General features: G+C 53.1%; 44 protein-coding genes and 2 pseudogenes. 5 read left to right on the top strand and 41 right to left on the bottom strand.

The window, feature by feature from the left end:
* The 17 genes from AK59_RS0119225 to AK59_RS0119145 all read right to left on the bottom strand — a co-directional run.
* The coding region (locus AK59_RS0119225) for a phage tail protein (protein ID WP_029883554.1) at positions 1-750 on the bottom strand (750 nt) is incomplete at its 3' end.
* Positions 751-761: 11 nt separating this feature from the next.
* Positions 762-1,292: a phage tail protein I gene (locus tag AK59_RS0119220; protein WP_029883553.1), complete on the bottom strand. Its 531-nt coding sequence runs from the start codon at positions 1,290-1,292 to the stop codon at positions 762-764.
* Entirely contained in the window at positions 1,285-2,193 is a 909-nt protein-coding gene (locus AK59_RS0119215; protein ID WP_029883552.1) for a baseplate assembly protein, read from the bottom strand. Before AK59_RS0119215 ends, AK59_RS0119220 begins: the two co-directional genes overlap by 8 nt.
* A 5-nt stretch (positions 2,194-2,198) precedes the next feature.
* Positions 2,199-2,549: a GPW/gp25 family protein gene (locus AK59_RS0119210; RefSeq protein ID WP_029883551.1), complete on the bottom strand. Its 351-nt coding sequence runs from the start codon at positions 2,547-2,549 to the stop codon at positions 2,199-2,201.
* Positions 2,546-3,187 (bottom strand): phage baseplate assembly protein V, encoded by a 642-nt coding sequence (locus AK59_RS0119205; protein ID WP_029883550.1) that lies wholly within the window; start codon positions 3,185-3,187, stop codon positions 2,546-2,548. The genes AK59_RS0119210 and AK59_RS0119205 overlap by 4 nt, the downstream gene beginning before the upstream one ends.
* A 68-nt stretch (positions 3,188-3,255) precedes the next feature.
* The gene (locus tag AK59_RS0119200; RefSeq protein WP_029883549.1) at positions 3,256-3,705 is read right to left on the bottom strand and encodes a phage virion morphogenesis protein; all 450 of its coding nucleotides are present in this window, start codon (positions 3,703-3,705) and stop codon (positions 3,256-3,258) included.
* Positions 3,698-4,165, bottom strand: coding sequence for a phage tail protein (locus AK59_RS0119195; protein ID WP_023338712.1), 468 nt, complete (start codon positions 4,163-4,165; stop codon positions 3,698-3,700). Before AK59_RS0119195 ends, AK59_RS0119200 begins: the two co-directional genes overlap by 8 nt.
* Positions 4,128-4,373 carry an Rz1-like lysis system protein LysC gene (lysC, locus tag AK59_RS1000000125315; protein ID WP_081852464.1) on the bottom strand — a complete coding sequence of 82 codons (246 nt, stop codon included), beginning with the start codon at positions 4,371-4,373 and terminating at the stop codon, positions 4,128-4,130. Before lysC ends, AK59_RS0119195 begins: the two co-directional genes overlap by 38 nt.
* Positions 4,261-4,677, bottom strand: coding sequence for an Rz-like lysis system protein LysB (gene lysB, locus AK59_RS0119185; protein ID WP_029883547.1), 417 nt, complete (start codon positions 4,675-4,677; stop codon positions 4,261-4,263). The genes lysC and lysB overlap by 113 nt, the downstream gene beginning before the upstream one ends.
* Positions 4,677-5,108 (bottom strand): DNZ54_00345 family protein, encoded by a 432-nt coding sequence (locus AK59_RS0119180; RefSeq protein ID WP_029883546.1) that lies wholly within the window; start codon positions 5,106-5,108, stop codon positions 4,677-4,679. Before AK59_RS0119180 ends, lysB begins: the two co-directional genes overlap by 1 nt.
* Positions 5,105-5,617: a lysozyme gene (locus tag AK59_RS0119175; protein ID WP_029883545.1), complete on the bottom strand. Its 513-nt coding sequence runs from the start codon at positions 5,615-5,617 to the stop codon at positions 5,105-5,107. The genes AK59_RS0119180 and AK59_RS0119175 overlap by 4 nt, the downstream gene beginning before the upstream one ends.
* On the bottom strand, positions 5,601-5,822 hold the full coding sequence (locus AK59_RS0119170; RefSeq protein WP_014170137.1) for a hypothetical protein: 222 nt from the start codon (positions 5,820-5,822) through the stop codon (positions 5,601-5,603). Before AK59_RS0119170 ends, AK59_RS0119175 begins: the two co-directional genes overlap by 17 nt.
* Complete coding sequence (locus AK59_RS0119165) at positions 5,813-6,016, bottom strand: tail protein X (protein ID WP_006175797.1); 204 nt, start codon at positions 6,014-6,016, stop codon at positions 5,813-5,815. The genes AK59_RS0119170 and AK59_RS0119165 overlap by 10 nt, the downstream gene beginning before the upstream one ends.
* Entirely contained in the window at positions 6,016-6,522 is a 507-nt protein-coding gene (locus tag AK59_RS0119160; RefSeq protein WP_029883544.1) for a head completion/stabilization protein, read from the bottom strand. The genes AK59_RS0119165 and AK59_RS0119160 overlap by 1 nt, the downstream gene beginning before the upstream one ends.
* Positions 6,523-6,621: 99 nt before the next feature.
* Positions 6,622-7,371, bottom strand: coding sequence for a phage terminase small subunit (locus tag AK59_RS0119155; RefSeq protein WP_029883543.1), 750 nt, complete (start codon positions 7,369-7,371; stop codon positions 6,622-6,624).
* Positions 7,372-7,374: 3 nt separating this feature from the next.
* On the bottom strand, positions 7,375-8,469 hold the full coding sequence (locus AK59_RS0119150; RefSeq protein ID WP_029883542.1) for a phage major capsid protein, P2 family: 1,095 nt from the start codon (positions 8,467-8,469) through the stop codon (positions 7,375-7,377).
* A 55-nt stretch (positions 8,470-8,524) separates the two neighbouring features.
* Positions 8,525-9,379 (bottom strand): GPO family capsid scaffolding protein, encoded by an 855-nt coding sequence (locus AK59_RS0119145; RefSeq protein ID WP_029883541.1) that lies wholly within the window; start codon positions 9,377-9,379, stop codon positions 8,525-8,527.
* A gap of 165 nt (positions 9,380-9,544) precedes the next feature.
* On the opposite strand from AK59_RS0119145, the gene AK59_RS0119140 reads away from it, so the two are divergent.
* Both AK59_RS0119140 and AK59_RS0119135 read left to right on the top strand, forming a co-directional pair.
* Complete coding sequence (locus tag AK59_RS0119140) at positions 9,545-11,317, top strand: terminase ATPase subunit family protein (RefSeq protein ID WP_029883540.1); 1,773 nt, start codon at positions 9,545-9,547, stop codon at positions 11,315-11,317.
* A complete protein-coding gene (locus AK59_RS0119135) occupies positions 11,317-12,342 on the top strand; it encodes a phage portal protein (protein WP_029883539.1) in 1,026 nt (341 codons plus the stop codon). Before AK59_RS0119140 ends, AK59_RS0119135 begins: the two co-directional genes overlap by 1 nt.
* Positions 12,343-12,652: 310 nt before the next feature.
* On the opposite strand, the gene AK59_RS0119130 is transcribed toward AK59_RS0119135, so the two are convergent.
* The 10 genes from AK59_RS0119130 to AK59_RS0119090 form a co-directional block, all read right to left on the bottom strand.
* Positions 12,653-14,317, bottom strand: a complete 1,665-nt coding sequence (locus AK59_RS0119130) for an HIRAN domain-containing protein (RefSeq protein ID WP_231501504.1) — start codon at positions 14,315-14,317, stop codon at positions 12,653-12,655.
* A gap of 5 nt (positions 14,318-14,322) precedes the next feature.
* Positions 14,323-14,862 (bottom strand): 3'-5' exonuclease, encoded by a 540-nt coding sequence (locus tag AK59_RS0119125; RefSeq protein ID WP_231501503.1) that lies wholly within the window; start codon positions 14,860-14,862, stop codon positions 14,323-14,325.
* A 279-nt stretch (positions 14,863-15,141) separates the two neighbouring features.
* A complete protein-coding gene (locus AK59_RS0119120; RefSeq protein ID WP_029883536.1) occupies positions 15,142-15,582 on the bottom strand; it encodes a DinI-like family protein in 441 nt (146 codons plus the stop codon).
* Positions 15,583-15,696: 114 nt separating this feature from the next.
* The gene (locus AK59_RS0119115) at positions 15,697-17,916 is read right to left on the bottom strand and encodes a replication endonuclease (protein ID WP_032618679.1); all 2,220 of its coding nucleotides are present in this window, start codon (positions 17,914-17,916) and stop codon (positions 15,697-15,699) included.
* Between the two features lies 1 nt (position 17,917).
* On the bottom strand, positions 17,918-18,139 hold the full coding sequence (locus AK59_RS0119110; protein ID WP_029883534.1) for a TraR/DksA family transcriptional regulator: 222 nt from the start codon (positions 18,137-18,139) through the stop codon (positions 17,918-17,920).
* On the bottom strand, positions 18,139-18,366 hold the full coding sequence (locus AK59_RS0119105) for a DUF2732 domain-containing protein (protein WP_029883533.1): 228 nt from the start codon (positions 18,364-18,366) through the stop codon (positions 18,139-18,141). The genes AK59_RS0119110 and AK59_RS0119105 overlap by 1 nt, the downstream gene beginning before the upstream one ends.
* A 67-nt stretch (positions 18,367-18,433) precedes the next feature.
* Positions 18,434-18,772, bottom strand: coding sequence for a DUF5347 domain-containing protein (locus AK59_RS0119100; RefSeq protein WP_029883532.1), 339 nt, complete (start codon positions 18,770-18,772; stop codon positions 18,434-18,436).
* Positions 18,736-18,936 (bottom strand): phage filamentation protein Fil family protein, encoded by a 201-nt coding sequence (locus tag AK59_RS1000000124615; RefSeq protein ID WP_072007040.1) that lies wholly within the window; start codon positions 18,934-18,936, stop codon positions 18,736-18,738. The genes AK59_RS0119100 and AK59_RS1000000124615 overlap by 37 nt, the downstream gene beginning before the upstream one ends.
* 7 nt (positions 18,937-18,943) lie before the next feature.
* On the bottom strand, positions 18,944-19,453 hold the full coding sequence (locus AK59_RS0119095; protein WP_029883531.1) for a phage regulatory CII family protein: 510 nt from the start codon (positions 19,451-19,453) through the stop codon (positions 18,944-18,946).
* Between the two features lie 30 nt (positions 19,454-19,483).
* Positions 19,484-19,747: a hypothetical protein gene (locus AK59_RS0119090; protein WP_029883530.1), complete on the bottom strand. Its 264-nt coding sequence runs from the start codon at positions 19,745-19,747 to the stop codon at positions 19,484-19,486.
* Between the two features lie 135 nt (positions 19,748-19,882).
* Between AK59_RS0119090 and AK59_RS0119085 the strand changes: the two genes are divergently transcribed.
* Together AK59_RS0119085 and AK59_RS0119080 are read left to right on the top strand one after the other, a co-directional pair.
* On the top strand, positions 19,883-20,455 hold the full coding sequence (locus AK59_RS0119085; RefSeq protein WP_029883529.1) for a phage repressor protein CI: 573 nt from the start codon (positions 19,883-19,885) through the stop codon (positions 20,453-20,455).
* Positions 20,455-21,453, top strand: a complete 999-nt coding sequence (locus AK59_RS0119080; protein WP_029883528.1) for a phage integrase — start codon at positions 20,455-20,457, stop codon at positions 21,451-21,453. Before AK59_RS0119085 ends, AK59_RS0119080 begins: the two co-directional genes overlap by 1 nt.
* A 124-nt stretch (positions 21,454-21,577) precedes the next feature.
* Here the strand turns inward: AK59_RS0119080 and AK59_RS1000000125030 are convergent, their stop codons facing one another.
* Both AK59_RS1000000125030 and AK59_RS0119070 read right to left on the bottom strand, forming a co-directional pair.
* Positions 21,578-22,198, bottom strand: coding sequence for a hypothetical protein (locus tag AK59_RS1000000125030; RefSeq protein ID WP_156037808.1), 621 nt, complete (start codon positions 22,196-22,198; stop codon positions 21,578-21,580).
* Between the two features lie 893 nt (positions 22,199-23,091).
* Positions 23,092-23,346: a hypothetical protein gene (locus AK59_RS0119070; RefSeq protein ID WP_029883526.1), complete on the bottom strand. Its 255-nt coding sequence runs from the start codon at positions 23,344-23,346 to the stop codon at positions 23,092-23,094.
* A gap of 71 nt (positions 23,347-23,417) precedes the next feature.
* Between AK59_RS0119070 and AK59_RS0119065 the strand changes: the two genes are divergently transcribed.
* Positions 23,418-24,128 (top strand): hypothetical protein, encoded by a 711-nt coding sequence (locus AK59_RS0119065; RefSeq protein WP_029883525.1) that lies wholly within the window; start codon positions 23,418-23,420, stop codon positions 24,126-24,128.
* A 275-nt stretch (positions 24,129-24,403) separates the two neighbouring features.
* Here AK59_RS0119065 and AK59_RS0119060 read toward each other — a convergent pair whose 3' ends face one another.
* The 12 genes and pseudogenes from AK59_RS0119060 to AK59_RS0118990 all read right to left on the bottom strand — a co-directional run bounded on the left by AK59_RS0119060 (position 24,404) and on the right by AK59_RS0118990 (position 45,184).
* Positions 24,404-25,087, bottom strand: coding sequence for an outer membrane protein (locus tag AK59_RS0119060; RefSeq protein WP_013098813.1), 684 nt, complete (start codon positions 25,085-25,087; stop codon positions 24,404-24,406).
* Between the two features lie 137 nt (positions 25,088-25,224).
* Positions 25,225-27,339 carry a fimbria/pilus outer membrane usher protein gene (locus AK59_RS0119055; protein WP_029883524.1) on the bottom strand — a complete coding sequence of 705 codons (2,115 nt, stop codon included), beginning with the start codon at positions 27,337-27,339 and terminating at the stop codon, positions 25,225-25,227.
* A 63-nt stretch (positions 27,340-27,402) separates the two neighbouring features.
* Positions 27,403-27,831: a DUF1090 domain-containing protein gene (locus AK59_RS0119050; protein WP_013098815.1), complete on the bottom strand. Its 429-nt coding sequence runs from the start codon at positions 27,829-27,831 to the stop codon at positions 27,403-27,405.
* 62 nt (positions 27,832-27,893) lie between these two features.
* On the bottom strand, positions 27,894-31,082 hold the full coding sequence (locus AK59_RS0119045; RefSeq protein ID WP_029883523.1) for an ATP-binding protein: 3,189 nt from the start codon (positions 31,080-31,082) through the stop codon (positions 27,894-27,896).
* The gene (locus tag AK59_RS0119040) at positions 31,079-31,708 is read right to left on the bottom strand and encodes a response regulator transcription factor (RefSeq protein WP_029883522.1); all 630 of its coding nucleotides are present in this window, start codon (positions 31,706-31,708) and stop codon (positions 31,079-31,081) included. The genes AK59_RS0119045 and AK59_RS0119040 overlap by 4 nt, the downstream gene beginning before the upstream one ends.
* 223 nt (positions 31,709-31,931) lie before the next feature.
* A complete protein-coding gene (locus AK59_RS01000000123860) occupies positions 31,932-32,291 on the bottom strand; it encodes a hypothetical protein (protein ID WP_231501502.1) in 360 nt (119 codons plus the stop codon).
* Between the two features lie 357 nt (positions 32,292-32,648).
* Positions 32,649-33,326, bottom strand: a complete 678-nt coding sequence (locus tag AK59_RS0119030) for a hypothetical protein (RefSeq protein WP_029883521.1) — start codon at positions 33,324-33,326, stop codon at positions 32,649-32,651.
* Positions 33,327-33,542: 216 nt separating this feature from the next.
* A complete protein-coding gene (locus AK59_RS0119025; RefSeq protein WP_029883520.1) occupies positions 33,543-33,929 on the bottom strand; it encodes a contact-dependent growth inhibition system immunity protein in 387 nt (128 codons plus the stop codon).
* A pseudogene (locus AK59_RS1000000125500) lies at positions 33,926-34,612 on the bottom strand (VENN motif pre-toxin domain-containing protein); the annotation flags it as partial. The pseudogene AK59_RS1000000125500 and the gene AK59_RS0119025, both read right to left, overlap by 4 nt.
* A 272-nt stretch (positions 34,613-34,884) precedes the next feature.
* Positions 34,885-36,486: pseudogene (locus AK59_RS0119000) on the bottom strand (VENN motif pre-toxin domain-containing protein); the annotation flags it as partial.
* A gap of 59 nt (positions 36,487-36,545) precedes the next feature.
* Entirely contained in the window at positions 36,546-36,782 is a 237-nt protein-coding gene (locus AK59_RS0118995) for a hypothetical protein (protein ID WP_029883516.1), read from the bottom strand.
* 5 nt (positions 36,783-36,787) lie between these two features.
* Positions 36,788-45,184 (bottom strand): hemagglutinin repeat-containing protein, encoded by an 8,397-nt coding sequence (locus tag AK59_RS0118990; protein WP_269319535.1) that lies wholly within the window; start codon positions 45,182-45,184, stop codon positions 36,788-36,790.
* Positions 45,185-45,199: the final 15 nt, after the last annotated feature.

Below are 45,199 nucleotides of genomic sequence, written 5' to 3'. Positions count from 1 at the left end.
CCCTTTCGCAAGGTCATACGCTGCCTTAACGGCTTTCGGCGTCGCTGCTAAGGCCTCAGACGCGCTGTCGGTCGCGCTGCTGAGCTGGACGATACCCTTTTGCGCCGTGGTGGCGTCCTGAGCCGTATATTTCCCTTTCGCAAGGTCATACGCTGCCTTAATGGCTTTCGGCGTCGCTGCGACGGACTCAGACACGCTGTCGATTGCACTGCTTAACTGCGTGAAACCCTTTGCGGTAAGTGTCGCGTCAGGATGGCGACGCGACTGCTCATGCTCCGCGAGTTTGTCGTCGACGTAGTCCTGCGTTGCCATCACCGTTGAAGTATCGATGGACAGCTCGACTGACTCGATATCGCTCACCATGATGACCATGCGCACGGTCTGCGCGCGCCCTGAGCCCTCCGCGAGTGTGGGCTTGTAGCTTTCGGCCATGTTGCCGACCGCAATCAGCGTACCGGCATCATCATAGAGCCCGAGCTCGCGCATCCAGAAACCGCCTGTCTCAGGCGGGATAAGCAACTCCGCCACGACGTAATTTTTATTTTTCCTGTCCTGGCTGATTTTGTTCAGTGCGTGACGCCAGACCTCCTTGATGAGCTTTGTCTGGTTTGGGTCAGGAGTTGGCAGTGCGCCACCGCCGTCACCGACGGCCATCGCCGTAAAATTTACCTTTTTCCCGCCGGGGATGGTCGCTGCAGCCAGCTTGATGGCACCGGCTTTGGTGATGACCGTTTTGTATTTCACTGTCATTTTGTTCTCACTTACCCTGGGTAAACCGTGATGATGTCGCCGTCATAAGTCAGGGCTCCGGTGTACATATGGCCGGGTATGTCCTGAATAATATTGAGGCCGATAAGATGGCGGCTGGCTGGCTTTGCATCAGCAATAAGCCGTTCCATTTCGTAATACATTTCCTCGGTGATTCCGGTCTCCAGCACACCGATATCGAGTCGAAACGTGCCGGGCGGGTCACTGGTTTCCCACCACTCAGTCACGTTTATCAGGTAGCCGAGCGGCTCGACCACGCGGCGCACCGCGCCTATCGTTCCCTTGTGCGCGTGGATGTACCACGCATTACGGATCACATCCCTCTTAGTCTCCTCCGGCCATTTCTCATCCCATCTGTCAACGGAAAACGCCCACGCCAGCCACGGCAGCAGGTTTGCCGGGCAGTCGTCAGGGCTCCAGAGTCGGCGCAGGGGAACGGGAGTATTTTCAATCTCAGCGCAGGCGCGCGCCGCCGCCACCTCAAGCGGTGAGGAGCCCACCGGCAACAGTCGGGTATTACTCATCGTTGCCCCCGATAGTCACGCTGTACTCACTGCACCATGACGCCTGAGTCTCATCGAGCACGATATCGGCCACTGGCGCGGCCAGCTCGACGCGCTGCACGCCCTCGACGTGGAGGGCAGCATAAATGGCTGATTTGCGGATATCACGCCCGAGCCGGTGCTGCGCGCTGATATATGCCTGCAGCTTTGCTTTTGCCGCACTGAGCACCGGCTCACTTTCAGGACCGGGGTACAGGTAAAGCGATGCGATGATTTTATAATCGACGATTTTCGCTGACTGCACGGTCACGCGGTCAGCGACCGGCCTGACGTCCTCATCGTTCAGCGCGTTACGCACGATGGCGAGCAACTCGTCAGAGGCGACGCCGTTATTTTCGCGCGACAGCACGGACACGGTCACGCACGCAGGCTCAGGACTGATGACGGAAATATCCGCGACCCGCCCGTCGGCGCTGCGGCCATGAAACTGATATGAGCCAGTAGAGCCTGCGGTACTCAGCCCCTCAAAAGCCTGTTGAATGCGCAAACGGTAGTCGGTGTCCGACTCCATAACGGCTGGCGTCGGCGGAAACGTCGTGTCGTCTGCAGGCGTGATGACGAGGCGCTCAACGTTGTAATTTCCGCCTATCTGGTCGAGGTCGCTGTCAGCAGCGTAGGCCAGCATGACCGCACGCGCAGCCTCATTGACGCGCTGTCGCCAGATAACTTCCCGGTAGGCGTTTTCCTCCAGCAGCTTCACAATCGGCTCTGATTCGAGCGTCAGCGTGCGCGCGACGGCCTCCTGCTGATCCTCAGGATAAAGCGAGACGAGCGTCGCCTTACGCTCTGCGAGAATGCTCTCATAGTCCAGCACTTCCACGACATCGGGCGCGGCGAGCTGGTTAAGGTCAACAATTGCCATAGCGTTTAACTCAGTGGAATGGTGAGGGAAAAGGGCTGGCCGTTCACCGAGCGCGTGCCGATGATGTCGACATACAGCCCGCCGTCGGTCTCTGACCGTTCAAAGGTGATGGTCGTCAGGCTGACGCGGGGCTCACACTTCTGGATCGCGGAATAGCACGCGGCCATAATCTGCAGTCGCAGCGCCGGTGTCTGCGGCTGGTCAATCAGCGCCGACAGAAGCGAGCCGTATTCACGGCGCATGACGCGCGAGCCAATCGGTGTGACCAGAATGTCGCGCACGCTTTGCCTGATATGCTCGACCTCTGCGATGCTGAGGCCGGTCTGACTGTTCATTCCCAGATAACGCACCGTCATTTAATGCCCTCCGTCCAGCTTCCACCCCGTTCGACGCCGCCGTGGTCGTGGTCATCCACCTGCACGCCGTTTGAGGTCAGTTTCCCGCCGGTGTGCTCAATGTTTCCGGTCATCTTCCCGCCTTTCTGCACTTCGAGTGTGCCGGTCGTCAGCTTGTTGGTGCATACCACCTCGGGTGTATCGAGCGTGATGCGGGTCGAGGCTTTCACCAGCACCACCGGCACGGTGGCCGTGATGGAATCTGACGCGGTAACGTCGGCGGTTTTGATACCTGACACGGTGAGCGCGCCGTTTTCGGGTTCGTACTCGATTACCGCCCCATCAGGAAATGACACATGTAACGCATCAGATGACGCTGACGGCGCGGGATTGTCGTCAGAGAAAATGCCCGGCAGCACAAAGGCCGTGTCGAGCTCACCGCCGATGGCCAGCAATAACACCTGCTCGCCAACGGACGGAGCCCACCATACGCGTGAGCGACCGGCGCGACAGGTGAGCCAGTTAAGCCAGGTGGTTTCGATGGCGCCGGTCTGGACACGACACAGCCCCTCGTCGAGGTCGACGTCGGTCACAATGCCGGTGCGGATAAGATTGCGGATCGCGCGTGCGATTTCCTGCAGTGAATTTAAAGTATTCATGGGGAAAGGATGCCGCCGGGTAAGGCCAGCGGCAATCAAGCGGTGTTTTGTGGGAGTTGTAACAACAGTCAGCGAGAAAGAAGTTTGATAACCAGCGTTTCGACGAGCTGTTTATCCGCCTGGTTAAATCCGAGTAGCTGGCGTTCTGCGTACTGCACATCCTTAGCGTTCGCGTTTGGCCGGTCTTTGAGTCCGTACTGATGGACACGCGCGATGCGCTGCACTTTCCCGGTAAATTCCACCACTGCACTATTTTCACCGCCACTGGCTTTCATGTACCGGTTAGTGCGCAGATTCTGAAACATCGCCCGTTTAATCCGTCCGGTTTTAGCCCTGAGAGGCTGACGCTTTCGCGCCTGATATGGTGAGCCGTCCGGGGCTTTTTGCTGTTTGATGCGTTGCTGTTGCGACTTGCGCAGCTCCCTGGCAATATCACCAGCCATCTTCCGGCGCGCTGCCGGTGACAGGGCAGCAATCAGACCATTGAGCCTGTCGTCAAAGGGCTTGAATTCACTCATCCCATTTGCTCACCAGTTCGCCGTTGATGTAGAGCTCTTTTGGCCGGGTAACGGGCTCCGGCAGCGGCGGCTCAGGGGCATAGCTCACATGCAGCGCGCCGTTTTCCTCTTTAATGAGGGTGCGCTCGGTGAGCTGCAGGCTGATGCTAATATCGACACTGTCCCCGTCGTTTAAATCCATCTGGAAACGGTAGCCCTTTTTGCGTCCGTCATCGAGCGTACAAATATCCGGCTGATTCTCACGAAGCCATGCGGCCACCGGCACGAATATCAAATCCGGGTCGCCCACAAAGTCGCACACGATCACATTCAGTGTATAAATTTTCTCATGCGACAGCGAGGCCGCGAGCCGCGCATCGATATTCCCCTCATCGGCGAAGATGCGCATCATTTCGGGGTTCGTCTCCAGTTGCGGAACGGCTTTAATCAGCGCTTCGCGCAGGCTGCGTGCTTTCTTCATCGAGTTTATCCTGGCAGTCTTTGACGGTTTCAACCTGCAGCGCGCAGGCGGCGAGCGCGTGCTCAAGCCTGCGAATATCAGCGCTCAGGTCGCCATTAGTGACCGGTTCGCTTTCCGGCATCGGGCAATAGCTCACCTTCGGGCATGCGCTGTAAACAATGACCGGCGGAGGCGCAACCGGCGCGGGTGTGCAGCCTGCGCACAACATCAGGCAGCTTATCGCTATACCAGCGGCGTAACGTTTCATTCTCATTTATCAGCCTCGTAATGGTTTCTTCACGCCGCACGGCCATCGCACCGGCAGCAATCAGCTCACCACGTAAACTGACCTGCGCGGCTTCATTTCGCCTGGCAATTCCCTGCGAAACGGAAAGCTGATTTTTCAGCATCCCGATCACATTCTTTTGTTCGGTGGCGACCTTATTCGCGCGTTCAAAAGAACGTCGTAGATTGCCGTTCTCATGCCTCAACCAGAGCACAGCCGCCAGCGCAAGACCTGCAGCAATCAACATCACAATGAATCTGGACACAGACCCGCCTCCTCAATGCGCTGACGGTAAGTTTTGCGCACTCCCGCAAACGTCAGGACACAAATCAGGTAAATCAGCGCGGTAAAGACCCAGCCAGCACCAAGCAGGCAACCCGTGGTAATGGTGAAAATAATCAGAGACCATGCGCGACGCCCTTTTGATGGTTGGCGACAAAATACAGCACGGAATATTTTCATTAGCTCAGGATTGACGGGGCTACCTTTCTCCACACTTCGTAGCCAGTGGTCAAAAACAACCACACCGGCAAGGCTCGCTGTAATACAGACAACACAGCCAAACAGCGCCCACGCTGCAACAAAATTAATTGCTGCACTTTGCGGCAAAGCCAGCCCCCACAGCAGGAATACTGCCAGCAGGGCATCTAACATCAGTGAACGTGATAATTTTTTCATTGAGAAACTCCTTTCAGACAATAAGCACGCTCACGCGCGCGGCGATTTTCCAACCCCTTGTTAACGTCGCCGTTCACGTAAACCCAGCGGGTGAGCTGGTCGCACGCCTGCGGCCATTGCTGGCGCTTAATAAACGAGACCAGCGTCGACCGGCAGGCCGCGCCGGTTCCCACGTTGAATGAGAAACTGACCAGCGCGTCGTAAACGTGCTGCGGCATTTTCACCGGCGCACATACGGCCAGACGTTTCTCGACGTTCAGCACATCCGCAACGAAGTTCGCCGCCGCCTGTCGCTCGGTGATTTCCCCTTTCGGCACGACGCCTGCAGTGTGGCCGATACCTGACGTCCACACTCCCGCGCTGCACTGGTAAGGCGTCAGGCGACAGCCTTCGAGGTCGGCAATCAACGCCAGCCCCTCGGGCGAGGTGTTAAGCAGACGAAAGTCAGGCATCAGTGCTGCCAGCGCCAGCACGGCGGCCACACTGCAACGTTTAACGATTGATTTCACGAATAGCCCCCTTGTCGAGTCCGAGTGACGTCAGATAGAGGTACGTTTTGCGCTTAAACCAGTAATTCGTAAGCGCGGTAAAAATGGCGCATCCGCCGCCCACGTAAAGCGCCATCTTTTCGGGCGATATTGCGCCGAGATATGCCAGCGCAACGGCCAGCCAGTAGGCGATAAACGTGGTGATTTTCTCCATACTCAGTCCCATAGATTCACCGTTTCGGTTCTGGCCGCGCTGTCGGTCTCGGGCAGCTCAATTGCCGTGCCGTGCGGCAGGATGACGCCGAGCTCAGACAGGCCGGGATTCGCTTCTAAGACAGTTTCGACCACACCCTCAGTGCGCCCGTAATACCGGGCGCAAATCGCGTCAAGGGTGTCGCCCTGTAGCGCATACGCTTTCATCAGATTTGCCCCACAATGCAGCGCGCTTTGTCCTGGATGCGCGCCACAGACCAGCGCATATCCCGCCACATCTCATCGATAGTGCTGTCGATGCTGTCGGCCTTTTTATCGCCTTTGGCGGTCGCATCCACGCCGCGAAAACGCTCGTAAAGCGTGGCGGTCGTCATGGCACACACGGCGTTGAAGTAGTGGAAAACGCGCACACTCTCGCCGTCGAGCCTGTCGGTCGGGACATCCGCGAGCGTGGCGTGACCAGCCTCTAGCTGACGTTCGCGCCAGTCGCTCAGCTCCGCATTTGTCTCCGCGATGGCGGTTTTAATTGCCCGGCGCAGGCGCACCGGGGAAACGGTCTGCTCTAAGCGCATTTCCTCGCGCACGCGTTTTGGATCAACATCAGGAAAAAACGGGGTGTTTTTGATTACCGGCTCGCTCACGCCCGGTGGCGGTATCACCACGCCCGGCACATCCTGCGGCTCTTTATTTGGCTCAATAATCAGCGTCGTCATGACAACCTCGGGTAATGGGTGGGCGGTGGACGCCGGTCGCAGTCAGGGCAATTGATACCCGCATTGACCGGCGTGCCGCCCGGCTCGGGGAGCGCTCGGTTAACCAGCGGCTTTTGCCGCCTTTGGTGGACGCCCGCGCCGTGCCGCCGGTTTGGCGGCAGGTTTGCGCGTGCGCGGTTTAGTCGTTTTCGGTGCCGGTTCGGGTTTTGGCCTGAGCTGTCGCTCTAACTGCTCGATATCCTTTTTCACCCCGATAGTGCTTTCTAACTGGATGGCACGCTGCAGGTGCGCCAGTGCCTCCGGCAGTTGCTTCGCATCACGCAGCACGTAGCCGGTGATTTTGTGCAGCTTCGCACGCACGATATCGGGCATATCCGCGCGTTCAGTCAGCGCGATAGTGTCGAGCAGGTTCGCCAGATTGACCGGCTGTTTTGCCGTGAGCAGGCGCTGCGCGGCCAGTGCCACCTCTTCGGCCAGCAGGCACGGCGTCGGACGGCGACCGACCGGCATGGTGAGGCCGTAGGTCATGGCGTAACGGGCGATTTCCAGCGCCCCGGCGATATCGTCAGCATCGAGACGCCAGAGCATCACCGTCATGACGATGTCATCCTGTGCGCCTTTGCCGTTTGCGAGGACGCCAGCGACCCACGGCAGGTAGAACGGCAAGAGCTCGCGCTTTTTCGCGGCTTTGCGCTCTTTGGAGCTGATTTGTTTTAGCGTGCGGTTGTCTGCGGCCAGCTTAACGAGCATCTGCTCATAGGCAGTTGCATTGCGCAGCGGGACAGCAGCCCGCCGCGCTGTTTCAGAGGCCGAGACCCGCATCATGTGACGCGCTGCGGGACTCGTCATGGTTTACTCTCCGCCTTCCTGTGCCGCAGGTGCGGAAGCGCTTTCCGGTTCTGCAGGTGGGGTGAAGTCACCGAGCGTGATGTTTTCAATCAGGCAACCGGCGGCGTAAGCCTCGACCACATAGTCAACATTCATTGACTCGTAGTTTTCGACGCGGTCTTTTTTCGGTTCTTCGATAATGGCGCGACGGTGCGCGTCATCCATGAAGTAGATAGACAGGTTGTCGAGGCGCGTCACCATCAGGGCATTCGCCGGGAAGTAAGGTACGCGCACGGCTGGCAGGTTGCCGATTCGCTTCTGGCTGATGATGATGTCAGCGGCCAGCGACTCGGTGTTTTCCTGCTCTTTGTTGACGATCGGGAAATATTTATCCGCCATCAGCTTGCGACCCGTAATGACAACCAGCTCCGGGTCATCCTGATAAATCTCATCAATCAGGTTGCCAGTGGCATCCATGACCAGCGCATCGAGGTTGGCATAGTCGCCGTTTTTACCCACGCGGATCACCTCTGAAATGACTGTGCCGTCCTTAGCGGTGATTTTCGACATCACACGCGCTGGCGCTTCATTGCGGTACTTCTGCAGCCAGCCGGTCGCCACGTCCTGCAGCATCGGATTCTTTTTGCGGTCGGATGTCGCCGCGCGCTCGATACCGTTGAATCCGGCCATGATGAAATCAAGCGACTGACGCTTGATAATCGCGTCACGAATACGGGTCTGGAAGTCCTGGAATCGCGCCCACAGGTCGAGCTGTTTGTAGCGGATATGGAAGTCAAAGTTAATCTGAGCACATTCGTATTTATTGGACTCCAGCGCGGTAAAGTCTGCGGTTTTACGCTCTTCATCACTGGCGGTGTCGGCGGTGCTCGCAATCGTACCGTTAACGCCCACCCCGACTTTTTCGCCTTTCAGCTCGTCGACCGGCACGATGTTGATTTTGGTCAGAAACGCGGATGACATCTGCAGGGTCGTCATCAGGGTTTGCGTGACCGACGGCTCGACAGTGAACTTCTTCGCCACATCATCGGTGGAAATACCGTTCAGCTCCGCGACGCGGGACAGGTAGGCATTAAATTTGAAACGGGTATCTTTACGCATGGTTTTTCCTGTTCGGGTAAAAGGGTTCAGGCCGGGCAGCGCGCCCGGCGTGTTATCAGCAGTTGGTCAGCAGCTCGTCGCCCGTACCGCCTTTTGAAAGCTCGCGGCGCGGCTGGCGCTGGCTTTCGGTGTTATCGAGAGAGCTTTTCAGTGAGGTAAACGCCTGCGCGTTTTCATCGACTTTACTGGTCACGTCCTGCTTGAGCTGCGCAAAAGCGGTCTCCAGCTCGGTGACACGCTGGTCGGTAGCGTTGAGGTTGGCTTGCACCTGCTCGGTGACGGTCGTCACCGCCTCATGTACATCGGCGAAACGGGCGTCATCGCTGGCCTGCTTACGGCCAAAAATGGCTTTTACCTTGTCGGTCAGACTGTTAAGCAGCGTGTCGGGAACGTCTTCAAATTCCAGCTCGACCAGCGTGGCGGCGGAAAAGACGTTTTCAGGGTTGGCCTTAAAGCGCTGCAGCGGGTTGTGCTTAGCATTGCGGCAGAATTCGAGGTATTCAGTGCCGAGGCTTGCCGGGTCATCAGTGACCGCGAGGCCAACAAGGTAGCATTTGCCGGTATTTGCAAAATTCGGCTGAATTTCCATGGAGGTGTAGACCTTCTGCGAGGCTTTATTCATCGCTACAAGGTCATCGGTCGGAGTGATTTTCGCGAACAACGCCCATTTGCCGTTAAGCGCAGAATCGTCGTCAATTTTCTCCGCTTTCAGCTCAACCACATCGCCTAATCGCTTGAAGTCTCCGTCTGGAAAGAGACCGCGAATATGCTCAAGGTTAATGCGGCAACCGTAGACGCGCGGGTCAAACGATTCGGCCATTTCATGAATATCGTTACCGCTGATGATTCGGCCGTCGCAGGTGTCACCCTCGACGCCGATGCGAAACCATTTAGAAACTTTCTTTGCCATTGTTCAGGTGTCCTGATGTTGGGTTTTCGGGTCTGGGTTAGTTTCCCGACTCAGCCCCTCATCAGCCACCTGTTGCGGAAGTGCAACCCCTGACACAACAGGGGGTTAGCGATTAAGCGCAGTCATTTCCTTAGCCTTGCCTCGTAACTTCAAAACGAGGTAAGCATGACCATTTCAACTGACCTTTCATTACTCAATGACCCGCGACGACAGGCGCGGCTGTTGTACTGGCAGGGGTTCGCCGTGCCGCAAATCTGCGACATGCTGCAACTCAAGCGCCCCACGGTGCAGAGCTGGAAACAGCGTGATGGATGGGAGGAAACCGCGCCGATTAACCGCGTTGAGTCGACGTTAGAGGCGCGCCTCATCCAGCTTTACGCCAAGCCCGACCTGACGCCGCACGACTTTAAAGTCGCTGATTTTCTGTCGCGCCAGATGGAGCGGCTCGCGCGCGTTAACCGCTACGGCCAGACCGGAAACGAGGTGGATTTAAACCCCAATATAGCCAGCCGCAACAAAGGGGATCGCAAAAAGCCGAAACGTAATTATTTCAGCGAGGAGGCCATCGAAAAGCTGGAAGAGATTTTCTTCGACCAGTCGTTTGATTATCAGCTCAGGTGGCACAAAGCCGGTTTAGAGCACCGAATCCGCCACATCCTGAAATCGCGCCAGATTGGCGCAACGTTCTACTTTGCTCGCGAGTCACTACTGCGCGCCCTTAAGACCGGACAAAACCAGATATTTTTATCAGCCAGTAAAACGCAGGCTTACGTTTTCCGTAAATACATTATCGCCTTTGCGCGTCTGGTCGACGTTGACCTGTCAGGTGACCCGATTGTCATCGGCAACAACGGTGCTGAGCTGATTTTTCTCGGGACCAATTCCAACACTGCGCAGAGCCACAACGGCGACCTGTACGTAGATGAAATTTTCTGGATACCCAATTTCCAGAAGCTGCGCAAAGTCGCCTCGGGCATGGCCTCGCAGTCACACCTGCGCACCACCTATTTTTCGACGCCGTCCACGCTGGCGCACGGTGCTTACCCGTTCTGGTCAGGCGAGCTGTTTAACCGTGGCCGCAGTAACCGCGATGAGCGTGTCGACATCGATATCAGTCATCAGGCGCTTGCCGGTGGCATGTTATGCGGTGACGGACAGTGGCGGCAGATTGTCACCATTGAGGACGCGCTCGCCGGGGGCTGTACGCTGTTTAACCTCGACCAGCTCAAACAGGAAAACAGCGCGGATGACTTCCGTAACCTGTTTATGTGCGAGTTCGTCGACGATAAAGCGTCGGTATTCCCGTTCGAGGAGCTGCAGCGCTGCATGGTCGATGCGATGGAGGAATGGGACGACTTCGAACCGTTTGCCGACCGTCCGTTTAACTGGCGTCCGGTCTGGATTGGCTATGACCCGTCACACACCGGCGACAGCGCAGGCTGTGCGGTGCTGGCTCCGCCGCTGGTTGCCGGTGGGAAGTTCCGCATCCTTGAGCGTCACCAGTGGAAAGGCATGGATTTTGCCGCACAGGCCGAGGCCATCCGTGCGCTGACCGAGAAATACACCGTCGACTATATCGGCATCGATGCGACCGGCATCGGCCAGGGTGTTTACCAGCTCGTGCGCTCATTCTTCCCGGCGGCGCGCGCCATCCGCTACACGCCGGAAATGAAAACCGCCATGGTGCTGAAAGCGAAAGACACCATTCGCCGTGGGTGTCTGGAATACGACGCCGGTGCGACCGACATCACTCAGTCATTTATGGCTATCCGAAAAACCATGACCAGCAGTGGCCGCAGCTCCACCTATGAAGCCAGCCGCAGCGAGGAAGCCAGCCACGCGGATATCGCGTGGGCGACCATGCACGCGCTGGTAAACGAGCCGCTTTCCGCCGGTAGCGGTATGCAAGCAACTACAATTCTGGATATTAACTACTAATGAAAAAACGCCAACAGAAACAGCCAAAGCAGACCAACATGACCGCCAGCGCACCGCAGAAAATGGAGGCGTTCACCTTTGGCGAGCCGTCACCGGTTCTGGATCGCCGCGATATCCTCGACTATGTCGAGTGCATCAACAACGGCAAATGGTACGAGCCGCCGGTCAACTTCTCCGGGCTGGCGAAAAGCCTGCGCGCCGCAGTGCACCACAGCTCCCCGATTTACGTAAAGCGCAACATCCTGACGAGTACCTACATCCCGCACCCACTGCTATCACGTCAGGATTTCAGCCGTCTTGTGCTCGATTATCTGGTGTTTGCCAACGGCTATCTGGAAAAGCGCATGAGCGTCACCGGCCAGCTTTTTAAACTGGAAACCTCCCCGGCCAAATACACCCGCCGTGGAGTAGAGGAGGGGGTTTACTGGTACGTGTCGGACTACACACACCCGCACCAGTTCGCACCCGGTTCGGTGTGCCATCTGCTTGAGCCCGATATCAATCAGGAGCTTTACGGGATGCCGGAATACCTGAGCGCGCTCAATTCCGCCTGGCTGAATGAGTCCGCCACGCTGTATCGCCGCAAGTATTACCAGAACGGCGCACACGCGGGGTACATCATGTATGTGACAGACGCAGCTCAAAACAGCACAGACATTGAAGCAATTCGAAAAGCCATGGCTAACTCGAAGGGTATGGGAAATTTTAAAAACATTTTCCTCCATGCTCCTAACGGTAAACCGGACGGCATCAAGATTATCCCGCTGAGTGAAGTCGCCACGAAGGATGATTTTTTTAACATCAAGAAGGTGAGCGCCGCTGACCTGCTCGATGCGCACCGCGTGCCGTTCCAGCTAATGGGCGGCAAGCCTGAAAATATCGGCTCGATGGGCGATATCGAGAAGGTGGCACGGGTATTTGTTCGTAACGAACTTACGCCACTGCAGGAGCGTTTCAAAGAAATCAATGAATGGCTCGGAATGGAGGTGATCCGCTTTAAAGATTACAACATCGAGACCGAGTAACCCCGCCCAAAATGCCGCCTTCGGGCGGCATGCTCTCAGACCTCACCAGACGCCGCACACGCGACGTAACCCCGCAACAGCCTCTCGATTCAACCTCACCACTCAGCGCGCCACCACGAGGCGCACAGACGCGCAAAATAAATCCTGTCACCACGTCTGGCGCGCAGTGCTATCCCCGCCTCGCCTGCGCGCTTAACGGGTCGCTTTTAATGCAGGTGCATGAGATAAAAAAAAGCCCGCCATTACTGGCGGGCACTAATGATTTTTTATGTCCGATATGCTTTCAAAAAAATGCACCCATATCATGCAGCTATTCACACTCAGCAAGTAAGTAGACTAAAGGCCTTGCTGATGTACCATTTTTCTTAGCAACAAAGGCATGCAGTTTGTTGGTTCGGGCTTTATCTTTCACAGCCTTGCAATGCACTTTGTTAATATAGCCGAGCCTGCCAGCAGCGTGCATCACTGCAACAGCATGCGCATCATGGGGGTTGTCAGTTTCGTGCACAAATTCTACAGGGTCTCCGACACTCACAGCCGAAAGATCCAGCCCTTCCTGATAACGGGTTCCTGCAACTTCAAGTAAAAGCTCACAACTTTTTTCAAAAACAGCAGGATCATTTATCAAACAAAATCCATCAGCTGGAGATTTCGCCCCCGTATACCCAAGCAAAGCAAAATCAGAACCAGAAAAGTCTGCTGGTAGAAGATGTTGGACCAAATACTCGGCAAAATCTTTACGTTTACGTGGCGGTAGCCTACGCAAGAACGGTTCTAGGACATTATTAGAATGAATCTGCTGTTTGAGTTGGAACGCAGGATGCCCTTTGAAACCTTTTTCAACAGCAGTTTCGAAATCGGTGGTGTTTAGGTTATACGTAAAGGTGTATTGATCACCCTCAACCCGATCAATATACCCAACGACATAACGAGAACCACCCCCAGCAGGTTGCCAGGTTAGCCATAACCTTGTAGGTTCGACAATGTGATTGATTGTACGCATATTAGTAATTAGTTTTAACCTCGTATGTCGGCGTTTTAACAGTCGAATTACCCATTCTGCTCGCGGTAATGCAAGCGAGCCATCTTCAGCTGCAATGCCAGTAAGCGCGCGTATTGTGCCGCAAAGCTCGTCTATATTAAAGCTTAGTCTTTTCTGCAATTGTGCTAGTACTAAAGGGTCTGTAGCCAACTCTTGTATTGATTGCAGATGTCCAAGCCGAGCATGAGTTTCAGCACGGGTGCGCCTTAAGTGATGATTACCTTTCTGTATATATTTATCCAATGATTTCAGATTCCAAGCAGCTACACGTTCAGGAAATCTTTCATGTCCAAGGCTTGTCCCGTTGTCAAAACAAGGTGATAGCTTCCCATCCGTTACGATTTTCCCTTCATCATTTCTTATCACCTTTCCGTCAGCATCACGTTTTGTGTAAAAAACGAACCCCCAGTTTTCCTGATGCCGGTCACTGTTGCCTATAAAAGAGTCTAGTAACAACATATCAGTCAGCCACTCGGACCAATCTGAATGAATGATTCCATGAATGCTGAGCGTTCGACAAATCAATCTCAAATCTTCAAGGTTGTGATGTCGCCCCGAAGCATCATCGAAATCTTTGTTTAACAAATGAAAAATGTCAGAGGCATGTACGAAATGCTCACGATCTTTATCGTAAAACCATTCCAAGAGAGCCCCGTACTCCTTTAGTCCATCAGTACCAACACGAACAGCTGGCATCGCTTTAGGCACTTCTATGCCCATTGTTTCCCCAACAATATAAGCTATCGTTTCCATCCAAAACTGATCGGGGTAAGCCTCACGCGAAGATTTAAACAGGTAAGGCCAAGATGGCCTGATTCCCTCCAATGGCTCCTGTGGTGACCAAAGCATCTTCTTATCTCTAGCCCCTATGGGGAAAATACCGTGCTCGTCATCTCTACGCCAATCACTTACATCAATAAGTTGTATAGCCATTATCTTTAATCCCTTAAGGCATGATAAGCAGCAGAAACATACTCTATCTGGTAAAGAGCATCGTCGAGAGCATTGTGCCTAACACCGCTCATTAGAACAGACGAAAGTGCATCAAAATTTTTGAGGCGCTTCGCCAGGTCAACAATTGTCCTCACGTCTCTATCCATTCGGAATTGCCATGGGAGTGCCATTCCAAAACTTCTGTAAGCATTTGAAAGGATCGCATTGTCGAAGGAAGCACCATTCCCCCAAACACAAATCGGCTCTTGACCATCATCTCTAAGCATGAATAGGCTTAATTCCTTCAATACATCCTCGAGAATGCTTGCATCAGTGGCTGAGAAAATTTTTCTCGCCTCATATGGCTGAGCCATCCACCAAGATAAGGTTGAAGGCTCAACAACACCATGCTCCAATGCCGAGTCTAGTTTGACAACTTTATAAAATGTGTCGCCGATTTCGCCTGTTGTCAGATCAAAGTAAACTGCGGCGATAGAGATAATGGGTGAGGAAACTGAAACTCCCAATGTTTCCATATCTATCATAAGGTCATTCACCGCACACCCCCATTAACCCTTTGTAAATAAATACTTTACTGCTATTTAAGCAATAAATACATCAATCTTATTCACCTGCTTCATAAGAAGTACAGGAATTACAAATTGCTGACCTAAATGTAACAAATCTCATAGAAAATCAAAGAAATAGTTGGAAAAAAGCTTACGAGTGCACAAACATAGATTTAGCCATCTACTTCATGGACAATTAACATACTTTAGCCTGTTGACGCGAAAAGTAATTTTCAAATCGGAATGATTTGCTAGTCAATGCCAGCTCACATCTTCCCACACTTCCTTAATGATACCGTCCAAGCGTTCCCGGTCTGAGTCGCTCGGAAAGCCCTTTATCTCAACCCCAGTCCTCGAACCTTGTTTGACCGTGACTTCTGAGGAAGGAAACGTGATTTTAACTCTACGATTGAGCTCACTTTCGAAGGCCTCAACAAGCTGCGGCCCCAAGTTTTGTGTGTTATCCAACGTAATGTGTATTCTCACTTCATTTTCTCTTTTTAACCGTTGTTTACACGGTCTGGCTGAGACAACCACGGAATAAGACTCACGTTTCAGCAAGTTCTTATGCGCCAGTTCAGCTATTAAATTCAATGCAATTTCACGATCTCTTTCCTGACAAACACCCTCTGTTGTCAGACGTGCTATCAGTTCCACTCTCTCAAGCATGACTTGCTTGCTCAGCTCTCTATCCACGCCCCCTCCCATTCGAGATACTGTATAAATAAACAGTATCATATTGCGATAAATAATGGGAAGAAAAAATATTAGATAGCTGGCAACGTATGTGCATGAATTGACGTGGTTAAGTTAGTTGTTTAACTTAGCAACTAAAGCCAATCGCGCCATTCTGTCCAGTATCTTTCTAGCCTTAAATTCGTAAGCTGGCGCAGCTCTGAAGACATCACCACTGGATGAGCCACTAAACCATTTATCGTTATAACGGCTCTTTCCACCAGACATAAGATGCAGAGCTTCGCCCCGGCTTATTCTTATGCCGGTATTCATTTGTACTTTATCTATAGTTCTTGCGATCGCGGCATTCTGGTCGTTAGTTCCGTGGACAAAATGCCGCCTGCCCGTCACTTTTTTCACCCTGATTCTGTCCGCTAACTTTCGCCTTTCGCTTCGGAGCAAGGGTTTTGATAAATCCAATTTTTGGGGATCACTTTCGCTTCCCGTACAGTTATTGACAGAACTCCGAGAGGGCGCAGGAGCGCCCTTAACGTCAACGGCCAAATCAACGGCACGCTTCGGCACAATTTTCCACTGCGTTAACCGGGTTAAAATCGGTGTGCCAGCGCCGAGAGCAGAGTCGTAGACGCCACGAATACACACGGTTTCCTCACCATACTGGTTAAACTCGGGGCGCAGCTCATACAGCGTGCGCACCTGTAAATCATCGCGACGGACAAACGGACCACCCTGCGCATTAACGTAACCAGCCCAATCACCGGCGTCGGCGGCATCATGGACGGCAGCAAACTCAACACTCAGACCGTGCGCAGTCTCTCTATCAGCGAGACGACGCAACTCACGGTAGACCGTCACCGGCGCACCGCCGATAAACTGAAACTGACGTATGTGCCATCGCGCCGCCCATGCTGAAACGGCAGGCGCTGTCTCTTTCAGCAGCTCACCGCTTTCGTCATCGGTTTCACCATCGAGAGCATAGCCATCAATGTTTTTTGAAATGTATTTAGCAACATAGCCGGTAGCGCTGCCCTTTTCCGGGTCGATGGCTTCGGCATGAAAGCGCGCCTTTTTGGCTTTGTCGCTTCTCAATTCGTTGTGGTCTTCATCCCACGCATAATCACGAATGATGAGCCGCACGCGCTCAACGTCTTCCGGCAACATAAACATAAGCATGTGCCAGTGCGGCGTGCCGTCGTGATGAGGCTCGGCAACACGTATGCCGAAAATGCGGATTTCTTCCCGGTGCAGTTTGGCGCGAATGCGCGCCCAAAGTCCGGTGAGATAACTTTGTGTGTCCGACGGGCTGGCTCCGTTCCATTTGCTGTTACGGTAGCCAGCTTTAGTGGTGGCGTGATATTTAGACGGTGCGGTCAGGGTGTAAAACTCCCCGACATAACCGAGCTCATTGCAGATATTTTCAAACCCACGGATACGGGTCATCAGCTCGCAGCGGCGTATCGCAGGGTTAGCGACAGAACCGTCGTATTTTTCAATCAAGCTGATGCGGTTGCCGTCTTCGTCTTCAAGATCCAGCCCCTTGAGAAATTCACGCGTGCGGCGCTTTTGCTCGCGCCAGTCTGTCACGCAGTTTTTACTCGCGTAGGCGTGGCGTTTCTTGCTGACGTTGCCGACTGCAATTTGCAGATGTTCGCGCCATGACGCCGCAATACGTCGCAGACGGCCACGCCACCAAACCTCATTAAACATGCGCATTACTGCCGGTGCTATCTCATCCTGACCGACATACTTTTTTGTTACTCGCTCCCAATGCGGCGGGGTAACGTTAAATTGCAGTGAAATAAAACCGGCGCGCATATACCAGGTGTAGAGCGTTTTAAGCTCGCTAACCCCGGCGTCATCAATGTCAGCTAGTTCAGCACGAATGAAATTAGCGATATCAGCGGCCAGCAGGTCAATATCGGCACGCGACATATCAGGGAGTCGGTTGTATCTGGCGACCATATTGACCATGCGTGACGCCAGATATTGCATGATTTCAGTATCGAAATGACAACCGAAAACAGCGGCTGATACCTTACTGTCGATACCCATGCACTCGTATTTTTTTTCGACCAGTTCAAGACGTGGCAATGCCTTTTTGCAAAAGCTGATTAAAAAGGCATTGGCTCGTTGACTGCCCTGATTTTGCTCCAGCACCGCAGCGGTGCGATAAACATCAAAACGCACGCATTCTGGCTGCAGTGAAAGCACCTTTCGCGCATGCAGCAAAGCCGCGAACATACGGTCGCGGCGATGCTGTTGGTCATAGGTAAGGTATGGGCTGGCTATTGCCGACCGTGGATTATTCCACGGATAAGCGAATTGAACCGCCAATTCATACCCCCCGATAATGTTTATATTTCAGTTCTGAGATTTCCTGACAGGTCACACAAAAGACCACGCCCGGAATTGCAGCACGACGAGCCTCCGGGATTGGTGCTTCACATGCTTCACAAAGGAAACAAGATGGCGCGGTGATACGGCTGCGCGCGTTGCTGATGTGGCGCTCGCGGTCTTCCTGCTCGCGCTGTTGTGCTAAATCCATTGCATCGGCCATCAGTGCAACTCCTGTGATTCATTCTCATAGCGGGTAGCCTCACGGCGCAGCAGCTCCGCGGCTTCGGTGCCGCTCATCCCCTCTTTGGTGATATGGATAGCCAGTGCCTCAAGGCGGATGGAAACAGCAAGAGCGCGGTCTTTGCGCTCTTCTTTTTTGGCATCGGTCAGCAATACGGCCAGCGCATCACTATCAGTGTTAAAACATCGGGTTTCGGTTATACGCATAATTGACTCTCCTGATTTCGGGCAATAAGAAGCCCGGCGGGTTTACGCCATAAAATTTCTGTTTGGATTAATTCGGCATGGTTAGCCGTTTTGGAAATAAGCTCACCACTGCACGAAAATGATTCATCGCTGTAATCAATGCTTTTTTCTCGTCAGTAGTCAGCTCACTTAATTCGAGCTCATGACGAGCCGCCGGTATTTTTGCCAGAAAGAAAATAGCGGCCAGCGCCCGAGTATTTTCTTCAAATTGTGGATCGCGTTTATCGCGCATATCATCGACAAAACGTTCAACCTCTTTCCAGCTATCTCCCCAATATCTCGCGCGCAATTCCGCCACATGATTGAGACCGGCCAGACGTTGACCCGCTTTTAGCGGAACAGTCGCGGATACAGCTTCGATAGCCATGACTCCCCCTGCTTTTGAGTAGAGAGGCCAGCCAGTAAATCAGCCTGTGAACGGCTCGGGTGCCAGCGCTTGCCGTCCTTGCCAATAATCCAGCCGTGGCCGCAGTGCATTCCGGGGCTTTGTTTGACAAGCAGAGATGCGAATGACGGTTCATTATTCAGCATGAGCACCTCAAATCAGACCGAACGATGCGCCAATACCGCTCATGGTATCGATCACACTCGTCATCGCCGGGTTAGTCTGTAGACGTGCATGCAGCGCCAGTGCCGACAAAGACAACATGCGAATACCAGAGTTAACGCTTTCAATCATGGTGTGTTTACGCGCAGAGGTCAGACGCTCCTCAGATACTGCACCGTTCGCAAGCTCGCCGAGCTCACGCATTGCGCGCATGACATAAGACTGCAATTTATCTTTTGCCAGCTCGTTAACCGGCACACATGGCAGACAATGAAGCTGCGCCAGAAAACCATCAACGAGGGTTGAGTCTTCGGTCAGGTCTGTCAGCAGCCACAACTCCGGCGGGGTGAGCTGGTGAGGCTGTTCCGGGTTGAGTTTGTTACGTAACGTCTGCACATTCATTCCCGCACGTTCGGCCAGCTTCGCCATGTTGTGACGCTGTGCAAAAGCCCGGCAAGCTTCGTCATAATGGGGATGTTTAGAAACCTGAAAATCAAACATGTCTCATCCTTATAATTCACTTAAAGTGAATTAAGCACCAATGACGAGCTGAAAACGGGAATGACCCAAAGCTTTACGCATTTGCTCTTCTTTCCAGCGTGCGTAATAGATACGAATCGGGCCACCCGCTTTTTTGCAGCCTTTACGGATCACGCGTTGTTCGATTGGTACGCGAGGGTTATCGCCGGTTGTCCAACGATATGCGGTACGCTCAGAGACACCCTCTAACTCTGCAAACTGCTGCAGGCTGACAATAGGTGCGGGGATTTTGATGATTGCGATTTCAGAAGCCATATAGCATGATCCCTAAATTGATAGTTTCTTGACAGTGTGCGCATAGTTTTTGCCGACGTTTGCCACTCACTGCCACCATTCATAGCGATACTAATATTAATTTTGGTATCGCGCAACACAGGAGTGCCAATTTTAATGATTAATGCCAATTTTAATAACGAGGCGTTACTAAATAGAATTTGTGAGGTCTACGGATTTACTCAAAAAATTCAACTTGCCAATCACTTCAAGATTGCCGCTAGCTCCTTACAGAATCGCTATACGCGAGGCAACATGTCGTATGATTTTGCGGTGCATTGCGCCCTCGAAACCGGCGTTAGCCTTAAATGGCTAATGACTGGTGAGGGAGATAAAAACCTATCAGATGATGAGCCTCAGCAATCCGTAGAACTTCCTCTATTCGAATTGAGTGAAGGTGAGACTACCAATATTGGTAGCCTTTCGTTAGACCTTAAGCTTTTTACTAAGCCACTAAAAAAAGGGATTTCAGTCAAAAGCGATAACTGCACATACGTAATTGAGAAAGAGTCCTCTTTATCTGATGGCCTTTGGTTAGTTGATATTGAAGGCGCAGCCAGCCTACGTGAACTCACTATTCTTCCCGGTAAAAAATTACATGTAGCCGGTGGAAAAGTGCCGTTTGAATGCGGAAATGATGAGATAAAAACGATTGGTCGTGTGGTGGGTGTTTACAGCGAGGTTAATTGATGACTGTCCGTAAAAATCCTGCCGGCGGGTGGATTTGTGAGCTGTATCCGAACGGGGCGAAAGGCAAACGCATCAGAAAGAAATTCGCCACCAAAGGCGAGGCGCTGGCGTTCGAACAGTACACAGTTCAAAACCCGTGGCAGGAAGAAAAGGAAGACAGACGCACTTTAAAAGACCTAATTGACTCATGGTATAGCGCTCACGGTATTACCCTGAAAGACGGTCTCAAGCGCCAGTTAGCAATGCATCATGCTTTTGAGTGTATGGGTGAACCGCTTGCACGCGATTTCGATGCACAGATGTTTTCCCGCTACCGGGAAAAGAGGCTAAAGGGTGAATATGCCCGTTCAAAAAGAGTTAAAGAAGTATCGCCCCGCACGCTTAATCTTGAGTTAGCCTACTTTCGCGCAGTATTCAATGAGCTAAATCGCCTCGGTGAATGGAAAGGGGAAAATCCGCTAAAAAATATGCGCCCTTTCCGCACAGAAGAAATTGAAATGGCCTGGCTAACTCAGGATCAGATTTCGTTACTTCTCGGAGAGTGCAAACGTCACGACCACCCTGATTTAGAAACCGTGGTAAGAATCTGTCTCGCCACTGGTGCTCGTTGGTCTGAAGCCGAGAGTCTGAAAAAAAGCCAGCTCGCTAAATACAAAATCACATACACCAACACGAAAGGCAGAAAAAACCGTACTGTTCCAATCAGCAAAGAGATCTACGAATCTCTGCCTGATGATAAAAAAGGTCGTTTGTTTAGTGATTGTTATGGCGCGTTCCGGTCTGCATTGGAAAGAACAGGGATCGAATTACCGGCAGGACAACTTACCCACGTATTGCGCCACACCTTCGCCAGTCACTTTATGATGAATGGTGGTAATATTCTAGTCTTACAGCGAGTGCTCGGTCATACCGACATCAAAATGACAATGCGATATGCACACTTTGCCCCCGACCATTTAGAGGATGCTGTAAAATTTAATCCTTTAGTAAATAACTAATTAAGATGATGTCAATAAAATTGAAATAGACAATAACTAATCACAATAAAAATCATTATAAATTCGGTAAAACGAAAGGAATGCGTATTAAAATACGCATTCCTTTTAGTATTTTTATCAATTATTAACTAACAATATCATCTTTTTTTAAATGGATATATTCTTGCGGAATAAGATTTTCTACTTCTGTTTTCGAAACAGATATCACAGGTCCTACTGGCGGTTCAGAATTCGGCAATGACGCAAGTTTGGTGACTGCCTCAGCACATGCTTGCTGGGCTTCTAAATTAATGCTTGCAACCTTCTGCATAGCTTCATGCTCTGTATTCGGTATTGGATTAAGATCTTTATCCACTAACCCACTAGCTTCAGGTAAAGTATGCATGTTTGCCAAAACAGATAGGAGTGGAACAATACTTTTCGAAGCAAAGTCAACTCTTGGATCTGCAACAATTTTAAAGCCGCCAGGACCTCCTGACTCAATGACAGTAGCATGTGCACCAGCGAGATCTGTATTTTTATGAGTAATAAGAGCCAAAAATACACAGGTAATTAACAATACTCCTGCTGGTACGAATGGTATCCAAAATAAAGGATGATTATCATACAAAAGCAAGCATGCTATAATGCTAAGGATAGTCATTGTAATTGCCAGAATGATAATCAAAGATTGACTTCTCTTAGCCGTTACAGTGACAGCTGCACTAGCACTTACGGATAAGGAGCCATCATTTTTATCCGTCATGATTATCTCACTATGGTGATAGTGCCATCATTATTTCTTATGGCTTGGAAGTTGTGCGGTAAGAATGATAACGAATATCTACTGTTGAATAATTTAATTATATTTACTGTATGGTTTTGATAATAAATATTAGAATTTTCGTCTATTAGACAGTTAATTAATTCAAAGTGTTGCGAATTGATAAAAATTCGACAGTTATCAAAGCGGCAAAAGGAGAACCGCCACCCATCTAGGATTATATCTTTCTGGTTAAACCATAACTGGTTTGCTGGCTGAAGAACTAATGGTGGGGGTGAAGGTGGAGGTGTAGTTCCATACTTTGGCAAACCTAGCCCGCCAAGACTATTAAACCCACTTCTCCCACTTAAAAACGGGTTATCATTAGGACCATTCGAACCGTGATTATCCATTTCATTTCCTATTCTATCTATTATTTCAAAGACTTACACATTATAATGTCTCATTCACGTTGGAACACTTTGCCTTAACTGCTCAGATTTTGGAATCAAATTTGAATGACATCTATTTGAAACGCAATGTGGCCAGCCCTTGGTAAGATGAGAGTGGCGATAAAGTGGCGGTAGAAATGGCTGATAACGGGTAACCATTGGCAAACAGTGACAACCTATGTCAATGATAAATAATGCAAACTATTGATTTTCGGTTGTTACTCTACGAACTCATAATCGCTTGATGACTGGTTAAAATCTTGCAAAGGCCACCAAACTTTAGCTTTTTGAATCAGATCGTTAAGCCACTCTAAAGAATGGCTTTTTTCCACGTTAATACAATGCTTCCTTATCGTTACCCAGTTTTGAACTGAACCTGATAGCCTCAGACCAGTACACGCTTAATTCCGCTTCACTGCCCACCTTACGGGCCAGCTTTGACGATTAGCTTTTGTATCGAGTTAAACGCCGATAAATTTTTTTCGTTACAAAAATGGCGAGCACGCCCAGCAGAATTGAAGCTAAACCGAGGAAAATCAATAAAGAAAGGATATGACTGAACAGGCCACCAAAGCTTGTAAAATCACTCAATCGAGCAAACTGCTCCGGCGTCAGCACACGAACAACGATCTCCGGAATAGTAAGAAAGAAAATAATCACCACCATAACATAAATTGACACTCTACCGCTTTTTTTCATTATCTTCCTTGCCCCCTATGACAATGATGATCAATTATTGACAGGGTAATGTTACAACAAGGGAAATTACAATGGCAGACGGCTATGCAAAAATGAAGTTGCAATCAGAAAGGAACCTGGCCCTGGCGCTAACCAAAGCATTGCGAGAAATACAAGCCACGAATATGAGCACTATCGAGAATCTGAAGCTTGGCACACAGCGTATGATCAACTATGGTTCGTGCTTGATACCAGACGATTACTACCGCAATGCTTGTCGTGAGCTAATAAATGAAGACCGCCGTCTCGCATTGGCACTTGCTGAAATCTATAATCGAAACGATGTTGCTCTAGATATGGTTGAGATTTACTTTCGGAAAACTCTCAAAAGACTCGGAGAGCAAAAGAGTAACAATCTTGCCGCGTTTCTAAAAAAAGAATTAGGCGATAAGGCTTATGAGTACGCAGAAAAATCTAGCAAATTAGCGCTTTCCTTAACTATTGCAAAGCTGATAATAAGTAGCGGTGATTTTCACGAATCGCATATCAGGATGGTCAATTCATTATCATCAATGTATGTTAACGGTGCCATAATCTATTCGAAAGCACAGGTAGCAGCATTAGCTGCTAACAAGCTCAAATTTCAGGACCCAGCGTATTATCAGGCCTTGTACCAACAAAACCTTGAGATGCTTTACTTTCTTATTGAACCACAAATGACAAAAATAATTTATCAAATCGAATCAGGTGGAAATAATGAGGAGATAATCGGCGACGCTTTATATGAGCTGTTAAAAAGATGAAACGAGCAATACTATGGTTTCTGCAATCATATATTTATTACATCCCTATAGCACTTATCATTGCCGGTGCTTATATATTCGCGCGTTTCGTCCCTGACTATTTTGGTATTCTTACACTGGCATGGATCATCATCGTTACCTATTTCTATGTTAAACATAATCGTTGGTTCTGATCTGGCTCGGGCAATCAACATGCCACACCTGCGCAATAAAAAAGCCAACCCCGCACTCCCACGGTGTTGGCCCTGTTTTAAAGCAGTGACGGTCACAACAGGTTAAAACACGTAACGCATACCCAGCGTAAATTCGTTAGAGACAATATGCGCTTTCATCTGCTCATCTTTTAAGCCGCGCGCGTTAGTGAAATTGTTATATCCGCTTTCGATCTTGCCCATATCGATATAGCGATAGCCCAGATCGACATACAGACGTTCAACCGGCGTGTAGCTTACGCCCGCTCCTAACGCGTAGGTCAGGTTGCTTTGGGTGGTCGAGGCGTATTCACGTCCGGCGTTACCCTGCCAGCCGCCCGCTTTGATCTTGCTCACGCCAAGCCCTGCGGTTCCGTAAACAGAGACACCGTAGCCGAGTTCATAATCGCGGTAGACATTCAGCATCAGTCGTTCAGTTTCGGTCTGCAGGTGGTTAAAGCTGTTCGCGAATGTGCTGGAGCCGCTGGTGTACTCCGTTTTTTGTTTAAATGTGTATTCACCTTCGGTACGCCAGCCGTTGCCGAACTGATAGCCTGCGGCAATCGCCGCGCCTCCAAAATGCTCTTTCTCTTTACCGCCCACAAACTGTCCGACACCCGGACGCGCGCTGGTATCCATCTCTTTCGCACGCTGTTCAATCTGCAGGTATTTTGCCGAACCGTAATACCCTTCTTCCGTATTTGCCGCCAGAACGGTAGCCGGGATCATCGCGACAGGCAGGGCGATTAAAATTGCTTTCATCTTCATCTACACTCCATTGAAAAACAGTCAGTGAGACGAATCATAAGCAGTCCCGAAAGGGCAAACTATTAGGATGAATACGCGTTTTACCTGGTAATTTTACGTAGGGATTTGTCTTGTTTTTAGTATCGTTCCTTTTTATTTCAATCGGTTACCGGTTGGGGAACACGCAGCAGAACAATCGCGCCATCGGTCGGCACCGATTCCAGTTCCGTCACATCCAGCGCGGTGTTTTCCGGCAAGCTGAAGTTATCGACCGTAATGCGGTTCACTCGCCATGGCGTTAAGTAACTCACCAGCAGCTCGCCTCTGGCATTGGTTGTGGAGCCAAACTGGTTATAGAAGCCAATGCCCGGCGAGTCCGGCACGTCCACCAGCGCAGCGGTGCTGCCGAGTTGTTGGCCAAGCGTCACGCCGCCTGCGTGTACCAGAATGCTGCCGCTGGTGTCGGCGTGATAATCACGGCGCGCTCCGCCGCGTACCATACTGAGGTTCAGCTCGCCCGCGTTGTACTGATAGCCCAGGCTCGCAGACAACTCATCATTGCGGTGTAGGGTATGCGTCGCCTGCAGATCGTAACGCAGGCTGTAATCACTCAACGCCGAACCGTACACATTCACTCCATGACTATCTTCCCCCCGGCTGGCGAGCTCGGTGATATAGCCGACATTACTCGTCGTCCCCCAAAGGGATAAAGGCACACTGATGTTGAAACCCACGGTGGTTTCATCCGGGTTTTTACCGTAGCGTTCATAACCGCCGTACAGGCTGACATCCACGTTCTGTAAGGTCGCATCCAGGCTCAGCGTCATCCCCATGCTGCCTGCGTCAGGTTCACGTGACTTCAACCCGTGCCACGACAGGCTCAGGCTGGCGTCCTCGCCAAGATTCTGGTTAAGCTCCAGCTGCCCGCGCAGCGCCCGCCGGGTGACGTCATCGTCCCAGCCGTATCTCCGCAGTTCCGCTCGCGTGATTTTTTCTTCCAGCGATCGGTAATGTTCATTACGTGGATACCACTGGAGCTGAGCGGTGAGGCTGGTTTCGGTCGTAAAGAACGCTTTGGCATAGCGCAGACGCCACACCTTGCCCCGTAGCGTCTCCGCCTCTTGCGTATAGCGAGCCGCGCTGACATCTGCGGAAAACGCCCCCCACCGCCCGAGGTTAGCGCCAAAACCCGCGACCTGGCTGAAATAGTGCTCCCCTTGCTGCAGCCCGGCAAACACGGTGACCTGCGGGGCAACTCCCCACGAGAACGTACTCTGCCAGAAGCGATCCTTGTCCCTGTCGATACCGTGAAAAGGCTTATACCGACCGGCGGCCAGTTCGTAGCTAAAGAGCCCGTGATGCACCAGATTGGGCATGCTGGAATAAGGCAGCAGGCGGGTACGCTCCGTACCGTCGCTCTCCTGCACCGTCAGTTCCAGGTTGCCGTCCGGGTCCGGTGGATAAAAATCGCGAATGGTAAACGGCCCGGGCGGGACGTGAATACGGTAAACACGTACCCCGTTCTGGTGAATGGTGACTTCCGCCTCTGTGCGGGCATAGCCGTTGATCCACGGGGAATAGGGTCGCCAGCTATCAGGGTACATCGCCTCGTCACTGGCGAGCGATGCACCGCGAAACGCCAGGCTGTCGAACATATTTGAAGAGGTATTGCCGTCGCCCAGCGTCACACGCGAACGCAGCGGCGTGATGCTGCGCCAGAGCGACATCGCATTGGTGTACGAACCGTGTTGTCCCTCTTTTTCTCGCCAGAAGGTGTTTTGATAACGCAGACGCCAGGGGCCCACATTAAGGCCGTTGTCCAGGCTCAGCGTGGCGTCAGTACCGGAACGCTCCCAGTCATACTGCGCCTGGCTGTTATCCGCATCCAGACGATAGTTAATAAACAGCGCGTTGATGCCATCATCCCAGCGGCTGGTGCTGACGCCGTTCTGCTGCGGGCTAATGGCGTCTGTCGGGAACAGAAGCGTCAGCAGTTGCGCTTGTGGGCGGTACCAGTATTTGAGGTTAAACTGCTCTGCAGACTGCGGTGTCAGGCAACCTTTGGCATCCCAGACCAGGCGTGAAAGCACCGCGTCACGCACGCCCCACTCCTCCATCAGCGGCTGGCTAAGGCAAGGCCCCGAGGCAGACACCTCAAACGAAATCGCCCCTTTATAGAGGTTATTGAGGATCACCCACGTCTTTTGGCTTACCGCACGACTTTCTGCCATGGCGAACAGCAGCATAAAACAGAGAAGACGGAGTCGCATCATGATGGCAGGCAGCGCAAAAAGGTGAGGAGGCTCACGCCCCCTCACCTGTTTTACAAAAAAGCGTTATTTCTGCAGGGAGGCAAGCGCGGCGCGTGCGCGGCTCAGCTCTTGCTGAATGCTGCTCAGATCGCTCTGTTTTTCAGCCAGTTTGCGCTGGTATTTCGCCACTTTCTTGCTGTCGCCTTTGGCTTTCGCTTCACGCAGATCGGCCTGAACCTCGGCAATATCTTCGCGCTTCTCGGCCAGTTTCTTCTCCAGCTTCTTCACCTCTTTTTGCGCGTCAGCCTGTACGCTTGCCGGGGTGCAGTGCGCTTTCACTTCAGCCAGCGCTTTTTTCAGGCCGTTGACCTTGTAGGTATTACCGTACTGCTGGGCGATACGGATCTCTTTTTCCAGTGCCGCGGCTTTGGCAGAGCAGCTTTCTGCCGCCTGGGCGGAGGTGAACATACCAACAGAGGCAATAACGGCCAGCGCGGATACGAGTTTTTTCATCGGGATATCTCCTTTATATGTGAACGTCCTCGAATAAAAGAGTACCCCGGCGGACGGGAAGCTTACGCTGTACGCCCGTCCTCATTCTGCTGTAGGACGGTCTCGCCCGGTTGTAGTCCCGTCTCGCGCCAGCGCTGTAATGCAGCCCTTAATGCCTGAATCTCCTCCTCAAGCTGACGGATGCCGCCGCTGTCGGCAGCCTGCTCCTGCTCCAGACAGCGGGCCTCAAGCGCTGGCATACCGAGCAGTTGAATACCGCCCCGCAGTCGGTGCAGCGCGTCCTTCAAGGGTGTACCGGGTTCCTTTCGCCACAGCGCAATATCGCCCAGCGTCTCCTCCAGCACGGTTATCTGCAAATCCAGAAACGTTGCCAGATGCTCACCGTCCAGCAGTGCTGGGGGGAGCGTGATGGAATATGGCGAAGCAACCGGCGATTTACCGGAGGGGGCAAGAGGGGCAAGCAGATTTTCCAGCGCAACCAGCGTGACCGGCTTGAAGATACAGTCGCGCATGCCTGCTTCCCGCGCCTCATCCCGCACGGATTCACGCGCGTCCGCCGTCATGCCAAACACCGTGACACTGGGGTAATGTTCATTGATGATGCGCGACAGGGCATAGCCACTCATCTCGGGCATGTTGCAGTCGGTGATCACCGCGTCCGGCTGTCGGATTGCCAGGCTCTCAAGCAGCTTTGCCGGGCTGTCGTGCTGGGTGACCGCATGCCCCAGCCACTCAAGCTGCTGGGTAAGCAGCATCCGCCCGACCGGGTTATCGTCTACCACCATGATGGTCAACGCTGCGCGTTTGCCGGGTGGCACGCAAGCTTTAGCCTCTTTCTCTGGCAGTGCGGCCATAACGGGCAGCCTGAGCGTCACCGTGACCGTTGTCCCCTCACCCGGCACGCTGTTCAGCGTGAGATCCCCTTCCATCATGTCCGCGAGCTGGCGACAGATATAGAGCCCCAGCCCGCTGCCCTGCGCCCGGGTACGGCTCTCACCCTGACTAAAAGGCTGGAACAGACGCTGTTGCGTCGCAGCATCAATCCCCTCGCCGGTGTCTGCTATTGTCAGCTCCAGCAGCATAAACTCGCCGTCCTGCCATTGCGGCTGCGCCCGCAGCATCACCTGACCGTGGTCGGTGAATTTAATGGCGTTGCCCAGCAGGTTGGTGACGATCTGACGAAAACGCATCACATCGATCAATACGTCCCCTTTCAGGGCGGTATCCATTTCCAGCAGCAGCTTCAATGATTTCTGCGCCGCCAGCCCCTCAAACTGCGACACCGTTCCTTCAATCAGGTTTCGAAGCGAGGCGCGCTCCGGGCGGAGCACCAGACGACCGGACACAATACGCTCCACATCCAGGATATTCCCGATAAGCAGCAACAGCGACTGCGCTGCGTCCCAGGCGACCCGTATCGACTGCGGGTTTTGCGGGGCATGGTCGGGACGTTTCATCACCAGCTCCAGCATGCCGATAATGGCGCTGACGGGCGTGCGAATTTCATGGCTCATGGTCGCCAGAAAGGCGCTTTTTCCCCGACGGGCTCGCTCTGCGCGCTGTTTCGCTGCGCGCAGCGACTGAATAAGCTTGCGGATGCGCGCCTGTTGGATGCGCCGCCGACGGTAGATCCACCCGGCCACCAGCGCCAGCAAGGCCAGACCGGCGGCGGTGAACGTCACCATCCACGTAATCGACAGCGCCGACGTCGACACAGAGGCAAACGCATTGCCCGTATTGCTGCCGCGCGTCAGGGCGTGGAGATCTTCCGGCGGGATGTTGATCAGCGCTTTATTCAGAATGGTGATCAGCGGCCAGGCCTGCCGCGATGCGCCAAAGGCAAAGCGCAACGGTTCGGCATCGATGCTGGCAAGAATTTTCAGTGAGGCAAATTCTTTGCGGGTGAGCTGGGCGTTGGCAATGATCAGCGGCACCACCATCATGTCGTTTTGATCCTTCACCACGCTGTTAAAACCCTGCCACCAGGTATCGACCTTCGCCGTCTGGCCGCTGTTTTGTCGGCCAAGCCAGCCATCAGGCGCTTCACCGCGCAGGCTCACCACACGGGGCTGAAGCGCCTCCTTCCCCGGGAGCGCACGTCCAACCATAACCCAGGAGTTATACAGCCAGGTTCGGGTGGTGAGGAGATCCGCCTGCCAGATCCCCTCCTGCGTGACGCCTGCAATCAGCTCGGCCTCTCCGCGATTAATGGCCCTGAAGGCGGTGGCCTGGCTGGGATAACGGCGGATTTCAAAGGTAAACCCGGTACGCAGGCGGAGCGCGGTCAGCAGATCCGCCAGGATGCCGCGCAGCTGCCCGCGCTCGTTGAAAAAGGCAATGGGGGCGTTATCCTGCGCCACCGCGACGCGGATCCGGGAATGTTCTTTGATCCATTTATGTTCGAGCGAGGTGTAACGCGGTGGCTCTTCGCTCAGGGAGAGCGGGATCCCCCCGCTCCAGCGACGGTGGATCTCCACCCCCGCGTTCTCCGGCAGCGCCGTCAGCATCTTGTTGAGGATCGCGATCCAGACCGCCATCTTTGGCATCGCGGCGAACGAGAATCCCGACGCCTCGAACGTGTCCGCCACCGGACGAATACTGAGATTGCTTAAACTGGACTGACTCGCCAGATAGCGCGCGGTGATCGCATCGCTGAAGAACAGATCGATTTCGCGAAACGCCAGCGCCTCCAGCGCATGCCGCGTGGAGGAGAAATTCACAATGTCAGCCCCCGGATAACGGGCCAGCACGTCGCTGCTGCTGTAGACAGGCGAAACGGCGATCCTTTTCACCGGCTCATCGGGCGAGGCATCGGTATTCACCACTTCAACCGGGATGTTGTCGCTGTAGGGCACACTCAGCATCAGCCCCTGTTGTTGCTGGCTATCCCCTGCCTGAGGCATAAAATCCGCCTTGCCTGCCCGCAATGCTGACAAGGCATCGTCATAGGTGGGATAACGCACCACCTCGATCTCCAGGCCAAGGTTTTCTGCCACCAGCCCGGTGAAATCCGCATTGATACCACCGTAATCATTCAGCCCGGTGGTGATGTCGTAAGGGGGCATCATCGGCTCCCAGACCGCCAGACGGATTTTGCGGTGTTCGCGCACCCAGCGCCATTCGCTGCCGCTGAGTCCCGGTTCGATCACCTTTTCATGGCTACGCGCCAGCAGGCGAAGGGATTCCCCCGGTTGCGCGGCGCACACGGTAAAGGCAATACAAAAAAGCAGGATAAAGGTAACGGCTCTCACGTCTCTGGCTCTGAAGTATCAATAAGATCGAAAAGTTGTTCAAAATGCGCAAAGCCGCTTTTTTTCATCATTCGCGCCTTATAGGTGCTGATGGTTTTGTTGCTGAGCGCCAGCCGGTCGGCAATCTCCTTGTTGCTTTTGCCCTGCTTCAGATAGTTCAGCACCGCGATTTCACGATCGGAGAAACTCGCCAGCAGCGCCCGGGTATCATGTTGTATTTCAGTAGCCTCGACGATTTTCGTGAATGTCTCTTCCGGGAAACAGTGATAGCCGTCCAGCAGCAGTTGGCAAACCGGCTCGACGCGCTCCAGCGCCAGGCTTTTATTGATAAACCCGCTCGCCCCGGCCTTCAGCGTACGCAGTGCATAGATCCCCGCAGGCTGGTTGGTATAAACCAGCACCCTGAGCGCAGGGAAGTGGTGCTTGATACGCGGGAGAAGATCCAGCCCGTCAGCGTTTTTGAGTTCCAGATCGAGGATCAGCAGCGATGGCTGTTCACGATGCAGCAGCGTCAGCAGGTTCTCGCCGGAGGATGTCGTCACGATAAAATCCGGATTTTTTTCCAGCAGCACCTTGAGCGCAAAGCAGATTGCCGGATGGTCATCCACAAGCAGTATTTTTGTCATTGGTGTTTATTCTTTCCTGAGGCATTAACGGCTCCATTACACGCTATACACCATAGCCTACCACGTGTTGAATCAGGACAAGGTTTGTCTGGTTTGAGAATAATTCAGAAAAAATACGAAATACACGACCACAACCTACTTTTCATTAGGCATAATGATTTAAATAGATGGGTTTGGAATTTAAATGCCGGATATAACAGGGTTGGTTTAATGCAGCAAAACGCTAAACCTGTCCTGTGATGAAAAAGGTTCTGGAAACCTCAGTCACAAACTCGAAATCACTTGTCAGGCCATGAGAATGACTCAGAAAAACAGGCGGAACAGAACTTCCTTTCCTTCCAAAACAAGCAGTTTGGATACTTTTTATTTTTGTTTTATCATCCTTACCCTCAATTAATGAGAGCAGGAAATGCATACCATCCGAATGGATGATGAGCGTTTTTTGATTATCAACATCTACAATATTAACGCTTCCCGTATTCCTCCTGAGCTGATGAAGCGCATCGTAAACATCTAACCATAAGGGGAAGTCCTTTTTACTTAAACCTGTATTTGCGCAAAACAGGGAAAGCTTCATTTTCATCGTTTGTCCTTTAACAATGTTGTTTGCTACGTATTTTAACATGGAAGATGAACAATCCAGAGCAGGATAAAGTGATGTCGCTGGCAAATTACACATTTTAGGAATTTTATGGTAAACCGGGCATAGGGGGGCGGGATAATCAGAATGACAACTGCTAACAAGCCCCGCAACGTGTAATGAGAGTAAATGTAACAATTGATATAGGATTTCCAGCACGGAGGTAGGGATCATTCAATGATATTATTCAAAAATATTTTCCGAAGCTACTTCGCCATTCCCATAATTATTTTTATCAAAAGCGAATTTTCATACAGATAACATCCCGGTTTTAAAACCGGGACTGTTTTTATACAAATGCTATTTCTTCAGCAAGCGCGGGAGTTGATTATTTAATTCCATGATACACGTATCCATATATTTTTGGGTTTCAATCGTCACCTTCTTATAATTATCACGTTCCCATTCTGACAGATTCGCTTCCACAGGAACGGGGGAACATTCAGCTACAGTATATGCGGAAAACATATTCCCACCCTCAGGTTTCTTATAGAAAAGCACCTTATATTTCAACTGATAAACGGGAGTGGTTGCTGTAGCATCTTTAAAAATCAATGCCCAGGTAGCATGGCCAATATTGAGTTGTTCTTTATAAACATAACCGCTGGATTGGGAGTCCATCCACTTACTGATACTTTTCTTTGCACCTTGAACAAGATAGGTATCAGTAGGATTTTTGATCGACTCGATGATTTCCCCTTTATAATTTTCTTTATCAAAACTGCTGGGTTTTATATTTCCGGTCAACACAAACAAAACGGCCAACCCTTTTCCTACAGCGTTATGAGTCGGAGTAACTACGCGTAGTGAATTATCTGCGATACGATTATTGTTAAGATCTGCCTGTGCTGACACAGCCATAATCTCAATTGAACTACCATTGGAAGAGGTTACTGTTTCAGGCTTTATTTTGCTGGCACAACCCGTTAGCGTTACAACGAATAGTAAAGTAGTTACTGTGAATGTTGTTACTTTCATTTTCTTTCCTTGAGATAAAATAATGAAGGAGAATATCCTTCTGCTTGCTTACGCTTACCGCTCTTTCGTACTTAGTTCAGGCCTAATTCGGCGTTCCCCTGCATACTGCAATATCCACTGCCGTTAAATTTCGGCAATCTGTGAGTGATCCAGAGCAGATACGGGAACTTCGAGTAAAGCCTGACAGAACGCTCCCGGCCCGATGGCCGGGAGCGTTTATACGATTATTTGATTGATTTTTAATATATCTTTTCTTAGATCATCGTTAATATCTGAAGGAGACAACTGGTTAATCAGTTGCCTTATTTGGGTAAAAGTATTTTTCTGACCTCTTAGATCTTCTGCTTTTATTGTTGATAAGGCAGTAATTAGTTCACCATCGTAATACTCAACTGCCAATGGTTCTTCAGTCAGGACTTCCAAGACCCTGGGCATCAGTTGATCAATACATAATTTCTGTCGGATAGCTCGGCAGAGGTCTTCCACTGTGAGCTCTTCAATAGGCACATCAATAATACGTTCGAACCAGAGTTCAAGTGGTGATTGTTGATCTGGTTCTTTCGTCACATTGATGTTTCCAATCAATTTACGGAAGGTAATCATATTCCATGTCCTTTCAAAGCCGATTCTATTTTATTAATAGCATCTGTTGCTCTACTATACGCAGCCCGAGCTTCGGGGTTGTTGACGTTTTTCAACGTATCCGCATGATTTCTTAATCCTCTGAGCGTATTTTGCATTTCCTGCATATGATCCCAATACCCTCCATTCTCTTTAGGCACTGAATTACCATCCATGTCTTTGATAGTTCCAGTAATATCATGGTCTTTCAGAGCATTTTTTATAGTATTACCGATCTTCTTAATCGTACTTTCTTATTTCTGATTAAGCTTTTCTACGGGCTTTTCATTTTGCTGCTTAGGATCATTTTCCGGCGGTGGTGGTGTACCGGTGCCTGACCCCGCACCGCCCAGTTCTGCCTTCTCGCCATCCGTCAGATCCTTGCCGATATTCGGATTCAAAGCACTCCCGGAACCGTACTTATCCTAAAGCGAACTGAGATACTTTCTGGTGATCTCATCATTGCCCATCATTTCCAGGGTACAAGATGATCCAGTTCATCAGCTGTCAGTTTGTCGGCAAGTGTTTTCGCCACCGCGCCGGTAATACCGGCCTTGACCCCGATTTCAAGCAACTGCTATGGGACCTTCGTCCAGCACGGCGCTGCAACCGCGCAACCTCTGGCGACCCAGCGCCAGCGAGTTATTCTCCGCAACTAAAACCCCATCGAATTAAGGGCTGGATTTATTCCATTATCTTCTGTTTTTTTTGTTAATTCGATATAAGACCCAACTCCCTATGCTACATAATAGAGAACAATACACAGCTATTTTTAAAGCTTTCATAATATCAACATATGAGAATAAAAAATCGCCACCAATCCAATAAAAAACAAACACTCTAGTGAAGAAAAATATTGCTATTGACATGATAAATATGGCAATAAACCATATCAGTACAGTTACTAAAAAACGCGTAAAGAGAGATTGATATCTCATTATTTTTTCTCCTGTAGGTTTTTTAACTGATCTTGGATTATAGTTCCTGACCCTTCTGAACCAATTGAAGAACCTATATTTCCAGCAATTCCAGGCGTTGGATTTAGTGGTAGAGGCTTACTGATACCCATACCAACATCGAGCCATTCCCAGTTTTTCCAGTTAGGATTAATTACTTTCTCCAGTGGCCCTTGAATAACCTTACCTACACCATAACCTATTGCCGATGTACCACCATTCATCGCAGCACCAGATAGTGGATCCTTTCCATCCAGCCAGTTACCAAATGCACCACCGGCTGCATTCCAACCCACTGTACCAGCTAGGCCATTACCCATGCTTATAACATTCACCCAACCCGCTATCGCCGCATTTGCCGGATCTATAGTGCCATCCGCCAGATAACTGATACCTGCATTCGCACTTGCTCCCAGTCCCCACATAGCCTGAGCACTACCTGGGAGTAATGCCACTGTACTCGTAGCCAGAGCCACCCCTACCGCATCCCGCTCATTCATTGCTTTCTGGCAAGCGGCACCGGAAGGGTTATCTGCACATGTCGCCATGTCGATACCATGCTGGCGTATCCACGCAGCCTGAGCATCTTCACTACCACCGAGTAAATTATTCTCAGCCGCATTCTTCCCTGCCAGCCCCCCGGCCACCGCCGAACCCGTACTGTCTCCAGCAAGCCCGCCAGCCATCCCGGCTGATATCGTTGCCAGTGCACTAACCGTCTGCTTCTGCTCTTCGCTCAACTTCGATAAATCTTTGACGTCAGGGTACAGCATACCCGCTATCGCCTTCGCCGCAAGCTCACCGGTCGCCGCTCCGGCCGCACCCGCTGCTGCACTGTTTCCCTGCAGCGCCGCAACCGCACCGCCCAGGATGGCATGCGCAATGGTTTTCGCTGCCGTATTGTTATCGATTCCCATGTCGTGACCAATACGATACGCCAGCTCCGGCGCGGATGCCCCCGCCAGTGCTGCCTTCAGGTCGCTGCCCGCCAGCCCCTGAAGCGCGGCCGTCGCCGCCTGGATACCCCTCTGCAGGTCGCTACCCGTCCCGTATTTTGCCGTCGTGGTCTTATACGCACCGGTCTCGCGCAGGGCATTCTGATATGCGGCTTTAACCTCGTCGCTGGCATCCGCCCCCGGCTCGGTTATCCCTTTATCTGCAAGCTCTTTTCTGCCTGCGTTCAGCCCGTTTATTTCCCCCTGCGTGTTCGCAATATCCACCACCTGCGAGCCAATCTCACCAATCAACTGCACTTCCTGCAGGCGCTGCTGCTCCTTCTCCTTGTCAAATATCGGGCTGATGCTGCCGTTCGCATGCTCCGCATCGCGGCTCAGGTCAGCCACATCCTGCTTCTGGTTCTCCTTATCGCGGATGATGAGCGTCCCTTCGCTCACCGCCGCCTGTGTTGTCCCTTCCGCGTGACCGCTGTTACCGCCTCCGGCCAGCAGAGCGTTCGCCATATTCCCGGCAAACTGCTTGCCGATGCTGCCGCCCGAACTGATACCCGCGCCCTGATGCTCCGTCTTAAAATCCGCCTGGTTGTGGATATCGCTAAAGCCCAAACTGCCCGTATACAAACGGGATAACGCATTTTTTCCTGACCGATAAAAGTAAGCTCCCGACTCGGTGCCCGGGATCCTCGTTACCCAATCAAATCAGCTTTTGTTTGCATTAATATCTTTAAGAAATCGTCAATTGGGAATTTCATTTCTACAGCTTCGGACAAGATTCGGCTATCTGAGAAAAATTCTATTTCAATAGAATCAATACCCTTATCTTTATTCAACTGACAAAGGATTTGCCCTTTATAAGATATTTCTGCTGTCAGTTCTTCGTAACGAGAATCGCTGAAAAAATCCACTTCAAATCCATTCTTCATTTACCTTACCTTCTTGGGTCTAAAAAACCAGAAAATGAACCATCCGAGTTATAACGAATACCTTGACCATTTGGTAAGCGATATTCAACTCCACCACGAGACAACTCTGTTTTGGCTGTTCCCGGATTGCTCAAAACATCATTGACAAACTTACTTGCCGCTTCATTTTTCTGAGTCACGTTACCTTTTAAAGGTTCAAAAGTACCACCTTCTCTACCTGCATGTTTTTCCCAGGCTCTTGCGGCGGCAGACATACCTTGGCCATTGATAGGTTTATTCGCTGACGAAATGAGATTTTCTTTCGTAGTAGGGCTAACTTTGCCACCTTTAGCTGCCCCACCACCAGTAAGCGGATCCCCGTCAGCATCCAGCACATTTGGTTTCAGCGGATTGATGTCGAAGATATTGACCGGCAGCTTGTCCCTATCTCCCAGCGCATTATTCTCAACCGCATTCTTCCCTGCCTGTCCCCCGGCCACCGCCGAACCCGTACTGTCTCCGGCAAGCCCGCCAGCCATCCCGGCCGATATCGTTGCCAGTGCACTGACCGTCTGCTTCTGCTCTTCGCTCAGCGTCGATAAATCTTTGACGTCAGGGTACAGCATACCCGCTATCGCCTTCGCCGCAAGCTCACCGGTCGCCGCACCGGCCACACCCGCCGCTGCACTGTTCCCCTGCAGTGCCGCAACCGCGCCGCCCAGTATCGCGTGCGCAATGGTGTTGACCGCCGGATTGCCCTCCGTCGATTTCAGCAGATGCGCCAGCTCCGGTGCCGAGGCTCCCGCCAGCGCGCCGGCGATATCTCCGCCTGCCAGCCCCTGAAGCGCAGCCGTCGCCGCCTGAATACCACGCTGAATGGTGCTGCCCGTGCCAAACTTCGCCTGCTCATCCCTGTACGTCTGCGTCTCTTTCAGTTGCTCAACCGTCAGGTCAAGGTGCGTCTTACGCGCTTCCTTCAGCGCATTCAGCTCGCCCTGCGTTCTGGCGATGTCTGCCACCTGCCCGCCGATATCGCTGATGGCACTCACCTGCGCAAGCCGCTTCTGCTCCTTCTCCTTGTCAAATATCGGGCTGATGCTGTCGTTTGCGTGTTCTGTATCCCGGCTCAGGCTGGCCACATCCTGCTGCTGGTTTTCGGTATCACGGATGGTGATGTTACCCTCGCCCACCGCCGCCTGTGTCGTACCCTCCGCATGACCGCTGCTGCCCGCTGCCGATACCACGCCGCCCGGCAGGTTGCCCTTGAATGCATCACCGCCAAAGTCACCGCCGCCGCTCAGGCTGACGCCGCTGTGGCTGACCTTGTAATCCGCCTCGTTGTGGATATCCCGGAAGCCCAGCGTGCCCGTATCGAGACTGTTTTTGTCCGCCGTCGCCGTCGAGGCAATCACCGCACCGTCAAGCTGCGTGTGGCGTCCCACCGTCACATCAAAACCGCCATCGCCCGCGAAGAGCCCTGTCTGCTCCTGCACCGAGTCATACGTGCTCTTCATTTTGTCCTGACTGGCACTGATGTAGCCGGACCCCGTCATGCTGCCGAACGAGAAGCTGCCGCCTGCCGCCGTGCTGTTCTGCGTCGATTTATAATCGTTGCTGTCCTGCTGGCTGCTCATCCACAGATCGCGCCCGATATCCGCAACGATTTTATCGCCACTTACCTGCGCGCCGTTCAGAATGGCGTCCCGACCGCTGGTCATGGAGACCGTACCGCCGCTGTCGAGCGTCGTTTCCGTCCAGGCCGTACCGTCGCCCTTTTCACTGCCTTTCGAAGCATTCACATTCGCAAACACGCCGATGCCGTAACCGCTCTTGCCGCCGCCAATGCTGACGCCTGCACCGCCACCGCTGCTGCTGTTCTTTCCTGTCGTCTGCTGTGTGCTGGCCGCACCGCCCAGCACGATGTCGTTCGCTGCGACAAGCGCGGTGTCGCCGCCCGCCTTCAGCTGACTGCCGCCGATAAGGATGTTGCCGCTGTTCTCCCCTTTCCCTTTTCCGGTCGCGGTAATGGACAGATTATTCCCCGCATTCAGCGTACTGCCCGCAACCGTGTCACTCTGCATGTGCTGCTCGGATTTCGATTTCTGCGAAGAGAGCGAAACGCTGACGCCGATACCGCTGTTGGGATCGCCGTTGATCTGCGCCATTTCTGCACCCTGCGATGCCTGTACGCCTGACAGTGCCGCTTTGGTGGCCTTCAGCGCCGCAAGGCGGTCATCGCTCTCGCCTTTCGCGTCACGTGCCGTCTGCACTGCACTGTTCACCGCACTCCCCGCCGCCCCGGACAGCGCCACCGTCAGCCCGCTGCTCTTCTGCTCAAAGGTCTCATCGCGGGTGCGTTTGTCATGCCCCGGCTCAATCACCACGCTGTCACCGGTCAGGCTGATATCCTTCTGTGCGATGATATCTGCCCCACCGATATGCGCCTGTTTGCCCGCTGTAATGCTGACGTTGCCGCCCGTCGAGCCGACGGTGCTGAAGCTCTCGCTCTGGGTGGTACCCTGCTCGCGAAGATCGTGGGTGGACTTGCTGCTGCCGATGGTGAAGCCAATGCCACCCGTGCCCATCAGACCGGACTTTTTGGTCTCCTTAAAGCGCCAGGCCGTGTCGGTGTTGGTCGCCGCCACGATGTCCACATTGTTGCCCGCGGAAAGGGCCACATCGCCGTCGCCAGCAACCGCAGAACCTAACACCCGCAGGTTGTTACCCGCCGACACCGTCACATTGTCGCCGCTCAGCAGCGAGCCTTTCTCCCGTGTCGCGCTCTCTTCCTCGATGGTGTGGGTGGTCTTTTTGCTCAGGAAGCCGCTACTGGTTTTAGTTTGTTCCCGATAGCGGTAATCGCTCTCCGTCGCCGTCGTCAGATTTACGTCGCGGCCTGCCGCCACGCCAATATCGCCCTGCGCTGTCACGTCAGCCGCCTGCGCGGTTACGTCGCGCCCTGCGAGGATCACCGTATTCCCCCCGCTGGCAATCTCCGTACCCTGCTGACGAACAGATTCGTCAATGGCGGTTTTTTTCTTCGCCTGGCTGCTGGAGCGTTCCATCGACGCTTCCGCCAGCAGGTTCACATCCCGACCGGCCTGAATGCCCACATCGCCTTCCGCCGCTATCGCCGCCGCACGGGCATTCACGTCGTTACCTGCCTGCAAGGTGAGGTCACCGCCCGCGCTCAGGGTGCTGCCCTGATGCGTGACGGACGCCGTCTCCGTGGTCGCGCGGTTGCGCCCGGCGCGCCCTTCGCTGGTCGCGATCTCGTTGGCGGTGATGTTGATATCATTCCCCGCCGCCATACCCAGGCGGCCACCCGCCGACACGTTTGCGCCGGTCACGTTGATATCCTGTCCGGCGCGCATCGTCAGCCCGTCGGTGGCGGTGATGGAGGCCGTCTTGCCGACATCGGTGCCACTGAAATGCACATTTCCCGCATCGACATTCCACTGCTGTGCGCGGGTGATGTTGTTAATGCTGCCCGCGACGCTCTCCAGCCCTACCGTTTTGCCGCTGATGGTGGATCCGATGTTATTGATATCCCCCAGCGCGCTCAGGTTCAGCCCGCCACCTGCGCTCAGCAGTCCGGCGTTGAGGTTGCTCAGGCTGTTGCTGCTGTCGATTGAGAGCCCATTCTGCGCCGCAATTGTGCTGCCGCTGTTAATGACGTTCCCGCCCGCCAGCTGGACGTTATTGCCGCTAATCACGCTGCCGCTGTGCACGGTGACATCCTTCGGCGACAGGTAGACTTTCGGGATCATCACCGTCTGACCATTGATGGTCGCTGATTCCCACCAGAGCATGCTTTTATCGAGTGCAGCAACCTGCTCAGCCGTGAGCGCCACGCCGAATTTCAGCCCCAGCGTTTTTTGTTGCTCTGCGGCGCTGTCCATCAGGTAGCGCATCTGATCGAGATCGGAGCCGATGCCGTTGATATAGCGGCTGCCGGTCTGGTTCAGAATCGCGTTGCTGACATAACGGGTATCAAACGCCGCGTCGCCGAGGAACCGGTAGTCGCGATCCGGGTTCAGGCCGAGCCTGTCCAGGAAATAGGACGAGCCAAGGAACTGGTTCCGATCGGTATACGCGCTGTTGGTTTCACGCGGTGTGGCACCGGGTGTTATGCCAAGCAGGTCATACAGTCCATTAAACAGGCTGTCGTCCATGTTGCCGAGTTCATCGAGCTTCGGGTTCACCGTAATCAGATACGGGCTATCGGGATCGGTGGAGGGAACAAAATAGCCGTTGTTGCCGGACGGCAGCGGATAGTTACCGCTGCTGCCGTTTTGGTCGGAGAGTGATGAACCGCCGGAGATATCTTTCAGGGCGTCACTCACCGCATCACGCCATTGCGGGGTGGTGATGTCCTGCGCATCCGCTTCGACAAGGGACTGCGCCTGCTCGCCGCTGGTAATGGACTGGTTGCTGAGCGGGGTCAGCGTAGGGGCGGCAATCGTATTGCTAAAGCCGTCCGTGTTGGCCGTGACGAGAGTGTTGCTGATGTCGTTGGTGAAGGTGGCGTGAATATTACCGCCTGCCTGAATAACGGCACGGTAACTCGTTGCTGTTCCCTCGGTTGCAGTGTATCTCTCGCCAGTAGCAAGGTACCGGATGGTATCGTGCACATCCCCTGTTTTTGCCGGGTTAGGCTTCATGCTTCCCAGGCGTCCCTGCGTCTGGGATACATCATAGTGGTAAACCTGATAAGTGATCCGCTTACCCGATTCCCATGACTGATTGTTTAATACGCTCCCGCTTAACGTGGCGTCACGTTGCGCAAGAATAAAACTCGCCTGATTATCAAGTTCTCCCGCAGTAATAAAGAGATCGCGCCCGGAGGCGATCCTGGCGGCTTTGCCCGTCGCGTTTACCCGAACTTCAGACTCAAGAACGGCAAAAGCTTTTTCATAGTATGCTTCGTAAGGTGTCGCCCAGGATTCCGGTTTGAAACCAGGGGCTCCAGTACCACTGCCACCGAAGTCTGTCACAAACCAATCATATTCCTCCCGGGGTAACCAGCCTGCTGGGATCAACGCTTCCGTCATTGTTACCCACGGTAACGAAGTCACCGCCTGCTCAGGCAGCACTTCCACATCCAACTGCTCCCATTTATTGCTCAGCAGCCCTGTTGCGACGGTCAAATCACCCTTCTGCGTCTCAATATTCCCGGACGTATTCACCACTTCACTGTTCGCAGCCCCCGCCGCATTTTTCTGCATCCACAGGCTATTCCCTGCCAGAATATCGCCGTAGACGTTATGAATACGGTCGGCAAAGAGCTGCATATTATTCGCGGCATAAATCAGAGCGGTATTGAGCAAGGTGCCCACAGCATTCATCGTCAGGCTGCCAGCCGTACCAGTAAAGCCATTTACGGTTATGTCACTCAGGCTGTTAAATACCACGTCGCCGCCTGCCGAGAGGCTACCGGCTGTATTGAGCACAATACGTTGCGCGCTGAACGTGCTGTCACCCTTACCTGCAGTGAACTGGCCGTTGTTGGTTAATACTCCCCCCGTGCTCAGAACGAGGCTGTTTCCCTGTAGGGTGCCATTATTGGTGATATCCCCCTGAGCGGTGAGAGACAGGGTGTTGCTGGCGGCCAGCGTTCCACTGAACTCAAGCGCATTTAACAGATGAAGCGTGACATCTCCCAGCGCCACAATCTGTCCGGCGTTTTTCAGCGTGCCGCTGTTGAGCGTGAGGTTACCCGCGCTGAACAACTTACCGCTGATGGAATGGGTAATCTCATCGCCCTTCACCGTAAGCGAACGGGTACCGAGAGCCGTACCGCTGTTACTCAGTTTTTGATAATTAACCAGCAGGTCTGCACCTTGCAGCATGCCGTCGTTGGTCAGCGTCGTTCCCCGTAGCTCAGCGTTGTCAGTAGCGAGTATCCGCCCACTATTCACCGCGTTCACCACATCCAGCAGCAACCTCACCGCCTGAACCAGACCACTGCTGCTGTTCGCCAGTTCCGGTGCGGTCAGCGTGAGTTTGCCACCGGAGAGCATTTTGCTGTCGTTCTGTACGCGGGTGGTGGCCTTCACCGAAGATTCCCCACCGCCCTGCAGCGTGCCCTGATTGTTCAGCGTGGCTGTCGATACCGTCAGCGCATTCTCGCTCAGCAGCACACCGCTGGCGGTATTGTTCAGCGCGCCCGAGGCATTCAGCGTCAGCGCTTCTCCCTGAAGCCGTCCGCTGTTAATGAGTTGCCCGGCGGTAACCGTGGTCGCTTTCCCCTGGATTTGCCCGGCATTCGTTGCATTTTCCGCATCAAGCGTCAGCGCGCCTGCGCTGAGCAGTTTTCCTCCGGCCTGGTTATTCAGCTGCGTAAGGGCGACCGAAAGCGCATCAACGCCGGTGATCTCACCGCTGTTGTTCAGGGTACTGGCCCCCAGCGTGAGGTGTTTTGCAATCCACTGCCCGCTGTTTGCCAGCGTCAGTGCTGAGAGCGCCAGTTCTCCATTGGAGGTGATTTTGCTGCCCGTTGTCCCGGTAAGGGTGCTGTCGATTTGCGCATCCAGTAAATTTTCTGCCTGGATCGCACCGCCGTTCGTAAGCGCCTGCGCATGAATAAGTACCCGTTTCCCCTGCCATTGCCCTGCGTTACGCAGATCGCCGCCTGTCACGGACAACTCGCCCGCGGTCAGCAACGATCCCGACGCGTCATTCACCAGCGTCAGTAATGGCGCCGCCATCTCCTGGCGGGCGGCCAGCGTCAGGGCGGCAATCCCGGTCAGCGTTCCGCTGTTCGTGATGGTGTCCTGATGCGCGGTGACGCGATTCCCCTGAAGCGTACCGCTGTTGCGCAGCGTCTTTCCGTTAAGCGAAAGGTCACCGGCCGACAACATATTGCCGCTGTTAACGGTATTGACCGCATTCAGCGTCCCGTTGCCCTGGCTCATCAGTTCGCCGGTATTGCTGAGCGTTCCAGCGGTCGTAACGTCAAGTGAGCCGGTCGCGAGGGAACTTCCGCGGTTAGTCCAGTCGTGGGAACGGATGCTGACATCCTGTCCCTGGAGCTGCCCTGCGGTAGCCAGCGTGGTACCTGAAAGGCCGAGCGCTCCCCCCGTCAGCGTGCGGGAGCCTGTCAGTAAATTCAGGATTCCGGCGGTCAGTGATAATGCGCTATCGCCCTGTAACAGACCGGCACTTTCCAGGCGATCGGCATTCAGCGTCAGGGTATTGCCCACCATGCTGCCCGCACTGGACACCGACTGTGCCGTGATGCGGTTTGCCCCTTGAGCCAGCAACATCCCCTCCGCGCTGTTCTTCAGCGTCTCGTAATCAATTGCCAGTGAAGTACCGCTCAGCTCGCCGCTGTTGGTCAGATTTGAACCAGAGAGGGAAAGCGCCGCGTCGCTGGTGATAATACCGGCGTTGTTCAGTTCAGAGAGGGAAAGTGACAGTGCCGACGGGCTGTACAGCACGCCGCTGCTGCGGTTATCCAGCAGACGGGTAACCAGCGACAGCGTTTGTCCGGCGTGGATCAGACCACCGTTAATGACCTCAGGGCTGTCGATTGCAAGCGCGGAGGCCGTCAGGGTTCCACCGTTGCTGAGATGGCCGGTTTCAACCTTAAGCCCTGAAGCTGATGATTTTCCCGTGTGGTTGAGACTGCTGTCAGCCTTGAACGTCATGTTGCCTTTGGCAGCCTGAGTTCCTTCAAGTTTTGCGTTTTGCACGGCCACGCCGACGCTGTTGCCCTGTGTCTGTGCCGTGGCCGTGGTGTTGAGGCTGCGGCCCTGCACGGTAACCGCGCCACCGGCACTGGTTTCACCAGCAAGCGTGGTATCGGTGTTGTTCAGCGCCACATCCCCGTCGCTGTGGGTCACTGACGTTGCGCTGGCGGTGAACGTCTTCCCTGAGGTGGTGAGCCCCCGGACACCGGAAAGCGTACCGCTGTTGACAATCTGCGCCGCGTTCAGCGTGAGCGTGTCATCGCTGATAAGCGTGCCGCTGTTGTTCAGATTGCCGCTCGCGGTTACGGTGGTTTTCCCTTTCGCGCCGGTCTCACCGGAAAGCGTGGCATTGCCTGCGCGAATATCCAGCGTGGAGGCGCTCTTCAGCGCGCCGGAGCTGGTGATATCCGTCCCGGAGACGGTCAGGCTGTTGCCCTGAACGGTGCCGGTATTGCTGAATATACCGGTGTTAATCCGGGTATCCGCCACGGCGGCTAATGCGCCATGGTTCGCGAGGCTGCCCGCGCTGACGGCGAGAGATTGCCCGGCGGTTGTGCTGCCTTTCAGTTGGCTGTGGCCAGACGTGGTGAGCGTGATGTTCCCGCTGGCATTTGTTGTGCTGCGGCTCTCCTGCGTCAGCGTCTGCGCGTTGAGGGCAATCTCGGAAGCACTGAGATTTCCCTGCTGCACCAGCTCGCCTCCCTTGACCAACAGCTGCTGACCCGCCACAACAGAACCGTTAAG

This window comes from Enterobacter sp. T1-1, assembly GCF_000710795.1.
In the GTDB taxonomy this organism is placed as follows: Bacteria; Pseudomonadota; Gammaproteobacteria; order Enterobacterales; family Enterobacteriaceae; genus Enterobacter; species Enterobacter cloacae.
This window is presented reverse-complemented; position numbering and strand designations above follow the sequence as displayed.

Excerpts from the sequence above, each read along its gene's own strand:
- AK59_RS0119220 (WP_029883553.1), bottom strand. The coding sequence starts at position 1,292 with ATGAGTAATACCCGACTGTTGCCGGTGGGCTCCTCACCGCTTGAGGTG.
- AK59_RS0119215 (WP_029883552.1), bottom strand. The coding sequence starts at position 2,193 with ATGGCAATTGTTGACCTTAACCAGCTCGCCGCGCCCGATGTCGTGGAA.
- AK59_RS0119210 (WP_029883551.1), bottom strand. The coding sequence starts at position 2,549 with ATGACGGTGCGTTATCTGGGAATGAACAGTCAGACCGGCCTCAGCATC.
- AK59_RS0119205 (WP_029883550.1), bottom strand. The coding sequence starts at position 3,187 with ATGAATACTTTAAATTCACTGCAGGAAATCGCACGCGCGATCCGCAAT.
- AK59_RS0119200 (WP_029883549.1), bottom strand. The coding sequence starts at position 3,705 with ATGAGTGAATTCAAGCCCTTTGACGACAGGCTCAATGGTCTGATTGCT.
- AK59_RS0119195 (WP_023338712.1), bottom strand. The coding sequence starts at position 4,165 with ATGAAGAAAGCACGCAGCCTGCGCGAAGCGCTGATTAAAGCCGTTCCG.
- lysC (WP_081852464.1), bottom strand. The coding sequence starts at position 4,373 with ATGTTGTGCGCAGGCTGCACACCCGCGCCGGTTGCGCCTCCGCCGGTC.
- lysB (WP_029883547.1), bottom strand. The coding sequence starts at position 4,677 with ATGTTGATTGCTGCAGGTCTTGCGCTGGCGGCTGTGCTCTGGTTGAGG.
- AK59_RS0119180 (WP_029883546.1), bottom strand. The coding sequence starts at position 5,108 with ATGAAAAAATTATCACGTTCACTGATGTTAGATGCCCTGCTGGCAGTA.
- AK59_RS0119170 (WP_014170137.1), bottom strand. The coding sequence starts at position 5,822 with ATGGGACTGAGTATGGAGAAAATCACCACGTTTATCGCCTACTGGCTG.
- AK59_RS0119165 (WP_006175797.1), bottom strand. The coding sequence starts at position 6,016 with ATGAAAGCGTATGCGCTACAGGGCGACACCCTTGACGCGATTTGCGCC.
- AK59_RS0119160 (WP_029883544.1), bottom strand. The coding sequence starts at position 6,522 with ATGACGACGCTGATTATTGAGCCAAATAAAGAGCCGCAGGATGTGCCG.
- AK59_RS0119155 (WP_029883543.1), bottom strand. The coding sequence starts at position 7,371 with ATGACGAGTCCCGCAGCGCGTCACATGATGCGGGTCTCGGCCTCTGAA.
- AK59_RS0119150 (WP_029883542.1), bottom strand. The coding sequence starts at position 8,469 with ATGCGTAAAGATACCCGTTTCAAATTTAATGCCTACCTGTCCCGCGTC.
- AK59_RS0119145 (WP_029883541.1), bottom strand. The coding sequence starts at position 9,379 with ATGGCAAAGAAAGTTTCTAAATGGTTTCGCATCGGCGTCGAGGGTGAC.
- AK59_RS0119140 (WP_029883540.1), top strand. The coding sequence starts at position 9,545 with ATGACCATTTCAACTGACCTTTCATTACTCAATGACCCGCGACGACAG.
- AK59_RS0119135 (WP_029883539.1), top strand. The coding sequence starts at position 11,317 with ATGAAAAAACGCCAACAGAAACAGCCAAAGCAGACCAACATGACCGCC.
- AK59_RS0119130 (WP_231501504.1), bottom strand. The coding sequence starts at position 14,317 with ATGGCTATACAACTTATTGATGTAAGTGATTGGCGTAGAGATGACGAG.
- AK59_RS0119125 (WP_231501503.1), bottom strand. The coding sequence starts at position 14,862 with ATGATAGATATGGAAACATTGGGAGTTTCAGTTTCCTCACCCATTATC.
- AK59_RS0119110 (WP_029883534.1), bottom strand. The coding sequence starts at position 18,139 with ATGGCCGATGCAATGGATTTAGCACAACAGCGCGAGCAGGAAGACCGC.
- AK59_RS0119105 (WP_029883533.1), bottom strand. The coding sequence starts at position 18,366 with ATGCGTATAACCGAAACCCGATGTTTTAACACTGATAGTGATGCGCTG.
- AK59_RS0119100 (WP_029883532.1), bottom strand. The coding sequence starts at position 18,772 with ATGGCTATCGAAGCTGTATCCGCGACTGTTCCGCTAAAAGCGGGTCAA.
- AK59_RS1000000124615 (WP_072007040.1), bottom strand. The coding sequence starts at position 18,936 with ATGCTGAATAATGAACCGTCATTCGCATCTCTGCTTGTCAAACAAAGC.
- AK59_RS0119095 (WP_029883531.1), bottom strand. The coding sequence starts at position 19,453 with ATGTTTGATTTTCAGGTTTCTAAACATCCCCATTATGACGAAGCTTGC.
- AK59_RS0119090 (WP_029883530.1), bottom strand. The coding sequence starts at position 19,747 with ATGGCTTCTGAAATCGCAATCATCAAAATCCCCGCACCTATTGTCAGC.
- AK59_RS0119085 (WP_029883529.1), top strand. The coding sequence starts at position 19,883 with ATGATTAATGCCAATTTTAATAACGAGGCGTTACTAAATAGAATTTGT.
- AK59_RS0119080 (WP_029883528.1), top strand. The coding sequence starts at position 20,455 with ATGACTGTCCGTAAAAATCCTGCCGGCGGGTGGATTTGTGAGCTGTAT.
- AK59_RS1000000125030 (WP_156037808.1), bottom strand. The coding sequence starts at position 22,198 with ATGACGGATAAAAATGATGGCTCCTTATCCGTAAGTGCTAGTGCAGCT.
- AK59_RS0119070 (WP_029883526.1), bottom strand. The coding sequence starts at position 23,346 with ATGAAAAAAAGCGGTAGAGTGTCAATTTATGTTATGGTGGTGATTATT.
- AK59_RS0119065 (WP_029883525.1), top strand. The coding sequence starts at position 23,418 with ATGGCAGACGGCTATGCAAAAATGAAGTTGCAATCAGAAAGGAACCTG.
- AK59_RS0119060 (WP_013098813.1), bottom strand. The coding sequence starts at position 25,087 with ATGAAGATGAAAGCAATTTTAATCGCCCTGCCTGTCGCGATGATCCCG.
- AK59_RS0119055 (WP_029883524.1), bottom strand. The coding sequence starts at position 27,339 with ATGATGCGACTCCGTCTTCTCTGTTTTATGCTGCTGTTCGCCATGGCA.
- AK59_RS0119050 (WP_013098815.1), bottom strand. The coding sequence starts at position 27,831 with ATGAAAAAACTCGTATCCGCGCTGGCCGTTATTGCCTCTGTTGGTATG.
- AK59_RS0119040 (WP_029883522.1), bottom strand. The coding sequence starts at position 31,708 with ATGACAAAAATACTGCTTGTGGATGACCATCCGGCAATCTGCTTTGCG.
- AK59_RS01000000123860 (WP_231501502.1), bottom strand. The coding sequence starts at position 32,291 with ATGAAAATGAAGCTTTCCCTGTTTTGCGCAAATACAGGTTTAAGTAAA.
- AK59_RS0119030 (WP_029883521.1), bottom strand. The coding sequence starts at position 33,326 with ATGAAAGTAACAACATTCACAGTAACTACTTTACTATTCGTTGTAACG.
- AK59_RS0119025 (WP_029883520.1), bottom strand. The coding sequence starts at position 33,929 with ATGATTACCTTCCGTAAATTGATTGGAAACATCAATGTGACGAAAGAA.
- AK59_RS0118995 (WP_029883516.1), bottom strand. The coding sequence starts at position 36,782 with ATGAAGAATGGATTTGAAGTGGATTTTTTCAGCGATTCTCGTTACGAA.